Raw genomic sequence first — 43,002 nt, forward strand, 5'->3', positions numbered from 1 at the left:
AATTGGGTCGGCTATCACATACTGGCGCATTTGGCCCTACATCGCTGGTTCCGTCAGAAAAATCGCCCGGTCCCCGGTTTCCTGATCCTCGACCAACCTTCGCAGGCTCACTATCCGCCCGAAAAAGATAATGAAGGTTCCATTGACGCGCTGAAAAATGAAGATCAGAACGCGGTTAACCGGCTGTTCAGCCTGATAAGCCACGCGGCTCAAACTCTCACGCCTGATCTACAGATAATTGTGATGGACCATGCCGACCTTAAGGATGACTGGTTCCAGGCTGCGGTGTCAGACCGCTGGCGTAATGGCGTGAAGCTCATTCCACCGGGCTGGATAGCACCGCGGAAACAGTAATATCAAACATTAAATATCGTTTTCTCAGTGCTCAGTGACCTGACTGAAGATGGGGAATATGACTTCTTTTAAGGCTTTATAGCGTCGGACAGGCCTCAGTCATGCAGTCTAACGTCGGTAAAATTTGTGTGAGCAGCAGCTTTACCTTACTTACTCAAAAGAAGGATAATTATGTATCTGTCAAATTTAAGGATAAGGAACTTCCGGAACCTTGAGACGATTGATATTCCGCTGCGCGGAAACATTGTATTGCTGGGAGAAAATCGCGTTGGCAAAAGCAACCTGCTGTTCGCTATTCGCCTGGTGATTGACCCCACGCTACCTGATTCTGCCAGACAGCTCAAACTGTCCGATTTCTGGGATGGCTGCGATGTATCCACTTCCCCACAAATTGAGGTGCATATTGATTTCGCTGATTTCGACAGTGACGCTTCCCTCTCTGCGTTGCTGACCGATTTTCGTACCGCAGAAAATCCCACCGTGGCACGCCTCAGCTACGTTTTTCGCAAGAAGGATGATATTGCCGGAACGCTCAGGTCCAGTGAGGATTGTGAGTTTCTCGTGTATGGCGGAGGTCAGGAATCGCGCTCCATCCCAAGTCGCGTCCGTAGGCGAATAGCCATGGATATGCTTGATGCCTTGCGAGATGCAGAGGCCCAACTGGCTTCATGGCGTAACTCTCCTCTTCGGCCTTTACTTGAAGATGCCTTTTCTTCCCTGAGCCGCGAAGATCTCGGTAGGGTTGCCAGTGCGCTTGAATCAACAACGGACACAATGGCAACCTTCCCTACCATTAAGAGCCTTGAGGAATCAATTCGTGTTGGCATTCTTGACATGGCAGGCCCTGCTCACGATTTAGATGCTCGCCTCCGTTTTGCACCCACGGACCCGCTCAGATTGATGCGCTCTATATCAATATTCATTGATAACGGAAAGAGAGGCATAACGGAAGCGAGCCTTGGTTCTGCAAACGTGGCCCTGATATCACTTAAGCTTGCTGAGTTTGCGTGGCGTCGTGAAAAAAATGAAAGAAATTTCTCGCTACTGTGTATTGAAGAACCTGAAGCTCACCTGCATCCCCAGCTTCAGCGCGCTGTGTTTGATAAACTCTTCAATAATGCCGATGAAGCACAGTCACTGATTGTGACAAGCCATTCACCCGCCCTGGCGAGCATTGTCCCACTTCGAACAGTTGTAAGTCTTCGCAGGGATCAGGAGGGACGCACTCAGGCTTTTTCCCTGGCTGAGCTCCCTGTAACCAGTGATGAACTTGATGACATTGAACGGTACCTCACAGCAACCAGAGCAGAACTACTTTTTGCAAAGGGAGTTATATTTGTGGAAGGCGATGCTGAGGAGGTTTTAATACCGGGCTTCGCAGAAGCCATGGGGATCAATCTTGATGAGCTTGGTATCACGGTATGTAGCGTTGCAGGAGTTAATTTTGAACCTTACGTTAAGCTTGCAGGTAGTTTAGGGATACGCATGGCTGTTATCACTGACTGGGACCCACTTGACGGAAGCAAGCCACCTTTGGGTAAGGCTCGAGCAATTAGTATCTGGGATGCTTTCTGCGAAGTTCGTTCAGATAAATACAAGCTGAGTGCAACTGATAGAGCATGGTTTGTGGACAAAGGTTTTGAAGAGTGTAGAGACGTATGGAAACGAGTAGGCATATTTCTCAGTTCACAAACCTTTGAGGTTTCTGTAGCAAATACCCCAGGTCTGAAAGACGTATTGCTTAATATTCTCGATGAACAGGGTTATGGATCACTACGCTCCTCAAGAATTGCTTCATGGCGTGCCGGTCAAATTCCTGACCCTCAGCAACTCCTTGCGATGATATCTGACATCGGTAAGGGGCGGCTGGCAGGAAAGTTGAAGAAGAAAGCCCCCGGGCTTGCACCACCTGACTACATTGCTGCAGCGATTCAGTATGTGGTGTCCAATGTCTGACCGCCACGCGCTTTCAACGGCGCTCAGAGAGCTTCTGCCCAACAAAGAGCAATATAACGCTGCCACCGCGCAAGGACATTGTGTTGTTATTGCCGGACCGGGTAGTGGAAAAACTAAAACGCTGACAACCGCCATGGCGCGTGCCCTCATGGATGACGTTTCTGACCCTCGCGGTGTGGCCTGTATTACCTACAATAATGAGTGTGCATCTGAACTTGAAGAACGTCTGGCCTGCTTTGGCATTGACGGCAGAGATCGAAACTTTATTGGTACCGTGCACAGCTTTGCTTTGACTCAGGTTTTAATTCCTTACTCACGTTGTATTCCAGACTTACTACCCATTGATTTTCGGGTCGCGACCCGAAATGAGTGCCGTATTGCAGTTGAGGAAGCTCATCAGGCAAGGTTCGGCGCAAACGGGGATCCTCATGCTAGATGGAAATTTGCAGAAGAGAAGCGGCGCCGTGACGTGAACAGGCAGTTGCCCTCCTGGCGGAATACCAATCCAGAGTTGGCAGACTTCATCGAAGCGTATGAAGCCCAGCTTCGGGCTTCTGGCCTCATTGATTTTGATGATATGCCACTCATCGCCTTCCGTATGATCAGGGAGCATGCCTGGATCCGTAATGCAATCCGGGCACGCTATCCCGTCTTATTCGTGGACGAATATCAGGATCTGGGTCATGCCCTTCATGAGCTTGTGCTGCTGTTGTGCTTTGACGGTGGAATACGGCTGTTTGCGGTCGGTGATGCCGATCAGTCTATTTATGGATTCAATGGTGCAAACCCGCATCTGCTGGACAGTCTCGTTGCCCGGGAAGAGGTGGAAACCTTTCGCCTTCGTTTCAACTACCGTTCCGGCGCCAAAATCATCAGGGCATCAATGGGGGCGCTGGGAGAAGAGCGAGATTACCGTGGTCCAGACGGAAGTGTTGAAGGGGAAATTGGTTTTCACGGAGTCAGAGGTGAATATGAGGCCCAGGCAAGTTATATCGCTCAGGTTTTAATTCCTTCCCTCACTGCCCGGAGATTTCAGCCAGAGCGCATCGGAGTGCTTTACCGGGCAGCATGGCTCGGCGATAAAGTTGCGGATGCGCTTAAGGCCGAAAATATCCCCCTGATCCGCACTGACGGGAATGCGTTAATAAAACGCACTTCCCGACTTGCCTGCTTAATTGAAGCCTGCAGCCAGTGGGTAACAGGAGGATGGAAAGAGGCGTCCCCTGCATTCTATCAACTGATGTGCCAAGCACTTTCTGTGGTTTATGCTCGTCGCGCAAGCCGCCATGAAGAGCAAATTATGACCCTACAGCTCATCACGTTTTTGCGAAGTGGCATTGACGAAGCTGAAACTGCCCATGAGTGGCTTATGAGATTAGACAAAGAACTTATTTCCAGCTGGCGGGGCATCTCGCATAACCCGCAGCCGGAATGGCACGTAGTGACTGAGTTACTGAAACGAACCGATCCTGCTTCAGGGCTGGATATGGCTCTTACCGCATTTGCCGGTAAAGTGGAAGGCACCGGACGTGTCACCCTGAGCACCCTTCACAGTGCAAAAGGCCGAGAGTTTGATGTGGCCATTATATTTGGGGTCAATGACTATGATTTTCCCGGTAAACGCGATTTCGCCTCAGATAACGCCCTGCGTGAGGCGCGACGGCTATTTTATGTAGGCGTTACACGTCCCCGCACTGAGTTACACATGATTTATAAAGAGGGGAGACATTCTCCTTGGGTGACTGAGCTCTATCATCGCAGCCAGCAGGAATAGCGTCAGCTATGCTATCCCGTTCAGATGACAGAAGACGAAGTTTTGATCCACAGGGAGAATGTAGAGGATCGATCAGCACTAGAGATCCCATTGAGGTTCTGAAGGCACTGTTGAATAATGCGCTGCAACAGTGTCAGCTGGGTGTTATGCAATATTGCCACATCGCGACTGCGGGAGTCATCTGAGGCATGTATCAGGAGTTCAAATTGCCTATATCAGGCACCATTGTTGATACAGATATATTATTAAATAATCAAAAGTTCTTAAAATAAGGAATATTTTGTGCAAAAACATGTAGTAAACACACTTCCTGAATATATTTCATTGACAATTGTTGAAAGAAATCATGTCGCGAAAATGGAATGAGCTACCAGTGTCACCACTCGGAGAACCGAATTCAGAACTTTTATGAGATTTATTAACACCAAAATTTCGATGCTACATAAAATATGTTAGAATTTGAATGTTGATTTTATGGGAATTTCAACGGATTTCAGAGTTGTACTTAGTGGATTTATTTACAGGGTATTTATAATGAGTGATTTAATTAATACTACGAGAAACCATCATTTCATATCACAAGTTGAACAAAGATGGAACGCATCCTCAAATCATGATAATCCTTCTTTAGCGAGAATTTGCAAGTATGAAATCGTTGATAAATCTTCTTTTGAGTTGCAAGCTACTAATCGGCCTCTCATTAAAAACACCTCAGCTAAAGATGATCTCTATACTTTAGAATTATTCGAATCGGGGGAAAGATTAAATCTAGAAAAATTCTTTGGTGTTTGGGAGGATAAGTATAACAAAATAATTTCTTCTTTTCATAGTTCGATTATGTACAAAATTGAATCAAATAACATAACATCTAAAAGTATAGATGGCTCGGATCTAATTGAAGATATCAAATATTTACAAAAACTGAAATTTCTTAATTTCATACGTAACCCTCATAACATCAAAAAATCCTTGGAATCATTTTCTTTTTGTAAGGATTTTATCATACAGGGTGACGGTAAGGAATTTGAATCTATTTTTAATTCTCTAGTCAATAATGATAAACGCCAAAGGGATCACATCTGTTCTAAATATGGCGTCAGTCCAGCCGAATATGATAGCTGGCTTAAACTTATCATTTTGTTTGTTTACTACGACGATGGTATATCTCATTCATCCATTGATGGGATGATTGAAGAATATTTCAAAGCGAAAGAGCTATATACTACAATAATAATTTCTTATTATACTGATTCTGCTCTCACACCGTTAGTTCCTGACATTGGTTCAATTGTGTATCCGGATTTAACTTATCAGTTCAATGTATCAAAAAATTGTTTTGTTTTATTAAAGCACACCCCAATTGATAGTGAAGACACTGTAATGTCGGTCATGAGAATCTGTGAAGAAATGAATAAACCTTACACAGAGGAAGCACTTAACTTTTTCAAAAAAGAAATGTCTGGTAAAATTAATACATTTATTCGCGTTAATGACAAAGAACTTTTAGAGGCTTACAATAAGCATTGTATAAAAGAGTCAGTTGAATTTGTTTATTCTGCGTCACCAAATGTAGTCGGTGCCAAGGTCATAAAAAAAGCCCAGTAGGGCTTTTTTGTTAACCGTTCCATCGCCCTGGGCTTTTTAGTCTAATCTCGCTAAGTAAACGTATACGTTCGTTCGCTTCTAACATCTCTAGTGCCTTTAAATATGCTCTAACAACGTTTACTTTTGTTGCTCCGGTGCTTTTGTTGTTTTCATTAATGTAGTTAATTTCATTTTCTCTTAGCGTAAAAAGGGTTGCCTTAACTTTCGTCCTGTAGGACGCTTATCACCAATACCGATAAATGTATTGATGCCTTAGTTTTTTTTCTTGTGACTGCTCGTCTTATTTTTTTTAGCAGTTTCATCACTCAATCATTTCTTAAGCTGACCAGCTTAAGTCTATTTAATTAGGTCAGTGAAGAAGTTCTGCAAGCAGAATTTTTTAGGGCATTAATGGAAGAACCGGATTCAGCAAAGCTGTTCTTAAAAGGAATAGCTCACAAAGGCTCCATCTTATTTTAATGGTTTTTAATCAATTTTAATTTTATATAACTAGTTATAAATAAAATGCAAGATTGCAGGACTCAGATCAACCATCAACAACAGATGAGTTGTTAGAAGTTGTAATATTTCTATTTACTGGTTCTACCGTATCACTGTACGGTACGAAAAATGTAATTAGCATACGTTTTCGTACGGTTGGGCTTCAGAGCCATGTGAGAACCAGCGCAACCTGCTCGATAAATTGTTTCAGGCTTAAACACCCCATTCCACCTTAACTCTTTCCGCCCTACATACTATAAAAGAGTGTAGAAATTGTTTACTTATTAAAATGTACGTTTGAAAAAGTAGACTCTCTGCGGTACGCTCTGACGGTATCATTTCCCCAGATTTTTCACTCAGCGCGCCGGTCCCTTTCCGGCCCGGACGGAGCCCGACATGATCCTGATGCCCGACGACGAACCGGAGCTTAGTCTGCCCGCAGCCGTCATGCCACCCGGTGAGGAATTCCTGCCGGCGCTGTCCGGTGAGAACGCTCCGGTCAGTCCCGCCCGGGCCTACCTGCTGTCCCTCAACTCCCCCCGCAGCCGGCAGACCATGGCCTCGTTCCTCAGTATTGTAGCCGGCATGCTCGGCGCCACGTCCCTCGATGCCTGCAGCTGGGGCGGCCTGCGGCGCCATCACGTGATGGCCGTGACCGAGCTGCTGCGCGACACCGGCCGGGCCACGGCCACCGTCAACACCTACCTTTCTGCACTGAAGGGCGTGGCGAAGGAAGCCTGGATGCTCAGGCTGATGGACGTAGAAAGTTTTCAGCACATCCGGGCGGTGCGCAACCTGCGCGGTAGCCGTCTTCCCCGCGGGCGGGCCCTGCCGCCGGAGGAGATCCGCGTGCTGTTTGCTGTCTGTGAGGCCGATGATTCCAGTATCGGCATCCGCGATGCGGCGATGCTGGCCGTCATTCTCGGCTGCGGCCTGCGACGATCAGAGGCCGTGGGGCTGGATTTGGGTGACGTTGTCACAAATGAGCGGGCACTCCGGGTGCTGGGCAAGGGAAACAAGGAGCGGCTGGCCTATATGCCGGCCGGCACCTGGCAGCGGCTGCAGAAGTGGGTTGATGAAGTTAGGGGAGAAAAAGACGGGCCGCTGTTCACCCGTATCCGCCGCTTTGACACCCTGACGAACGACCGTCTCACCGATCAGGCGGTTTACCATGTTCTGCAGGTACGCCAGCGCCAGGCCGGCATTGCGAAATGCGCGCCGCACGATTTAAGGCGAACCTTTGCGACTGTCATGCTGGATAACGGCGAGGATTTAATCACGGTAAAGGATGCGATGGGCCACGCCAGCGTCACTACCACCCAGCAGTACGATCGCCGTGGCGAGGCACGCCTGCGCACAGCACGTGACCGTCTGGATCTGATATGAACTTAACAAGATGTTAAGAGATTAAGTTTACAGGACATAATATGAGGGTGCCCGCAGACTGCGCAATTTTCTGAAATGATGTAACAGCGGAAATTTCGTTAACGTAGGTCTGCCGGTTGTCCTGTTTCCCCTTCTGAGCCGGGGGGGGGGGACCTGCAGGGTGACCGGCGAATCCTGATTTGCTTAACCTGAACAAGTATTCGGCTTTCTCTCGTGTGTTGCTGACGACGTAGTATTGTGTTCCTGACACGAATTACTTACCCTGCTGCTTTATGCTTAGAGTTATAGTCATCGTCTAAGCACGCCGATGAGTTCCCCGATTAAGACCAACAGTTTACCCCCCATTAGTTGCTCCTGATGAAATCCCGCTATATAACGTTAAAATAATATCAAATTGATAAGGTAATGAATTGCTTTGTTAATTTAGTTTTAAAAGTTTATAAAGCTTCAGGATGGTGCTATTTAATAGGCATTTGAACTGTAAAAACTAGTAATGACAATTAATTACACTACTCAACTAAACGAAATCTGTTTATTTTGTATTTTGACTATTTTCAGATTTGGATGATACTATTTTTATATTGTTTCAGGTCATCAATTTTTCCGAACCATGGCGTTTCTGCCAATGCTGCTAATCGAGGTTTATATAAAAACATTATCAAGGTTCTATAATTTACTGATAATTATAACAATCCTGCCTATTCCTTTGGCTGCATACGCAGGGAAACCCTCACGAGTCGAGTTTGAAGGCAACATAGTGACAGATACGTGTCAGAGTGTAGTTATTAATGAAAAGCTTAATGTTAACTGTTCTATTAAAAATATAGAAATGTCTTCATCAATAGATTACTCCCCCTCAGATGAACGTATCAATTCATTTAGGCTTAAAGAAAAAAGTGGTCTAATTCAGTCGGTTACATTTAAATTCCTGAATAAAGAAAAAAACATCAGGCTTGCCGAGATCAATTACCTCTAAGCTTTCCTTAATTTAGAGAAGTTGTTAAGTACATACTTTCTCACTGGGTTCATCTTTTTTTCTATTAATATACGCTTTAAATCCGCTGAGCTAAAAAGATAGTACTCTATATATGAAAAATATATAGACATATAGTCTTCGACTAACTCTATTAAGTTCTGGTTTACTATGATGTTATTTTTACTTATACTGCAAATGTAGCCATCTTTTTCTAGGCTATTAACTAATCTCATAACTTGCGTTCTTGAAACGCTAATCTCGAACGCAAGTTGGTTAATTGTGCTGTTAATCTGCATGTTATTAATGGATGATTTCATATACAAATACAGCAACAGAGATCGGCCGCCATCTTTATCAATGTAATAATTGATTTTAGTGTTTATCTGTTTATATGTAACTCCTTTCAATAAAGGAACAGATACACCATGAAAAAAATCCTGCAGGAAAGATTTTGACGCAATAGCCTCCATGTTGAAATTATATTCAGGATGTAAGGTTTTTAATGGTGCAATAACCGTATATATATAATTCTTAAGGTCTTTCAATCCCTTTTTCGTGATGACCAGCTTTACGTTTCTCCTGTCATCAGAATCTCTTTCTGTATCTATACGTCCTGATGCCTTAAGTAGTGAAATGACAGCTATAATACTGTTCTGACTGGATATGGAATTAATCTCACAGTAATTTTTTATATCTTTTATAGATTTAATGCTGTTGCTAAAAATAAAGCAGCAAGTCATCAGTATGATATTGAATCTACTTTCATTGAGTATGTGCTTAAAGAACGCAGGCTGTAACTTCAATAGTGCTTTATCATTTTCATAAAATTCCTCTATAGCGTTGAAGAAAGTTTTACGATTTCTTATCGTGAGCGCATTTGATATAATGACTTGTTTTATCAATTCAGCTGACATAATTAACCTGCCAAAGATATAGCTAATTTCAAAATTTCATTACTCTCCCGGATAAACTGGTCCATAGCCTGCTCGTTGAGTGGTTTGCTGATTAATACTCCCTGAAAGTCCATTTTAGTCAGATGACGTAAAAATTTTATTTTTTCAATGCTATCAATGCCTTCTGCAATGCATTTTCTGTTAGTCAGAGAACAGTAATGCTGAAGAGACTGTATTAATGCCAGACAATCGAAGTCGCAAAGAGAATCACTTACTGCTGACATATCTATTTTATAGCCATCAAACTTTATTTTCCGAACAGGAAAATAAGCACTTTTAGATGAAAAACAGTCATCAAGAAAAACACGATAACCCATGCCCTGTATGGCATTGACGTTATCAATTACTTCAGGGTGATGCTCGAAAGAAGTCTTTTCATTAAGTTCTAGAACCAGACTTTTACAGGTATGATCAGTCAACGACGAGCGAGCTGCAGCGAGCATTTTCATAATCCCCTGATCATAAATCAACTGGTTTGGGAGGTTCACTGAGAAATAATACCGCCCCTGATACCTGTTTATCATTTTTATAGCATGGCGGAGCGCAAATGCAGTAAGTACCATCCAGGGGTACTTACTGCGCAATCCTGGAAGAAAATCACCAGGATATCTTATGGCAGCATCTTCGACCCATCTGACCAGCAGCTCAAAACCCTGCAGTCTGAGATTGTGGTCAACTATTGGCTGAAAAACCATAAAAATATCATCTGCTGCAACAGCATTTACAAAACGCCTTTCATTTTCTGATAAGCAATTAAAATGCCTGTCACAAATGATCCCGGATGTTTGATCTGTGGCCAGTGTTTCCAATCCCAAGCGTTTAAATTTTTTCATGCCTGTCAACCTGTAGTTGTATAGTGATTTAACACTTAGCCCTGTTTCAGATGCCTGTGATCTGAGATCTTTACCACGATATACATTAATCAGTACCTGCAATTCGCGACTGTTCATGCCTTTGGACGTCATTTTTCCCATTACATTTTCAAGGAATGCATTACACATTAAACAGGTATGTATTGTGCTTCCCCTTTTCAGGAGTTTTTCCAAGTTCTGCACGGTGCAACTGACAGGCGCAATGATAAGATCGATACGTCTGAGTCTTTTCTTTTTTATGTTAACAATTAATGTTTTAGCGATGAGCAGTGCAGACGCATCTGTCACAAATATTACGGTAATTCTATTGCTGCTTTTATTTAAGATTTCAATTATATCATTAAGCGTCGACAGGAAGCTATGTTCATGCGTGGGCAAATGAACGATCGCCGCTTCAGGTAACCATGCATCTTCTGGCTCAACTTCAGTCGAGGCTTCACTTCTAACTTTGAAGTGTTCGCTGATGCCATTTTTGAAAAAAGCACATTTTGAAATAACAGTGCTGACATCCATTTTAGTTTCTCCGCCATTTTAAGATTCAACAATGACGTTATATATAAATATAAGTCAATGAAGCTTTCGGGCACAATTAAATTTGTGGCACTAATTGGTTTTTTTTGTGTCCATTTCATATGGAACTTTATGTCAGCATCGTCTGTTTTTTATCAGGATCACATATTAACCGATATGTCCGTTAGTTCCCCTCCGTCCCCAATAAGTGTAAATATAAGTCTGACTGGTGAATCTGCCATGGAGTTCTCATGTATGCTGACGTCTGCATATGGCGGGAATGTTAACATTCCTTTTTTTACAGAGTGTACTCTGTTTTCCTTATCCAAATAGCTGATGCTTGAAATAGAAAGATAGTTAGCTGAATGATTACTGCATTTCAGTAATCCTTTTGTCTGCAGTGTACATCGTAACTTTGTCATACTTTCAGCCGGGGTAGTGGTGACTGGCGCAGGTCTGTAAATAATTTTAATTTGCGTGTTCATGGTAACAAGAACACTGTTTTCTTTATCCATTCTTGTATCGGGCGGCATTTCATAAATATTCAGCCAGAAAAGTGACTCCCGGTCCTGAGCCAGTGATGTCTCATTTTTTACTATACGAATGCCTCTGACATCACCCGATTCAAGTCTGAATACCGGAGGAAGGATGATAAAGGGAATATTCTTCACATCCGGATCACCTTCTCCATTATCGGCCCAGGTCTGCACAACTACCGGGTAAGAATTGGTATTTACCAGCATCAGGCTCTGCATCCTGTCAGAGGCATTGAAAATGACTCTTGACTGAGATGGCATTACGCCAGAGTAAACGGGAAATACTAGCATCCAAAGCATCAGACTGATTATGATTTTATTCATTGTACCTGCACCATTATCGTCGCAGTGGATTTAACTTTGCCGGCTACAACTGTCTGGCCATCTATTTTTTTGAGCGTGGCGGTGAAGTTATAGCTGTAATTGGTATATCCGCTACTGGAACTGCCAACCGGTGTCGCATTATTCAGTACAGGATACCAACCCGCTGCATTGCCCGAATGGTTAAGAATATCCATGCCCTGCTCGCCGATGAGAGTTAGTGCTGTACCCGGCGCACTGCTGTATGAGATTGCGATCCCCACGCCTTTTGCCATTCCCGTCGCCTGATAGTTATCAGACAGCAGTAAGCTGACGCCATTGCTGCTGTTTACCAGTCCAAGACCCTTGGCTGCTGTGAATGCCCCGCTTGATACCTGGAATCCTATTGCGGTCTGGCCGGAATTCGCGGTTGTACCTGAGGTAACTGAATTACTGCATTCAACCGTTACATTAAAACCCGCAGTGCTGGTCAGCCCCTTATTTAAATCACTTACTGAAATCGTTGGCAGAAGCACCACTGGTGTCGCACTTCTGGCGACACAGCTTGGTGAGTTGTAAAGCGTGTTGACAGACCTCATGCCATAACCAAATCCGTTATCAACTCCCCAGAAACGGTAGTTAGTGTTACTGTCTTCGCCTACATTGTCATGGGTCAGGCCCGGGCCGACCAACTGAATATAGGAGTTCGGCTGTATGCATGAATAATTGACGCCGGTCGGTGTTCCTGTGACAACGCCGGATGTACCCCTTCCACAATAGGCTGAACCAGAACCACTCCCGGGAGGAATAGTACTGATGCGATATAATTCTGCCTGAAGAGCAGGTACGTCCTGCAGACGAATATCTATCTTGGCTGAGTTAGATGAGTTAGTGGCATAGGTCGTAATCGGAACTTTGGCCCAGAAACGGGTCAGCGTTACGCCACTCATTGTCTGTTTTATACCGACATAAGCGAAGTACGTTGCATACACATCCGGTATGCCGTCCTGTGCTCCGAGATCCCAGTATCCACCGACCCTGTCATCACCATTCGTTGCCGCAAGAAAATAAATATTCGGCAAATCTGTCAAATCACATGTCCAGAGAATGGTCGACGCCGTTGCACCACCATAGGTGTAGTTTGTCGGTGGCACGGTAATTGACCCCAGCAGGGTACGAACCGGCTGAAAGTAGGTATCCGTTAAATTGATGCGACCAAAAGGTATCAGTGCCGTCCTGTTATCTTCCGTCTGTGAAGCACCTGTGCTCTTACAGGTTGCCCAGCTCCCGAAGGCGCTCAGAGAAAGAAGCAAAACTAAAAGTGTACGTATCATCCTGTCAATTCTCTTCATGAAACACCTCCCTGCCGGTTGCTGCATGTTGCGCTGAGGTTCACTATCTCTGCGTTTATCTCATCTTCGCTGAGAGTGTACGGTATGTAACATTTTTTACCGTTACCCCATTCAGCCAGAAGCTCACCGCTGGTATCTGGCACCCTGACATAGACCTGGCCTCCCTGTCCCGTAATTCCGATCGCCTCGCCTTGTTGATCGTAGACTTGCGTCCCCATCGGTAGGGTATTCCCGTCCCGGGAAGTCACCGTAATCAGCAGGGCTGTCCCTGTCCGCGTTTTAAAACTGACGTTAACAGCAGCACCGGCGACAGGAACCACTCTTTTCTGGCTGTCTATGATTTCTGCACGTCCCTGCATGCCTTTGGGATCAAGAGAAATATTGTTATAACGGTACGGCGTCAGTGCCGGAATTAATGCATAACCATTATTGTCGATAACCGTCTGGTCAGAGCTGAATATACGGGCCCCCTCGGCGCCTTTTGCCTCGACAATTGCAAAGGTATCACCCAGATAAGGGCCAAAAGTCACACCACCCGCATGTACGGCTAACGCCCCCTGAGCGTTGGCCGAAGTTTGCCAGTATCCCTGTCCTTTCGAAGCGCTTGCAGCCAGCGACGCCTTTGGCAATCTCCGCTGTAAACTGCCGCTGAATACGTTCTGCTGGTACTTTTGATCCCGAATGGCGGTAATGCTGTAGCTGGTTGTCTGATTGTCATCTGCCATACCTGAAGCACTTGCCTGATATTGATCCCCCCCACTGTTGCTGTGGTTATAGGATGTACTGAAACTCACGGGACGCGGGCTGTCTGAGAATAGCGGTATAGAGAATGAAACAGCTGCAGCATTTTCAACATGGCCACGATCGTTATAGGTTCCGACGCGTTGTCTTGTTAAAGCCACGTTCATACTGATGTTCTGACCAAGAATTTTGCTGAAACCCAGCTGGTATTGCGTGTCCCGCGACCGGCCGTCACGATAGGACTGAGTGGCGGCATTAATATATGATGTACCAAAATCACCGAGCGTCTGGCTCAGCGTCAGGTCCCATCTTTCGCGTTGACCGCTGGTATAATTTAACCATTCATTGCCTGTATATATTCTGTTCCTGTCACCTAGTACTGAAAGCAGATCGCGATAGCCGGCAGTAGAGTATCTGTAGCTGGCAAGTGACAGGTTTGTACCGGTAGCACTGAAGGTTTTGCTCCATGACAAATGACTCATCCATCCCTGACTGGTCCTGTCGTCACTCAGTTTCGCCGTGGAGTAAGTTGCATCTGCACCAATTGCCCCGATTCTGCTGGCATGGACACCGCCAAAAACATAAGCCGTGTAATTTTTTGCCATGCGTAACCCACCGTTTGCAGTCAGCGCATTAGTTATCCCTCTCTGGTAGATAAAATCACCAAATTCGGTAGTCACATCCGTATCGCGTACTCTTCCGAGCGCTAAGTTATATTTCGACATGCCGGGACGTATTGACTCAGGTAAAGCTGAGAAGGGGACGGAAAAGGTTTTTATCGTGCCATCAGCTTCGGTAATAACAACAGTCAAGTCACCATTACCACCAGTAGGATAAAGGTCATTGATTTCAAATGCGCCTGGTGGGACGGTTGTCTGATAGATATCCTGGCCATTCTGACGTATGGTCACTTTCGCATTACTTGACGCGATACCTTTAATCAGCGGGGCGTAACCTCTTTGCGACTGAGGAAGCATCTCTTCAGCGGATGAGAGGTTTAATCCGTTATAGCTCATGCCAGAAAAGAACTTACCGTTGGTAATCAGCTGGCCAGCCATCAGTTGAGTGTTGAAGGCTGGCAGCGGACGCTGTACGTACTGGCGTACGTTATTCCACTGATATCCCGTCTCTTTATTCCAGTTAAGGTTGCTAATCTGCCGGTATTGCCATGAGGCAATATTGATGCCTCCGTTTAAGGAAAGCCACAAAGAATCCAGGTTGCTGCCACGAGAATCTGAGTAGGACACGTGATAATAGTTAGATACATAGTTCAGGAAACCCACGTTGTTCCCTGTCTGGAATTTATCGGGATTGACGTAATCCTTTGGTCTGCTGAGCAACATTGCCTGAGGTACTGAGACGTTTAGTTTTAGTTCAGAAAGGTTTGTCCGGGCAACAATTGCTGTTGAAATGTCGGAGGTAATGAGACAACTTTTTGTATTTTTTGAGACCGTCAAATTCTCTTTGAGTCCGATATCAGATATCAGATTCTCTGGCAGGCACGGCAACACACTATTGTCATGCGTAATATAAGGGACTGTGTAATTTCCTAACAATTCATTGTTGATATAAACATCAAGTTTATATTCACCCGCAGCTATCGCGTTAGGGTTCTTAAGAGACTCAAGAACAGATTGATCGAAGTTAGTACCTTTAAATAGCTCAGCATCAAAAATATATTCTTCTGAGCTTACCTCATCAGATGCTGTGGCAGAGAAAGATATCACTGAAAGATTTACGATTAAGAGCGTTATGCTTAGTAAAGATAACTTAGTAACCTCTTGAGGCACTTTACAAGTGTCTTTCCTTAATGACATCCGCTCCATAGTCATTCACCATTATCAGTTTGATTGTCGTCCCTCTCAGTGAATGAATTCCATCCGGAAGAGACCATTTAACCTGTGAATCAGGATCTAACATTACGCTCTTGGCCAGTGATATATAACGGCTGCCTGACTTCAGTTCAGCACTTCTGACATTAATAAAGTAACCCGTTGGGTTTTTAACCCGTAATTCGCTTCCAGATGCTGAGAATTCCATTTTGTCATACGCATCTTCCGCTTCTCCGCCCAGACCTGCTGGCCTGTAGAAAATTTTCACCCTGTTAGTGATGGCAAGAACTAACTGGTTCTGGCTTTTCTGCTCAGGTGTGACCATAGGCAATTGTGTGAAACTAAGATAAAAAATCGATTCTCTGTTCTGAGGTAAGCGACTCGTATCTTTCGTAATTAACCTCACAGATTGTCCTGTTTCTCTCTCCATTCGAAATACAGGTGGTACAATAATAAAAGGTGAATGAGAATCAGGTTTACCTTTATCATCCGTAATCTGCATCTGAACAACATAAGGCTGACTATCAGGGTTTTTCAACTGAACAGTTTTCTCTTTATTGTTGAATGGCACGATCACACGAGTACCGGTCATTACAACGTTTGCATTTGCGCCCGCCATCATGCCAAACGCTGCAAAAAAAAGAATTATTGGCCTGATTTTCATATACCACCTGCTTAAGCTGGCTGCACCGAAATGCAGCCAGTGATGTCATCAAAGGTAACTGATGCTGTATTCTGCAACAGAGGTAATTTTACCGGGAGTGCCCGCGCTGCCCAGTGAAAAATATTGCGCGCCGAACTCGTAGCTCGCAGTATTTTCTCCAGCCGGTAGTACCAGTCCTGTAACGCCGGTTACACCATTAAGCGCAATCGCAGTACTTCCACTGGTCCCCCCGTTGAGCAACTGAATACCAAACCCTGTCGCGGCATTTGCACCTGTGAGAGTGTTCCCCAGCACGCCATAGGTTGTGTCAACGTTATATCCGAGGAAGTTAGTTGTAAGCGCAGTATCAGATGATCCAGCAGTGCAACCACTCACGGTAACTTTGAAGGGGGTTAATCCTGCAGTTTGACTTGCAGCAAGCGTCGCGCCGAAGTCCTTGACTGATACGGTTGGTAAAAGAACGACAGCATTTGTGGTCCCGTTAATATCCACTGTACAGGTTTGCTCAGTAACTTCCCCCTGGAAAGTGACTGTAGGTGCCGCTTCTGAAGCAAACGGAATGAGTGAAATAACGGCTAATGGTAAATATTTATTCAGTGTAATTTTCATGGCAATGTCCTATTGATGAATTTCACGGGTTCCTGAATAGACGACTAATTTACTAGGATTTAAGACTCGAAAGAAAATATCTACTTAAGAGTTTTGTGTGAAGCAAATCATTCTGCTTTGAATAGAGTATGCGCACGAGTTTAATTTATGTCAATTATACGCACAAAATTGTTCATTTTTTTGTATCACCTTAACCGCTTGATAACTAAGGGTTATATTATATATACTTACACAAGAAAAAATATTTGTGTAGGTTTTTTGTTTTTTCATTAAATAATTGTTAAAAAGGTTGGTGGAATTAAATAGCAACCCCCCATAATTAGGGGGGGGGTGATAAGAAATTATTAAAAGATAATGACTATCATTTGTATTGAGCCTGTGCTTTAGGATTCATGAGCTGATTGCTGCCGCATTCGCTTATACTCCAAACTGACACGAAGGAATAAAAATTCTGGTTAATGAAATCAAAACCAGCATTCACTTGCTAAACGTTTAGCCCAGTCTCTGAGTAGATAAAGTCTTCGGGATGTGGCCAGATAATCAGTGAAACCTGATGATTATCCGTATAGCGACCTGAAGAGTCATCGGTAGTTGCTTCTGGGAAGATCATGATAGTCTCAGGTATGACTCCGATGACTAGTATCATAACCACCTTTCATGTTCCGGAGAGTTTCCCCTGCCCCATATTATTATCTTTATAAAGTGCTCGATGTTATTGTCCTGCGATGAAGTTTCCAGTTCTGACTATCGCTGACATCACAGATGTCCTCAAGCATGTTGCCAATTGCATAAACGGTATTGTATGAAACTGCATACTCAGGTCAGCTACTTTTCATTTACCAGGCCGTGGGCTCCTGCAGATATGTCTTAAGGCCAAACGGTCCTGGACAACACCTTTAAGACCTATATGACGTCCAGTTACACCTTAAAATTCATAGTCCTCCCCAACTACGACGCGAAGTGGCCTTAGAATTCACTTTCAAACCAAAGATACCAAACATCGCGACCTTCTCGATGTATCCCTAAAGCATATATGCCTCGAATCATGGATGAGGCGGCATCATTCTCCATCAAGCTTAGACAGGAATGTCTCTTCCAATTTTTTATTTCTGATTTATAATTTGGCTAAGGTGATGGCGTTCCACCTTTCCCAACCGCCCCTTTAAGGGCTGATGACGCCTGATATGACTCTTGATTTTCAGGAGGTATATCAGGCCGTCAAAAATTCCATTCGGCCTGTGTACTTCCCTCTAATGGGGATACACCATTGATTCATGTTATTGGCCATTCAAACCCTGACAGCGATGCTATCTGTACAGCAACCGTAACTGCATGCTGGCTCAACCATTGCGGACGCCCTGCACGGGCATGGCGTGCAGGAGAAGCGAGCACAGAAACCAGATTTATTTTTCGAGAAGCTGGACTTACGCTACCTCCTTTTCTCGACATTCCTCTTCTAAAAGAAGATGTATGGTTGGTAGATTTCACCGATCCGCTTCAGGGACCTGCTGGTCTTATCCAAAGCAATATTATTGGGATCATTGATCATCACCGATTGGGTGGCCTTACAACCTTACTTCCCCCTGAGGTCTCAATCAAACCCGTAGGCAGCAGCGCAACTGTTGTCTGGCTGATGATGAACACAGAGATGCGCAATGCAATGCCTCCCGCCTACGGTATTTTACTTCTCGGTGCACTGCTTAGCGACACAATTGATCTCCTTTCGCCTACAACCACCGAAGACGATCTTCGTGCCGCCACAGAACTTTGCGTCTGGTCAGGGATAAAACGGAGAACTTTTGCACAAGCTCTAATTGCGGCCAAAACCGATATTTCCGGACTCTCCGCAGAGCAGCTTCTTAATAAAGATCTTAAAGTCTTTTCTCTTGTTGGAATCGATGCCCGCATAGCTCAAATCGAAATAAGCACATCGGGTCAGATAGCACCTCTGCTCGATGAATTGCAGGAAACTATGGCGCAAATGGCCATGTCAACGGGAGCTGGTCTTGTCGTACTGATGGTAACCAACATCACAGAATGCTGTTCTTCACTATATTTCGCCGGGCCGGAAGGGGACAGTACACCTTCATTTTCAGTAGAGGGCATGGTCAGCCGGAAGAAGCAGCTTCTTCCCTGGCTGGAACGTTTTCTGCTTCAGAGTCGGAGTCAGCCATGAAAATCTACACGCACGCACTGGTTCTTGTTCAGTCTAAGAAAGACGGAGCTCAACTTCTGGAGCATGCGGCTGAACTATCGCGTCTCCTCCAGATGAAAATCACTCTCGCACATATCTGCACTGATTACCGTGAGATGAACTATGTATCAGACGGATTGATGGATGATGCTGTATCAACAGAAATACTTAAGGCCAAAGCACTCCTCAGTGAGCTGACTTCATCTGTGCCTGAAAGGGTGGATGCGCGCGAGGTGGTAACTCTGCGTCGATTCGAGGACTTACAGAAATGCATAAACGACATCGGGGTGGACATGGTGATTGCAGGTCATCGCAACCGTTTTATGGGGGCGCTCACGTCCCGCTCCGCTGAGTACGTTAATCATCTGAACGTAGATGTTCTTATTAAACACATTCATGATTGAGTTTGAGGAGAAGTATATGAATTTTAAACTTGAAAAAGTTGCTGCACGCGAAATTCTTGACTCCCGTGGTAACCCTACAGTTGAAGTTGAGGCACTTACTTCTGACGGGCAAATGGCGCGTGCTTCAGTACCGTCTGGTGCCAGTACAGGCACCAGAGAGGCAACTGAACTACGCGATGGTGATATAGGGAGGTTCGGCGGAAAGGGAGTACGTGATGCGGTCAAAGCAGTTAATACAGAAATCTGTAGCGCTGTCAGAGGAACTGATGTAAGAGAGCAGCGTCAACTGGATAACCTGATGAGGGAACTTGACGGCACGGAGAACAAAAGCCGACTCGGAGCAAATGCGATTCTTGGTGTTTCACTTGCGGTGTCAAGGCTAGCTTCTCAGGTTACGCGTCAGCCGCTTTATCGCTATCTGGGGGGACTTAACGCCAGTCTGATGCCTGTTCCTTGCATGAACATCATCAACGGTGGGGTTCATGCTCGTGGTCAGGGAGCCGACTTCCAGGAATTTATGATAGCCCCGCACGGTGCTTCGACGCTTACTGAGGCTGTTCGTCAGGGGAGTGAAGTTTATCAGGCGCTTCGCCAGATCCTTCTGACCAGGAACCTCTCCGCAGCAGTTGGCGATGAAGGTGGATTTGCCCCTGCGGTCTCCTCAAACCGGGAGCCACTCGAATTAATTGTTCAGGCCATTGAACACGCCGGTTATCGCCCGGGCGAAGACATCAGTATCTGTATGGATCCGGCATCAAGCGAATTTTACAGCGAAGGTAAATATCACCTGCGGACCGAAAAAAACTCACTGAGCGCTGAACAAATGACGGAATACTACGGTGAGCTTATAGATGATTTTCCTATCATTCTGCTTGAAGACGGGCTTGCTGAAGATGACTGGGCGGGCTGGAAATATCTGCACACGAAACTTGGCGGACGTGTTGAACTGGTAGGTGATGATATTTTTGTAACCAATGTGAAGTACATTCGCCGGGGTATTGAAGAAAATCTGGCCAGTGCAGCGCTCATTAAGCTCAATCAGATTGGTACATTAAGCGAGACATTTGATGCAGTCTCTCTTTGCCATGAAAACGGTTGGGGGGCTTTCATTTCGCACCGTAGTGGAGAAACCATGGACACTTTCATAGCCGATATGACGGTAGCGCTCCGTGCCGGACATCTGAAAACTGGTGCTCCCTGCCGTGGTGAACGAATTGAAAAATACAACCAGCTAATGCGTATTGAGCAGGAACTTGGCGCTGAGGCCCGTTATGCCGGTCTTAAAGCATTCATTCGCCATGGTTAATAATAACCATAACAGCATATGAGAAAAGGGGGCTGGGTAAATTCAGTCCCCTGTGATTCAGTATTTATATTTTATTCAGGTAGGGAGTGTGGCATTGAGTCAGTTGTTAGCAATTATGTGTGGTGGTGCTGTAGGTTGCGTTATACGCTGGTTTTTTGGGGTTAAACTCAATAGTCTCTTTCCTTCATTACCTCCGGGAACACTCCTCGTTAACTTGTTGGGGGCCTTCATCATCGGCGCAGCAATGGCATTTTTTATGCGCCATCCCCAGTTAGATCCAGCTCTGAAGCTTCTTATCGTCACCGGTTTATGTGGTGGTCTGACAACTTTTTCTACGTTTTCAGTTGAAGTGTTTACGCTATTGCAGGCGGGCAATTACTTATGGTCTTTCATTTCTGTAATGGTTCATGTGTCAGGTTCCCTGCTCATGACTGCAGCAGGATTTTATCTTATGGTAATAGTCATATCATAATTAGAGTAAAACCTTTCAACCCAATTGTATTAATCATTGATTGGGAAATTAAAACGCCGTCATAATACTGACGGCGTAGTGGTGTTAACGAACCAGATGCAGGAAGTGCAGGTGTTTTTCGTACTGATCCAGTATGTCATTAATCAGCTGTTCCTGGTTCCAGCCCATCACATCATAATTTTGACCGCCTTCTTTGAGATAAACCTCTGCGCGATAATATCGATGTTGCTCAGCCTGCTGCTCATCATTATCCATCGCAGCCAGGGCGAAGGTCGGCGAGTTATACCCGCGAAGCCTCACTTCATATATATAATTCAGCTCATTGCCCAGATCGACTTCCAGTCGAATACGATCGTCGGCAGCGTCATCGATGTGGCTAATCGTTCCCTGCTTATTCAGTTCTTCCTGAACCAGCGTCATGGCAGGCTGGATAACGTCGTCCATAAAGCGTTTAACGAGAGAACGCTTAGGAAGATAAGCGATATTACGCAACCTTCTCTGCCATGGAATTGGGTTACGTGCAGCCGTCGGCGCAATAGTAGCCATGCTCAGACTTTCACGCTTGGTCAGGTCACGACGCAGCGCTTTTAACAGACCGTATATTGATATCAGTAAGATCACTGAGAAGGGTAATGCGCTTGCTATCGTTACGGTCTGCAACGCACTCAGCCCCCCTGCGATTAGCAGGGCAATAGCAACAACGCCCATGAGTGATGCCCAGAAGATTCGCTGCCAGACAGGCGTGTTAGCGACGCCGCCTGACGCCAGAGTATCAACAACCATTGCTCCCGAGTCAGCAGACGTTACAAAGAAAACAATAACCATCGCCATTGCAATAAATGACAATACAGACGAGAACGGGAAATGCTCCAGGAAATTAAACAGCGCCAGAGCAACATCCTGTTGGACTGTATTTGCCAGGTCAGTGGCGCCCTGGTTCATGATGAGATAAATGGCGCTGTTTCCAAACACCGTCATCCACATGAGTGTAAAGCCGGCGGGAACAAACAACACGCCAGTCACGAACTCACGAATTGTCCTGCCGCGGGAAACGCGTGCAATGAACATCCCTACAAACGGCGACCATGAAAGCCACCATCCCCAGTATAATAATGTCCAGCCCCCCAGCCAGTTACTTGACTTCGGTTCATACGCGTAAAGGTTGAACGTTTTACTCACCAGTTCCGACAGATAGCCCCCCGTATTTTCCACAAATGACTTCAGCAGAAGCACAGTGGGACCCAGGCACAGGACCAGCGCCAGGAGCAACACCGCCAGGCCCAGATTAAGCTCAGACAGGATGCGTATTCCCTTGTCCAGGCCGGACACCACCGAAATCGTCGCTAACCCCGTGATGACCACGATCAGAATGACCTGTACCGTTTCATTGATGGGCACGCCGAAAAGATGATTCAAACCAGCATTAACCTGTAAAACACCGTACCCCAGCGATGTCGCAACGCCAAAGACCGTGCCGATAACGGCGAAAATATCTACCGCATGGCCTATAGGCCCGTATATGCGATCGCCAATAATGGGATAGAGTGCGGAACGCAGCGTTAAAGGCAGACCGTGACGGTAACTGAAAAAGGCCAGGATCAACGCCACGATGGCATAGATTGCCCATGCATGAAGGCCCCAGTGGAAGAACGTCAGGCGCATGGCTTCCTTCGCTGCCGCAACGGTCTCCGGGGTGCCAACGGGAGGTGAAAGATAATGCATCACAGGTTCAGCAACGCCAAAGAACATCAGGCCGATCCCCATCCCTGCCGAGAAAAGCATCGCAAACCAGGAGTGATAGCTGAAATCTGGCTGCGCATGGTCCGGACCCAGCTTGATATCTCCGTATCGTGAGAGTCCCAGGAACGTGACGCTCAGCAAAATCAGGGCCACAGCAAGGATGTAGAACCAGCTGGCATTCGTGAAGATTTGTTGCTGCAGTAATTTAAAATTTTTGTCGGCGACATCCGGGAATACGGCGGCAAAGGCGACAAGAAGGAAAATTAACAAAGCAGAGGTAAAGAAAACCGCTTTGTTAATCTGGCTTTTGGACTGCTTTGGGACAGTATCATTTTCACTCATACTTAAACTCATTGCATTATCAAGTGGAAATATAAAAATACAATGGTAACAAAATGTACGCAAGGTTTCTGACCAAAGTTGGGTTTATTTACCCTTTTCATGCGGATGGTATTTTATACCCGATATAAGTGGTTTTTATTCTTGAGGCACAACATTGGAATAGTATTGTAAAAATAAAAAAAGATGCGTGATACGAAGAGCAATTCTACGCGATTCAGGCTTAAATATAGTGTATTTTTTAACTGTTAAAGGAGACGTGAATGACAGTGAAAAAGCAGGAACTTATCGCGGCAGGATTTACCAGTAAGGATGTCGAGCGAATCAAACGTTACCAGGCGACGGGGGAATCGCAGGAGAGGGTTTTGAAAAATCTGGCCGGTTATTTCCTGTCAGTAGCCTGGCTTACCGGCGGGATGACAATGATCACCCTGCTCACCGCGATCTTTGGCAGCGCCAGCCATGTTATCTCCTGTGTGGTTGCCGTCGTCTTTCTGCTGATTGTGCTGCTCTTAGTGATGCCTGTCATACTTGGCTATAAATCATGGAAGCTGATGAGATCACAGATCAGCGACTCCGGTCATCACGGGTAAGGAGTCCCAGTACCACCTTAGCGCTGCCCCCCCATACCATAACCATCATCGTCAATTTACCCAGAGACATGGTTTCCACCTTGCGGTAATACTCTCCGGGAAGATAACGGAAAAGACGCCAGGCCTCAGCTTTACCGGTCAGCCCAAACATCCCATAAACGCCGGCTGCAAGCATGGTTGCATTAAAGACCCCAAGCCAATATCGCGACTGTCCCCCATAAATTCCGCAATGGACATCGCGACGTCCGTCAGGATCCCTTCTGAATCCGACTCATTCAGGAGCTGACGTGCAGCTTCCAGTAAGGGAATCCTCAACCAGAACGGTACCGGCAAGCATGCCAACAGGCGTCATGATGGTGATCATGACACCTCCTGAACGCCGGCAAGTACAATCTTAATTCCGGATATCAAATACCCGGCTATTTTATTCTGCACTGCTACATATTGAATTTCGGAGTAGAGCCGGGCATAGCCAGTTTTCAGTATGCGCGACTGTTCAAGGAGGTACCTCGTAGGTTTTTCAGGCAGCCAATGCATTCTTCATCGTATTTAGCTCGCCTCGCCGCCTCAAACTGTTGCATGACAACCAGTCTTACTTCATCCACGAATTTCAGCCGGGTCAGTGAATCACTGAGATGCATGGCCGCGACCACATTTGCGGTATTAACAAGCTTCCGGGCTTTCAGATTTATCATCATATCAGCCCACTGATGTCGACTTTATCTTGGAAAAAGCGCGATATCCATTAAATATTCCTTATCTTTCTTCAGGGCTGGGGTCCATTAACCTGCCTTTCTCAAACATTGCAGTTTTTCAACCTTTTCTACCTGTTCTGGTAGCTGATGGTCCTATAAGACTATGAAAAAATCAAAATGATTTCGCATCTGCAAAGCAGTGTGTGTATCAAAAGCCTGGTATGCTTTGGACGCCTCCTGCCGAAGACCTCCTTTTTTTTGGAGCGTGAATATGGCGGATGAAAAATCCCGGATATTATGTAATCATGAATATGAAAACATCTGAACAGTTTTCACTTAAAACGAATTTGACACATTTGAGGACACTCCTTCCCCTGGGCGGTGTCCTTTTTTTTACTCTTTCAAAGCAAACAGCTGCATGTCCGGGTTAAATTCGATTCCGGTATCATCGTCGTGGTCGAAGATACGCATTGCCTGTGACACTATTTCTGATACGCGGTCATTAAGGGTCAAAAAATAGTCTGCCAGCCAGAACATCAAATACACGACGCATCATATAGCTGGTTTGTATCCTGAATGAGAAATGAAATAAGGTTCATAAATCAGTATGATATATTTTGACTTAACACAAACTGCCTCTAAACTTCCTGTATAATAACAGCAAGCATGCTTACGGCAGGGAGTGATGTCACCCTGCCGTTTTTTTTAAAAGTGTCCGTGGCCGATTGAACGCGCAGGAGCTGCTTATACTCGCCGGCAGACACATCAGCTCCGCAGGAGTCCTGTGATAATTAGATTTCTCAAAAGTTCTTCACGCAGGCGGGATGACATAGCCATGCTTAAGCGTCAGGGTCTAATATCGGGGCAGGTATTTATCTCGGTTAACATGATCAGAGCTGCCACGCTACCACAAGGATGTCCTTATAGTGAAGATCGCTTACCTTAGAGCTATCAAGGCTATGGCGGGGGAAAGTTTAGGCACATCAATTCCGACACGATAACTGCTAAGCTTGTTTTTCCAGTACAGCATTGTTGCATAATAGTTACAACATACGACAGCTTACAAAAAGGTCTTCCCGGCCCTTCGGGCCGGGCGGCGGCGCTTTTCAGGGGAGAGGTGTGCAGTGTTGTTACCGCTGTGCACGGGGGCCGTTAAATGGTGAAGAGGGGCTGTTTGCTTCAGAATGGCGCAGGGGTATCAGGTGTTGATATATTAACTCTTAACGTATGTTGTAACTAATAATTGCCTTTTTATCATGGTGTCCGGTCCTCTCTTTCTAGTGCTGGAGCCGAACTAAGGATCAGGAGAGAGTCGAAAAACCGGGGCAGCCGACTTGCGTCCTGCCCCTTCTGAACCATTACTCGCCAAATCGGGCCAGCAACTCGTTTGCGGCCAGCTGGCCAAGTGCATTCGACGCGAAGGGGCTGTCACCCGTCAGTACGTTACGATCTTTATGTACAGTTCCCTTGATGTCGCTATTGACAATGTTCATCCCCATTTTCTGCAGGGCCTCACCGAAGTACCAGGTCAGATGCCCCGGCATATATCCCATCGCAGGGGTTTCTTTGTCGGCACTGTCAGGGAAGGCGCACACCGAATAACCACTCAGCGGATTGTCTCCCTGGCGCAAGGACAGAAACGCGGCAGGGCCATGACACAGTGAGATGAGGACACGATCTGCCTGCATGGCCCAGCGTAGGGTGTTCGCCACGTCCTCGCTCCCGGGCAACCCTATCAAGGCGCCATGCCCGCCCGGAATGAAGACCGCGGCATACTCATTGTCTTTCATCAGCCTGCTGACGACATCAGATAGTTTTTGAGGGCTCCTGAATTTCGACAGCGTCTCCCGAAAGAAAGGCATAATACGTTCATCTTCACGGGGCATCGCCCAGTACTCGAATTTTGCCATCTGCCCCGATAGGGTGGTCACGTCAAAATCGAACCCAGCTGCCCGCAAATGATATAAGGGCAAAAGGGTCTCTACGGGATGGTTTCCCGTAGAAAATAGTGCCCCGGTATCGGTTGGCAGATAGCGTTCATCCGCTGCAATCACGAGTATCTTTTGGCTGCCAGTGTACCGCTTCAGATAATCTGCCCCGCTGAGGTCGGAGACAGGGCTGGTAAACTGACTGAGCGAATACGAGGAGGGAAAAAAGGCATTCTCTTCAGCAGGATCAATTTGTGGCTGTTTACGGGCATCGTCAGTCATGGTTCATCCTCATTCGGAAAAATGAAAGCAACCTGCCGTAACCATAAGGACATCCTTGATGTCCGCAGGTGCCTGAGACTGCTAAGCGTAGCAGTCCTGCACGACGGATAAGGGTAAATAATCCGTATTCTGCAACCAGTCTCCCTGCTCCGCCGGATCTGACATCCGGCGACAGCAACGTTCAGGAAAAGACTACCTTTCCATTTGACGACATTAAAAGGCACCATAAATTATGGTGCCACTGGATTTTTAAATAACAAAGTTATCAGTCATCTGCTTCAGAGACCTGGATTGTTCACTGAGCGACTGAGATGCGGCAGCAGACTGCTCAACGAGGGCAGCATTTCCCTGCGTCACACCATCCATTTGTGTCACAGCGGTACTGATTTGCATAATCCCCTGCATTTGCTCTACTGAGGCCATAGAAAGACTATCCATTGACTGTGCCAGTGAAGCAACATTGGTTGCAGCACGTAAAATTGTCTCTGCTGTCTTAGAGGCTACAGAAACGCCATTATCGACATTATCGACTGCGTTCTCAATTAAGGAGCCGATTTCTTTTGATGCACTAGCGCTTCTCTGCGCAAGATTTCTCACTTCTGTGGCGACAACAGCGAAACCTCTCCCATGCTCACCAGCGCGTGCAGCTTCTACCGCAGCGTTCAATGCAAGTATATTTGTCTGGAAAGCAATCCCTTCAATGACACTCGTAATTTCCTTAATTTTAAGTGCATTTGCCGATATTTTTTGCATCGTTTCGCTCATTTCACCAACAGCAGACTCCCCTTCCCGGGCCAGCTCTTCTGTCTTTCTGGCGGACATAGCCGTATGTTCAGCAATTTCTGTATTGTTGCGAACGGTCATTGTTAACTGCTCCATACTGGCAGCTGTCTGTTGCAAAGCAGCGGCCTGTTCCTCAGTACGGGAAGATAACTCCATATTGCCCTGCTCGATTTCCCCGGCCGCAAGATCGACTGAAGAAGCAGTGATTTTGATTTCAGTGACGAGAGATTTTAATCTCTGTTGCATGTTATCAAGAGCCACAAGCAGCTTGCCTGTTTCGTCCATTCGGTCGATTGTAATGACCGATGTAAGATCACCCGACGCGATGGTATCAGCCGTATTCACTGCATGCTTTAACGGATTAAGAATACTGCGTGATAACAAGGTACCCGCAAGAAGCGCGGTGACAGCGGCTGCGAGCAAGCCAATAACAATCATCATTCGCGTTTTAAAACGCTCATCAGCAAGGCGTGCCTGCCGCTCTGACATGATTCTATATTCATCACGCAGCGCTTCATTAATAACGTCACGGATACGATCCATTTGAGCTTTTCCGGAGTTGTGTTCAAGTCCAGAGATGAATGAATCCATATTGAGCGACCCTTTTGTAACTTCGTTCCTGTTCTGGATTAACGGAAGGGCAAATGAATTTTTCCATTCATCTTCAAGCTGAGAAATTTTTAAAAATTTATTTTGTTGTGATTGATTATCACTTGTGAGTGTTAAGAGCTCACTTACTCCGCGTCTAAACGCCTCATCCCCCTCAGAAAATGGCTGAAGAATATCCTGTTTACCCGTGAGTGCGAATCCACGGATGCCGGTTTCCATATTAATGAGGTTCTCTGTAACTGTGCGCAGATTATCAACAACTTTATAGCTGTGGACATTAAGTTTGCTAACAGCCGTTACCCTGTCGAAGCTCATGTAGAGCAATCCGCAGACAACTGTCATCAATATAACTATCACGCCAAATGCCATGGTAAGCCGGGTGCTGATATTGAGATTTTTGAACATTATTCTTCCTTAATGATTAGCATATGTTCATCTTCAAGAGATGAATGTAATAACGGCTTAATTTTTGAGGTTAATAAGAAAATGCAAATATTTTCCCACAGCAATGCTAATCGGCAGGTGAACCAATTTCTTTAGTGTTTAAATAAATTAAAAAAAACATCAATTATAGTGTGGCTTTAGATATTTAGCCCAACCCACAAGAATCAGATACAAACACTAAATGCAATTAGATTGTAACATTTTTGAACGCCATTATCTTTTTGGGATTATTCTAATATCATTATCTCATTAATTACAGAGCTTATCAGACCCTTTCAGGCTTAAATAACGACCACTTACCCTTTTTAAAGATGCAGCTCAATGAAAATCAGATTTATATTTGAAATATGTTTTTTATAACTTTTTAACTTGCAATTATTTTAAAATCGCCAGACGAAAAAAAGCCATTATTCATTTCAAAATATGTCAATCTGCATCAAAACGCAACAACCCTTCAGCCTTGCATGAGTAAGTACACATTGCAGACCCTTTAATTGTCTGTAAGAAATCTCCATCTACAATCAGCCTCCATTCCATTAAACTTAGCTTCAAGGTTTACATGCCGCAGCCTTACGGCAGATACACTCCCAGATCACTTATGGAAAGGCCTTGTTTGTTAGGTAAATAAGTATCACTCAAATAATGTAACAGCGATTAATGTACTCCATTTCCGCGCCAGACATCACTGATGGTTTCCACAGCCTCTTACCTGTACAGCCTGTTAGTATTTTTTCACAAGCATCCGAAAGTGATGCTCTCGTTCGATGTTCTCGTGCAGGTTTGCTTCACCACAATGGTACTGGCTTTTTATGCCTCAATACCCTGTGTTGCAGGGAAGCATGGCCCGTCTTCCAGCAGCAGAGCGCCCCGTAATCCTGAGGTCTTCTCCACAGCTAATAAGGTTTTAACTGGATTTTAGCACCCAACAAATTATGAGCCGTCTTAGTATCCAGTTCTGACGTTCTCCGGATTAATTTTAATACAACAGCTATCACCTTCAGACGGTTATTGCACCTCTACATTAATCATTAAAAAATTAAGTTCTCCGTTATAAAATAAATTATTTAACAAGGAAACCTAATAAAACCGCCATCCTTGAAAATATCTTGGCTGAAACAATTTTTATATTTCAACCCCACCCCAACAAAACACACAATTAGATCAATCAGTTAACTTGTGATTTAAGATTATTCTTGCGATAAGGGTAATTTTTCTCAAGTGTAATAGAATTTTTTATTTCAGAATAATAAAAAACCATAACCAATTGACTTTAAAGATAAAGATTTATAGAAGCGGTGTATGTAATCCTACAGACAAATGATCTATTTACTCTGACTTACACGATCTTTCACACTAAAAGCATGATCTTAGACAAAACAATTGACTGAAAGCATTACTTTATAAGAGAATTTTCAACCATGTAAAATGGAATCCACAACAGTATACTGGCAATATTTTGTCTATTTACAGACAGTATGACACCGTACTAGCATATCCCTGGCAACCTCATGCTCTTTTAAAAGTTAATAGCAGCAATTAGCCGTAACCCAGGGCTTGAGGAGACGATATTTTCAGGGGCGAGTGAGATCGCGCTGCGCCAGTTGACGGTAAGAAACTCTATTTTGTACCTGTAGCTTTATCTAACATCTTTTTTAAAGCATTAACAGCATCAAGCGCTTCTTTTAAAGGTTTAAAATATGGATTGAAATCAGGATTGTTTTTGTTCCTGTGTATCAACAGGATTTGCTCTGCAAAATCATCATCCACCGTATAAAAATAGGCTTCTGGATAGTTCAGCGCTTTAGCAATCTGCACCACAAATTCAAAAGGCGGTGAGTGTCGACCTGATTCGTAATTTGAAATCTGCGATTTATCACTGACAGCTTCCACGTTAGTTAACTGCAGGAATTTCTCCTGAGACAAACCAGCTCTATGTCGTGCTGCTCTTAAACGTTTGGGAACCATCATCTTAACCTGTGATTTGCTTCCGGCAATCATATGGATATCGCGCGCCCGTGTCGGTAAAATAATATTAACTAAATGTAATTTGTTTAGATTATTTTAACAACGGATGTATGATACACGCACGCAACACACGCGTTAGTTCTCTAGAACCTGACAGCAGATCAGCCGTGCCCCGCGTCTAGAGGAGATTAATGGTGTGCTCGCATCTTCTGAGCCTTCCTCTGCATCGTTAAGCCGTCTGATCCAAGCCTTCCTTGTGCTCCCGAATTCCGACGGATTACTTATGCAATGGAGAAGTAGATATGACTATGCAAAAGGTTCGAATAAAAGCCCTGAAAAACAATAAATTTGCGATAATGGCCGGTGACAAGCGCCTAAGTTGTCGCAGAGATCGCATTTCATCAGCCATCAACTCGAGCTGGACCACAAAAGAGCTACCAGAGCACACGAGAGAATTGCTGATTGAGCGCGCGTGTCTGAGAATGGATATTGCTATTATTATTCAAAAAGAACAGGGGAAGAAAAACTCTAAATCCTCGGTTCTGATTGCGAAAAAGCTAAAACGAATTGATTTAATCACTCAACAACTTAATGAACGGGAAAAACATGTTGAATGAAGACGAAAATATAGAACATACACATATTGTATATTCAGTTAAAAACATAGACAAACCAACCTTAACTAAAATTGGAGTGGCTCTTATTGACACTCAAGGAAAGTATATTCTTGATATCAATAAATACTATGCAAATGGTGATATTTTACTTTACAGAAAGAACAATACATCTACGACTTAGAAACTAAACACAAGGTTAATTCTTTCTTAGCTCGAAGGTAACGAAGTTATCTATAACATCGAAACTAAAAAGTTCTATGGTGAAATGAAAATTCGCTGAAGGATTACTATGTTAACCACTGCCGCGCTGTTCCAGCTCGCCATGCAGTGTGCCCCCGCCGTTCACCCCGATACCATTCACGACATTACCCGTACCGAATCTGGCTTAAATCCGTATGCCATTGCTGAAATTGTTCCGGTAAAGGGCGGCAGGAGCCGCGTTATTTCCCATCTGCCAACGTCGAAAGACGAGGCGTTAAAAATTGTGGAGGACATTAAGCAGAAGAAACACCGTTATTCGGTGGGACTGATGCAGATAACCAGCACTAATTTCCCGCAGTTCGGCGTCAGCGCCGAATCCATGTTAAATCCGTGCGACAACATGAATGTTGCCGCGAAAATCATCACCGACTGCTATCAACGAGGAGGCACCTTACAGCGCGCCCTGAGCTGCTATTACTCCGGCAACTTTGAAACCGGTCAGCGCCCGGAAAGCGCGTTCGGCAACACAAGCTACGTACAGCGTATTGGCTACGTTGTGCCCTCAACGCGGGCAGAACGGCAGGCAATCTTTCCCGCATTCGGGGAAGCGCCCGCCGTCCCGTCCGACAACACCGTTTACCCGGACAGCGTCATACGTGGCGTTATCCCGGCACCCGACACCACACTGACCAGCGACCCCGCTTATCCGCCACACGTCGTGCGCGGCGGCCTCGCTGTATCTTCTGATTAAGGAAAAATCATGACTTTTCGCACCATTAAAAACGCCGCTACCCGCCTGATGGCCTCTCTCCTCGCCCTGCCTGCCGTCCCGGCACTGGCGGCCAGCGCCGATCAGGCATTTCAGAAGGGCAGCGACGCCATTAACTGGGTTTTCCTCGGCCTCACCAGTATGTCGGTTGTCACCATCAGCTGTGCGGTGGCCTTTATCGCCTACAAGATGCTGGTTGACGGCAAGGCCTGGCACGATCTCCAGCGCGTCTTCTGGTCGGGCGTCCTGCTCGCCGGGGCGTCCGGGTTCGGTGCCTACTTCGCGGCCTAAGGAGGCAGCATGACCATCCTCAACAAGGCGCTGACCCGACCGGCGGCGCTGTGGGGGGTCCCGCTTGTCCCCCTGCTGTTCACCCTGTGCATCCTTATCCTGGCGGCCGTCTGGTCACGCTTTTACTGGCTTCTCCTGCTGCTCATCCCTGCCTTTATCGAGCTGAGACGCCTGGCAAAAGAGGACATTCATTTCTTTGACCTGAAGTTGCTGGCGTTTAAAACACGCGGCAACCGCGCGGCTACCCGGCATTTCGGGACAAAGGCGCTTGTCGCAAACCAGTACGACGCCATTGACGTTACGGAGTTTATAAAACATATGCGGCTCAACGAGAGTATCCCGCTGTCCCGCTATCTCCCCTGGTCTTCCCACCTGCACGAGCAGGTGGTGAAGAACAAAAAAGGTGACTTTGTCAGCACCTGGGAGATCGGCGGCACCATTTTTGAATGCGAGGATGAGCATTACCTCGCCACCCTGGACATGCAGCTCAACAACGTTATCCGCTCATTTGAGGGGCTGCCCTTTACCTTTTATACCCACCTGGTGAGCGACGAATTTACCGACTCGCTTGAGTGTCAGTCCGGGATTGCGTTTTCAGACGAGATAGCGCGCCTGTTCTACGCCTCGCGGAAGGACAAACCGTTCTACCGCCGCCGCCTCTTCTTCACCGCCTGCTTCAATCCGCACACGGGCATCGAGCGGGCGGCCATGAAGCAGAAGTCTCTGGGCGAACGCAAAACCCTCCTCGACAACGCCCTGCAGGTGATGCTGGAGTACCGGGAATCGATCGGCACGGCGCTGTCGCGCTACTCGGCGAGGCCGCTCGGCACGTATGAGGAGAACGGCAGGGTGTTCTCCTCTCAGCTCGCCTTTTACAACTACCTTATCACCGGCAGGTGGCAGAAAGTCCGGGTCACGCGCACGCCATTCTATGACGTGCTCGGCGGCACCGACATCTTCCCTTCCACCGACATTGGCCAGGTCAGCCACATCGACGGCCAGAGCTACTTTCGCGGGCTGGAAATTAAGGATTACGGCACTGAAACCGTCACCGGGCTGTATGACTCGCTCCTGTATGCCCGCTGCCGGTACGTGCTGACGCAGTCCTATACCTGCATGGGCAAAGATGAAGCGCGCGGCTGCATCCGCACGATCGAGAAGCGTCTGAAGTCAGCCGAGGACGATGCGGTGTCCCAGCAGGAAGATCTGAAGGTTGCCCGCGACATGCTTCAGTCCGGCATTATCTCGTTCGGCAGGTATCACCAGACGCTGATTATCCGTGCCCCGACCAGCGAGCAGGTTATCCAGGACACCAACACCCTGGCTGATACGCTGAAGGATTTGGGGTTCATCATGACCCTGTCCCGCGAGTCGCTGACGGCGGCCTACCTCGCGCAGCTGCCGGGCGTGTATGACATGCGCCCGCGCCTGGTGCCGGTGAGCAGCCTCAACTACGCCGAAATGGTGTCGTTTCACAACTTCCACCCGCACAAGCGGGACGGGAATGCCTGGGGAGAGGCGATTGCCGTGGTGCCGACCCCGTCGGGGGGCTGTCAGTACGTCAGTCTTCACAACAGCCAGGCAGACGTGGACGAGTTCGGCGAGAAGCCGCCGGGCAACTGTATGCTGCTCGGCAGCACCGGGACGGGTAAATCGACCCTGCTGATGATGTTTCAGCACCTGATGCAGAAATACCGACGTCCTGAGTCATTTGCGCAGGGGGCGACGAAAAAGCGCTTCACCTCAGTGGTCTTTGATAAAGATCGTTCGGCGGAAATGTCGATACGCCTCCAGGGCGGCTCGTACTTCCGTTTCCGTTCAGGCGAGAAAACCGGCCTTAACCCCTTTGCGCTCGCCCCGACGAAGCGTAACCGCAACTTCCTCAAGAAGCTGATGCGTATGATTTGCACGCGCGACGGCAAACCGCTCGACCCGCGTGACGAGGAGCGTCTCAGCGAGGCGGTAGATACCATCATGCTGGACTACCCGCCGGAGCTGCGCCGCAACGGTATCACCCGCATTCTGGAAGTGCTGCACGAAGCCCCGACGAAGGACGCGCGGATAAACGGGCTGCGCATCCGTCTCCAGCAGTGGGCGCAGGGCGGAGAGTTTGGCTGGGTCTTTGATAACGACGTGGACACCTTTGATATCGACAATATTGATAATTTCGGCATCGACGGCACGGAGTTCCTGGACGACAAGGACGTGCGCAGTCCGCTCACCTTCTACCTGCTTTTCCGCGTGACCAGCCTGCTCGACGGTCGGCGTCTGGTCATTTTCATGGATGAGTTCTGGAAATGGCTTCAGGACCCGGAGTTCTCAAAATTCGCCCTCGACATGCTGAAGGTTATCCGAAAGCTCAACGGCATTTTTTTCCCGGCCACGCAGTCGCCGGAGGAGATGTGCAAGCACGAGATCTCGGCGGCCATTATCGAGCAGTGTAGTACCCGCATCTTCATGGCGAACCAGCAGGCGAAGGAGTACGACTACGTGGACATGCTGCGGGTGCCGAAACCGGTCTTCGATATTGTCACCACGCTCGACCCCTACGCCCGCCAGATGGTGATCATGAAATCCCCGCTGCGGCGTGGTGACGTGCGCCCGTATATCGCACAAATCACCCTCGACCTGTCCGGGCTGGGGCGCTACACGAAGCTGCTCAGTGCCAGTGCGGATAACCTGAAAATTTTCGACGAAATCTGGCAGGAGGGAATGCAGCCGGAAGACTGGAAAGACGAAATGCTGAGGCGTGCCGTTTAATCACAAGAGGATAACACCATGAAGCTGAAAACCACCCTGGCGGCGCTGAGCGTCGCCTTATGTCTCTTTCACACCCCGGCTCAGGCCGGTATTCCCGTGTTCGATGAAATCGCCAACGCTAACGATATGAAGCAGTGGGCTGAGAAGCTCCAGCAGTGGCAGCAGACCGTCGAACATTACCAGGCGCAGATGAACGCTTATAAGGAACAGCTGGCGGCGGCCACCGGTATTCGGGACGTACAGGCATTCCTGAACCAGGCGAAAAATCTGACAACTGACATTAAAAATCTGAAAAACAGGGGGATTTCGTTAAACGACCTGTTGACCAGCTCCGGCGGGTCGTATGCTGGAGAACTGAACATGTTGTATGACAAATACAAGCTGTTCGACAGCTGCCCTGAGAACGCCAGCGAGGCGTACCGGGACAGCTGCAAGCAGATGCTCCTGAATCAGGCGGTGTCCGTCGAGGACACCTCGGATATTCAGGAAAAAATTGACGACACGCTGCGCGATATTACCGATCTCGCCGGTCGCATTGAGAATGCGAAGGACAGCAAGGAATCGCAGGATCTGGCGAACGTGGTGGCCGCGCGAAGCATCCAGCTTAACGCGCTGACCTCACAGTGGGAAATGTCCGTCAAACAAAGCGAAATGCGCAACCAGCTGCTTGCCGAACAGCGCCGCAAGGCGCAGGCCAAGCAGATGCGCACCGCTCCTATCGCAGACCTTAACTGACAGGTGACCTCATGAAACTGAAGACATTGACATTTATCGTACTGGCCTCCGTGGCCGCGCTGACCGGCTGCGAGGATAAAACCTCCGTGGAGTGGTATATAGCGCACCATGACGACATGCTGGCGAAATACAGGGAGTGCATTTTCAACCAAAATTTTGTTCCTGTTGATTGTCAACATGCCCGTGATGCACTTCATCGTGAAAAACATAAATCCGATGTTGCTGAAGGTTATAGAAAAATCCGGCAAGACTTAATGCAATCCCGCTCTAAGGAACCAATCGCGGATCTGAACTAATAACCGGAGAACACTCCATGAGTGGAATATTTGTCGGGTTAAACAGCCATATTATGGAGGGGTTTGACAGCGTACTGAACGGCGTGGCCGCCACGACGGGGGGATGGATGGCGCATCTGTTCTCCGTCGCGGTGCTCTCGTTGTACATCACGTGGCGTGCCTACCAGACGATGGCAGGCAAGCTTGTCCGCCCCTTCGAGGAGATCGTCTGGGACGTGAGCCGGATGCTCATCATCATGATTTTCGTCACCAACGCCGGAGGCTATCTCGATCTCGTTTCGGATGCCATCACCGGCCTGCGGGACGGCTTCAGCGGCGATGCATCCATATGGACACGGCTGGATACGGTCTGGGAAAAGGCTCAGGTTTTGGGTGAAAATTTATACATACTTGACGACTCATCCTATGTAAAAGCCAAAGGCCTATTAGCGCAGTTTCTGATCTGGGCTGGCGTGATATTACTGGTTGGCATCACGGCCATCATCAACCTGATTGCCGAACTGGTGATGCTGCTGATGCTGGCAACCGCTCCGATCTTTATCTACTGCCTGATGTGGTCATGGTTCCGGGATATGTTCAGCAACTGGCTCCGAATTATTCTGGGCTGCATCCTTACCTCCCTGTTCAGCGGCATCGCCCTGACGGTGGTCATGGATTATCTGGACTACATTCTGGCGGGTGCCACAAACGCATCGGAGGCCAACTACCTGACCCTGGCCGTTCAGGTCTTCCTCGGCACGGCGGGTGCCGCTGCCGTGATGGTGCTGACCTGGAAACTCGCCGAGGCGCTTGCAGGGGCATCCGCGCAAGGTGCCGCGCAGGCACTCGCCGCATCGGGAATAGGATCAGGTCAGAAAATCGTCTCCAACACAGCGGGTAGCGTGGGAGATAAAGCCTCACAGAACCTGAACAGCACCGGCAGCGCAACGGCCTCCACCGCCTCCCGCACCACCGGCGATGCGCGCAGCCGCAGCCGCGCCGCCGTTCAGAGGATGCAGGAACGCTATCAACGATAACCCCGCATGACTGAATCCGGCGGGACGCCGCAACGGCGTCCTGCGGCTTTGTCACGTCTTTCATAACAGGAAATCACCATGAAATACGGCATCACGCTGCTGATGCTGTGCCTGCTTGCAGGCTGCGCACAGCGAAATACCTCACTTCCGCCCGTGTCGGGCAACCCGGAGCCAGTCAATTCCCCGGCCATTATTCAGGAGTTAACCCCTCATGTCTGAACTTACCGCCAAAGCCCTGAGCGACTCCCGCTCGTTTGAGAACGCCATTCTTGAGCGGGATATACGCATGAAAAAGGCGGGCTGGATCGTGGCCGCGCTCGCCGGGCTGCTGCTCGTCTGCGCCCTTGCCGCCCTTATCCTGCTTCTGCCGCTCAAAACCACCACCGTGGAGCTGTACACGCTCGACCGTCAGACCGGGCGCATCGAGCGCGTCACCACCGTCGGCGAGGACAAGCTGGACACCTCCGAGGTGCTCAATCTGTCGCAGTCCGCAAGCTATGTGAAGCGCCGCGAGGGGTATAACTATTTCGCCCTTCAGCAGGACTACAGGGAAACGCAGATGTTCAACAGCGACGCGGTCAACAAGGAATACCTCGACTGGTTTGACAGCCCCGACGCCCCAGACGCCGTTTTCCAGAAGGCAGCCTATGTTGTCACGGTGGAAATCCTCTCCAACGTGCCCTCAGCGGGCACCGGCTCCAGCATGGTGGAGCTGATGCGCATCAAGCGCACCATTCGAAAGGTCAAGGACAACACCGAGACGCACGATTACTGGACGATTCGCATGACCTACCGCTATTTCCCGCAGAAGAAAATGACGGCCTCCGAGCGCGAGGTGAACCCGTTCGGCTTCACGGTCACCAGTTATCAGCGGTTTAAGGAGAAAAGCGATGAATAAAGTGCTGATGTGTGCCCTCCTGCTGACTGCCGCGTCAGCATGGGGTGCGGCGACACCGCGCGGCAGCGCCTATGACAGCCGCATGCAGAACATCCCCTACAACAGCCAGAACACGACGGTTATCAACACGCGGGCGGGCTACATCACGACGCTGGTTTTTGACGCCGACGAGGAGGTGATCACCGCCACGGCCGGTTTTCCGCAGGGCTGGACGATCACGCCCGACCGTAACCGCGTGGGGATTAGCCCCGCGCCGGTGAAGCAGCCGGTCACGGATGCGGACGGCAAAACCGTCCAGAAGATTTTCACCCCCACACAGCAGGACTGGCAGACCAACCTGTTTGTGACCACCACGAAGCGCGACTACAGCCTGATGCTGAACGTGATCGACAGCGACCGCGAGGCGGGAAACCTCGCCTTTGTGGTGCGCTTCAGCTACCCCGACGACACCCGCAGGCAGAACGACGCCGCCCGCCTCGCACGTCAGCAGGAGCTTCAGGCCGCGCAGGAAAAAGAGCGCATTCAGCTTGCCCTGAAGAAATCCACCGCGCCGCGTAACTGGAACTATACCCGCCGCGTGGCGGCAGGCTCGACGTCCATCACCCCGGATTTTGCGTATGACGACGGGCGGTTTACCTATCTCGGCTTTTCCCCGCAGAAGCTGATCCCGTCGCCGACGGTTATCGTCGGCGGCAGCGAACAGGTGCTCACCCCGACCTTCAGCACCGAGGGCAACTACCGGGTGATGGTACTGCGCTCGCTTTCCCCGCGCTTTGTGCTGCGCTACGGCAGCCAGGTCGTGGGGATTGAAAACGGCAGTTACGGGAGAGTCACAGTGGCGAACGGCAGCACAGTCTCACCGGACGTGAAACTGGAGAGCAAATAATGAACGAACAGGAAGACATTAAAACCGCCGCCGAACTGGAGGCGGAAGCACGCGAGCGGGCGCGGGCAGAGATTGACGGCGACAAATCCGCCGCAGGCGGGGTGCAGCCCGGACAGCCGCAGGTGGTGCAGCACGCGAAGCGACGCAGCCGCCGCACGCTCGTGCTGGCCGTTATCAGCCTGGTGTTGCTGGTCATTATCGCCACCGGCGGGGATTATCTGATGGGGAAACTGAAGGGAGACGGCAGCGCGTCGCGCGCCAGCCGTGAACCGGAAGCGCAAACCACCTCCCCTGCCCGCGAACGCCAGAACATCGGACGGGATCTGAACCCGCTGGGGCAGCTGACAGACAGCGCCGGGCAGGAGAAGACAGAACCGGACGATACCGCCGCGTCGCCGCCCGAATCGCCGGCCCCCGTAACGTTTGACAAGGTCAGCGCCCTGGCAGAAAGCGGCACGGTGAGTACAACCAGCGCCCCTAAACGCACGACAGGCAGTAACGCACCGTCAGCGGGCAGCGCGTCCGCGCCGGGCTCTGCGACGCCAGCAGGACAGGCGCAGGATAACGGGCTGGCGCGCATCACCGGCGTGAAGCGGCTCGGTCTCGATCCGGATTTGTATATTCCGTCCGACAGACATATCCCCTGCGCGATGATGCAGCGCTTCGTTTCGGACGTGGGCGGGCGTTTCAAGTGTCTTATCAGCGAGGACGTTTACAGCGCCAGCAATGCCGTGACCCTTATCCCGGCGGGGACTGAAGCGCGCGGCCTGTACCGCACCGGCACGCTGAAAAACGGGCAGGGGCGGCTTTTTCTCGCCATCACCGAGCTGCGCACGCCAGAACCCGGACGCCTGGTGATTCCGATGGCTGACAGCCAAGCCGTGGGTGCGATGGGCGAGAACGGCGTCGCGGGCTGGATAGACAATCACTGGCTGGAGCGGATAGGTAATACCCTCCTGCTCGGTTCGGTACAGGATATTGCCGCAGCGGCCTCCGGCTCGTCACCGGGCAGGGATCGCAACACCGACTATACGGAGAATACCCGCGCGGCCACGGCGGAAATGGCAAAAACGCTGCTGGAAAACAGCATCAACATTCCGCCAACGATGTACCTCAACCAAGGGGATGTGATTGGCCTTGTCACAGGGGCGGATATTGATTTTTCAGACGTCTACAGACTGCGCATGAGGTAAACGATGGACGATAACCTGACTGATACCCCGTCAGAGGGCAACGTCGCGCTGTCACACCTGCGCGTTCTGCTGTTCGGGGACTACCTGAGCCGGGAGGGGCTGACGGAGATCGCCATCAACCGCCCCGGCGAGATCCACACAAAAATTAACGGGCGCTGGGAAATGCACGCCTCGCCGGTCACGCTACGCCAGTGCTCGTCCTTTGCCAGGGCGCTGGCCGTGTGGAATAACGACACCATTGATGATACCTCGCCCATCCTCTCGGCCACGCTGCCGACCGGGGAACGCTGCCAGATCGTGGTGCCCCCGGCCTGTGAGCGCAACACAATCTCGATCACTCTGCGTAAGCCGGATTATTTCCAGCGCACGCATCAGTCGTACATCGATGACGGTTTTTATGATCGTGTAAAGGGTATTGAGAAAGTGGTATCCAGAGACGACGAGCTTAGCGCGCTCTATCAGAGCGGGAATATCCCGCTATTTATGGAAAAGTGCGTCGAGTACGGCAAAACGCTCTTTGTGGTGGGGGAAACCGGTTCGGGAAAAACCACTTACATGAAGATGCTGCTGCGCTACATCCCGGACTGGCTGCGCCTTATCACTATCGAGGACAACCCGGAGCTGAAGTTTTACAGCCAGAAAAACTACGTTCACCTGTTCTATCCGGCAGACGCCGGGGAGGGTGCGATCGTCACCTCCGATCGCCTGGTTCGCGCCATCTACCGTATGAACCCCGACCGCCCGCTGCTTGCCGAAGTCCGCGGGCGCGAGGCGTGGGATGCCCTCAAGCTGATTGAGTCCGGGCACGAGGGGTTTATGTCCTCCCTTCACGCGGGTAGCCCCCGCGAGTGTATCTCCGGGCTGATTGACCGCTGCTATGAGCACCCGGCGTGCCGGGGGATGCCGGTTGACGTTCTGCTGCGCAAGGTTCTGCACTGCGTTGACGTCATCGCAAGCGTGGACGTTCACGGCAACGTGCGCCGCATGAACGACGTCTATTTTAAACCCCTGCACATGCAGACCATGAAGGAGAGTTTCAATGATGCTGCCTAAACTAACCGGCCTGACGGCGCTGGCCGTCCTACTGGCGGGCTGCTCCTCGCCGCCGGATCCTGCGGCCGTTGACTGGTCGCAACCGGCGCAGCCGGTAACGGCCACCCTGCCGGTATGGGAACCCAACCGCCTGATCGTGGCCTCGCGGATAACGGAGGGACACTGGTCGCAGGTACTTGCCCGATTCGAACCCAGCGAGGTTTACCCGGCCACACAGTGGTACGCGGTGGCGCACGCCTCGCGGGCTGTGGTGATCGCCCCCGACGGCCAGCGCTACTTTGCGGCCAAAACCTGGCTACGTGACGGCGGCTATCACGGGGTCGTTGAGTATCGTCCCCGCACCGGCTGCCTGACCTGCAACACGTCAGAAATTGTCTTCTACCGATAACGGCGGCAGTGGTCTAAGTCCTTAAGACCGTCACCGGCGTTGAACAACCACCGGGCGTTAGTGCCCTTCTCCCCTCAGAGGAATGAATCATGAAGCATACCGTAATCACGGCGGCGCTGCTGTGCGCCCTCGCCTGCCCGGCGTTCGCTGCCGACGGCCAGAAAGCCGACCCGAACGATCCGTGCGCGATCGTGCTGTGCCTGGCCGGAAAGCTCGACGGCAGTAGTCCCGCCGAATGTGACCCGATGTATAAAACGTTCATGTCAGTTAAGAAGAAAAACAAGCACGGCTTTCTTCCCGGCCACACGTCGGACGTAAGAAAGAAAATGCTCAATCAGTGTCCCTCAGCTGACAGCGGCACAATCAATAAGATCATCTCTAAATTCGGCCGCCTGAGCGGCTGGTAATGATTAACGGCAGATAAAAGGCGCATATCAGCGCCTTTTTTTATGCCCTCTATTTAATTCCTTTGGACAGTAATATGAAAACCTCACTCAAAGTATTAACAGCATTAATCATGCTGTCGATTTATCCGGCAACGTCACAGGCGGCCACTGAGAGCGCCGCAACAACTATCTTAGGTAATGGTGCATCCACATCAGGAGGAGGAGCCAGCACGGCAATCGGTGGCAGTGCATCAGCCGTAACAAACGGGACGGCACTTGGTTTTCAGGCAAAATCGTCTAACACAGGCGCGGTGGCAGTAGGTACGCAGTCATCGGCATCGGGTGTGGGTTCTGTCGCCACCGGCGGTAACAGCTTATCCAGCGGTGACTATTCGGTTGCCGTCGGTTTTCAGGCCGGAGCTACGGGTACGGGCAGCCTTGCTTTAGGTACTCAAAGCAAGGCTCTTGCCGATTCCGCCACATCTGTGGGCGAGGGGGCAATAGCGAACAAAGATAACTCCGTAGCACTCGGTGCGGGTTCTGTAACGGATCGGGATAACTCGGTTTCCGTGGGCAGCGCTGGCAATGAGCGCCAGATCACGAGTGTTGCAGCAGGTACAGCAGACACCGATGCCGCCAACGTCGGCCAGCTCAATTCTGCAATAGCCGCAGAACAGGTCGCCCGTGAGGCAGGTGATGCCGCAACGCTGGCCGCAGCCAGCACCTACACCGACGCATCCAGTGCCAGCACGCTGAAACAGGCTAACAGCTACACCGATGCATCCAGTGCCAGCACGCTGAAACAGGCCAACAGCTACACTGATGCATCCAGTGCCAGCACGCTGAATCAGGCCAACAG

At 48.6% G+C, this 43,002-nt stretch carries 37 protein-coding genes, 1 pseudogene and 1 riboswitch (1 of these 39 only partly in view); of the genes and pseudogenes, 26 read left to right on the forward strand and 12 right to left on the reverse strand.

All coding sequences use genetic code 11. The features are described from left to right. From SPG90_RS20990 to SPG90_RS21010, 5 genes are all read left to right on the forward strand, one after another. A protein-coding gene (locus SPG90_RS20990; RefSeq protein ID WP_322408322.1) for a DUF3732 domain-containing protein crosses the window boundary here: on the forward strand, positions 1 to 354 show its 3' portion. The gene continues 1,593 nt to the left of window position 1, outside the view; the window shows 354 of its 1,947 coding nt (coding positions 1,594-1,947); its start codon lies beyond the left edge, outside the window; its stop codon occupies positions 352 to 354. A 171-nt stretch (positions 355 to 525) separates the two neighbouring features. Beyond that, on the forward strand, positions 526 to 2,310 hold the full coding sequence (locus SPG90_RS20995; protein WP_322408323.1) for an AAA family ATPase: 1,785 nt from the start codon (positions 526 to 528) through the stop codon (positions 2,308 to 2,310). Then, positions 2,303 to 4,084 (forward strand): ATP-dependent helicase, encoded by a 1,782-nt coding sequence (locus tag SPG90_RS21000; protein ID WP_322408324.1) that lies wholly within the window; start codon positions 2,303 to 2,305, stop codon positions 4,082 to 4,084. The genes SPG90_RS20995 and SPG90_RS21000 overlap by 8 nt, the downstream gene beginning before the upstream one ends. 534 nt (positions 4,085 to 4,618) lie before the next feature. Next, complete coding sequence (locus SPG90_RS21005) at positions 4,619 to 5,689, forward strand: hypothetical protein (RefSeq protein ID WP_322408325.1); 1,071 nt, start codon at positions 4,619 to 4,621, stop codon at positions 5,687 to 5,689. 876 nt (positions 5,690 to 6,565) lie between these two features. Continuing rightward, positions 6,566 to 7,555, forward strand: coding sequence for a tyrosine-type recombinase/integrase (locus SPG90_RS21010; RefSeq protein WP_322408326.1), 990 nt, complete (start codon positions 6,566 to 6,568; stop codon positions 7,553 to 7,555). Between the two features lie 972 nt (positions 7,556 to 8,527). On the opposite strand, the gene SPG90_RS21015 is transcribed toward SPG90_RS21010, so the two are convergent. The 7 genes from SPG90_RS21015 to SPG90_RS21045 form a co-directional block, all read right to left on the reverse strand. Further along, complete coding sequence (locus tag SPG90_RS21015; protein WP_322408327.1) at positions 8,528 to 9,445, reverse strand: helix-turn-helix domain-containing protein; 918 nt, start codon at positions 9,443 to 9,445, stop codon at positions 8,528 to 8,530. Positions 9,446 to 9,447: 2 nt separating this feature from the next. Then, the gene (locus SPG90_RS21020; protein ID WP_322408328.1) at positions 9,448 to 10,869 is read right to left on the reverse strand and encodes an EAL domain-containing protein; all 1,422 of its coding nucleotides are present in this window, start codon (positions 10,867 to 10,869) and stop codon (positions 9,448 to 9,450) included. 158 nt (positions 10,870 to 11,027) lie between these two features. Beyond that, positions 11,028 to 11,726 carry a molecular chaperone gene (locus tag SPG90_RS21025; RefSeq protein ID WP_322408329.1) on the reverse strand — a complete coding sequence of 233 codons (699 nt, stop codon included), beginning with the start codon at positions 11,724 to 11,726 and terminating at the stop codon, positions 11,028 to 11,030. After that, positions 11,723 to 13,054: a fimbrial protein gene (locus SPG90_RS21030; RefSeq protein ID WP_322408330.1), complete on the reverse strand. Its 1,332-nt coding sequence runs from the start codon at positions 13,052 to 13,054 to the stop codon at positions 11,723 to 11,725. Before SPG90_RS21030 ends, SPG90_RS21025 begins: the two co-directional genes overlap by 4 nt. Beyond that, the gene (locus tag SPG90_RS21035; protein ID WP_322408331.1) at positions 13,051 to 15,621 is read right to left on the reverse strand and encodes a fimbria/pilus outer membrane usher protein; all 2,571 of its coding nucleotides are present in this window, start codon (positions 15,619 to 15,621) and stop codon (positions 13,051 to 13,053) included. The genes SPG90_RS21030 and SPG90_RS21035 overlap by 4 nt, the downstream gene beginning before the upstream one ends. Continuing rightward, a complete protein-coding gene (locus SPG90_RS21040; RefSeq protein ID WP_032640041.1) occupies positions 15,587 to 16,291 on the reverse strand; it encodes a molecular chaperone in 705 nt (234 codons plus the stop codon). Before SPG90_RS21040 ends, SPG90_RS21035 begins: the two co-directional genes overlap by 35 nt. A 48-nt stretch (positions 16,292 to 16,339) precedes the next feature. After that, complete coding sequence (locus tag SPG90_RS21045) at positions 16,340 to 16,900, reverse strand: fimbrial protein (protein WP_047626701.1); 561 nt, start codon at positions 16,898 to 16,900, stop codon at positions 16,340 to 16,342. Between the two features lie 1,120 nt (positions 16,901 to 18,020). After that, positions 18,021 to 18,089, forward strand: a riboswitch (Fluoride riboswitch). A gap of 78 nt (positions 18,090 to 18,167) precedes the next feature. Between SPG90_RS21045 and SPG90_RS21050 the strand changes: the two genes are divergently transcribed. The 4 genes from SPG90_RS21050 (at position 18,168) to crcB (ending at position 21,276) form a co-directional block, all read left to right on the forward strand. After that, a complete protein-coding gene (locus SPG90_RS21050) occupies positions 18,168 to 19,076 on the forward strand; it encodes a DHHA2 domain-containing protein (protein ID WP_322408332.1) in 909 nt (302 codons plus the stop codon). Continuing rightward, a complete protein-coding gene (locus tag SPG90_RS21055; RefSeq protein ID WP_248169851.1) occupies positions 19,073 to 19,498 on the forward strand; it encodes a universal stress protein in 426 nt (141 codons plus the stop codon). The genes SPG90_RS21050 and SPG90_RS21055 overlap by 4 nt, the downstream gene beginning before the upstream one ends. Positions 19,499 to 19,514: 16 nt before the next feature. Next, positions 19,515 to 20,804, forward strand: a complete 1,290-nt coding sequence (gene eno / locus SPG90_RS21060) for a phosphopyruvate hydratase (RefSeq protein WP_248163018.1) — start codon at positions 19,515 to 19,517, stop codon at positions 20,802 to 20,804. A 94-nt stretch (positions 20,805 to 20,898) separates the two neighbouring features. Continuing rightward, positions 20,899 to 21,276: a fluoride efflux transporter CrcB gene (gene crcB, locus SPG90_RS21065; protein WP_268206375.1), complete on the forward strand. Its 378-nt coding sequence runs from the start codon at positions 20,899 to 20,901 to the stop codon at positions 21,274 to 21,276. 84 nt (positions 21,277 to 21,360) lie between these two features. Here the strand turns inward: crcB and SPG90_RS21070 are convergent, their stop codons facing one another. Next, entirely contained in the window at positions 21,361 to 23,358 is a 1,998-nt protein-coding gene (locus SPG90_RS21070; RefSeq protein WP_322408333.1) for a choline BCCT transporter BetT, read from the reverse strand. A gap of 260 nt (positions 23,359 to 23,618) precedes the next feature. Between SPG90_RS21070 and SPG90_RS21075 the strand changes: the two genes are divergently transcribed. Then, entirely contained in the window at positions 23,619 to 23,948 is a 330-nt protein-coding gene (locus SPG90_RS21075) for a hypothetical protein (protein WP_268206377.1), read from the forward strand. On the opposite strand, the gene SPG90_RS21080 is transcribed toward SPG90_RS21075, so the two are convergent. From SPG90_RS21080 to SPG90_RS21095, 4 genes are all read right to left on the reverse strand, one after another. Beyond that, positions 23,923 to 24,123 carry a DUF4225 domain-containing protein gene (locus SPG90_RS21080; protein WP_322408334.1) on the reverse strand — a complete coding sequence of 67 codons (201 nt, stop codon included), beginning with the start codon at positions 24,121 to 24,123 and terminating at the stop codon, positions 23,923 to 23,925. The two genes, SPG90_RS21075 and SPG90_RS21080, sit on opposite strands and share 26 nt — an antisense overlap. Positions 24,124 to 26,001: 1,878 nt before the next feature. Further along, complete coding sequence (gene hchA / locus SPG90_RS21085) at positions 26,002 to 26,853, reverse strand: glyoxalase III HchA (protein ID WP_322408335.1); 852 nt, start codon at positions 26,851 to 26,853, stop codon at positions 26,002 to 26,004. A gap of 249 nt (positions 26,854 to 27,102) precedes the next feature. Continuing rightward, positions 27,103 to 28,650, reverse strand: coding sequence for a methyl-accepting chemotaxis protein (locus SPG90_RS21090; RefSeq protein ID WP_182947049.1), 1,548 nt, complete (start codon positions 28,648 to 28,650; stop codon positions 27,103 to 27,105). Positions 28,651 to 30,306: 1,656 nt separating this feature from the next. Next, on the reverse strand, positions 30,307 to 30,687 hold the full coding sequence (locus SPG90_RS21095; protein ID WP_197672344.1) for a helix-turn-helix domain-containing protein: 381 nt from the start codon (positions 30,685 to 30,687) through the stop codon (positions 30,307 to 30,309). Between the two features lie 269 nt (positions 30,688 to 30,956). Between SPG90_RS21095 and SPG90_RS21100 the strand changes: the two genes are divergently transcribed. The 16 genes and pseudogenes from SPG90_RS21100 to SPG90_RS21175 all read left to right on the forward strand — a co-directional run. Then, a complete protein-coding gene (locus SPG90_RS21100) occupies positions 30,957 to 31,271 on the forward strand; it encodes a hypothetical protein (RefSeq protein WP_182947048.1) in 315 nt (104 codons plus the stop codon). Beyond that, positions 31,261 to 31,452 (forward strand): hypothetical protein, encoded by a 192-nt coding sequence (locus SPG90_RS21105; protein ID WP_322408336.1) that lies wholly within the window; start codon positions 31,261 to 31,263, stop codon positions 31,450 to 31,452. The genes SPG90_RS21100 and SPG90_RS21105 overlap by 11 nt, the downstream gene beginning before the upstream one ends. A gap of 108 nt (positions 31,453 to 31,560) precedes the next feature. Beyond that, a complete protein-coding gene (locus tag SPG90_RS21110) occupies positions 31,561 to 32,223 on the forward strand; it encodes a lytic transglycosylase domain-containing protein (protein ID WP_182947046.1) in 663 nt (220 codons plus the stop codon). A gap of 9 nt (positions 32,224 to 32,232) precedes the next feature. Further along, the gene (locus tag SPG90_RS21115) at positions 32,233 to 32,532 is read left to right on the forward strand and encodes a TrbC/VirB2 family protein (protein ID WP_111965996.1); all 300 of its coding nucleotides are present in this window, start codon (positions 32,233 to 32,235) and stop codon (positions 32,530 to 32,532) included. A gap of 9 nt (positions 32,533 to 32,541) precedes the next feature. Then, complete coding sequence (locus tag SPG90_RS21120; protein ID WP_322408337.1) at positions 32,542 to 35,292, forward strand: VirB3 family type IV secretion system protein; 2,751 nt, start codon at positions 32,542 to 32,544, stop codon at positions 35,290 to 35,292. Between the two features lie 18 nt (positions 35,293 to 35,310). Further along, complete coding sequence (locus SPG90_RS21125) at positions 35,311 to 36,027, forward strand: type IV secretion system protein (RefSeq protein ID WP_322408338.1); 717 nt, start codon at positions 35,311 to 35,313, stop codon at positions 36,025 to 36,027. An 11-nt stretch (positions 36,028 to 36,038) separates the two neighbouring features. Beyond that, positions 36,039 to 36,323, forward strand: coding sequence for an EexN family lipoprotein (locus tag SPG90_RS21130; RefSeq protein WP_248169860.1), 285 nt, complete (start codon positions 36,039 to 36,041; stop codon positions 36,321 to 36,323). Between the two features lie 17 nt (positions 36,324 to 36,340). After that, on the forward strand, positions 36,341 to 37,339 hold the full coding sequence (locus SPG90_RS21135) for a type IV secretion system protein (protein WP_322408339.1): 999 nt from the start codon (positions 36,341 to 36,343) through the stop codon (positions 37,337 to 37,339). A gap of 78 nt (positions 37,340 to 37,417) precedes the next feature. After that, positions 37,418 to 37,558: a hypothetical protein gene (locus tag SPG90_RS21140; RefSeq protein ID WP_032640091.1), complete on the forward strand. Its 141-nt coding sequence runs from the start codon at positions 37,418 to 37,420 to the stop codon at positions 37,556 to 37,558. Next, complete coding sequence (locus SPG90_RS21145) at positions 37,551 to 38,237, forward strand: type IV secretion system protein (RefSeq protein ID WP_322408340.1); 687 nt, start codon at positions 37,551 to 37,553, stop codon at positions 38,235 to 38,237. The genes SPG90_RS21140 and SPG90_RS21145 overlap by 8 nt, the downstream gene beginning before the upstream one ends. After that, on the forward strand, positions 38,230 to 39,123 hold the full coding sequence (virB9, locus tag SPG90_RS21150) for a P-type conjugative transfer protein VirB9 (RefSeq protein WP_322408341.1): 894 nt from the start codon (positions 38,230 to 38,232) through the stop codon (positions 39,121 to 39,123). Before SPG90_RS21145 ends, virB9 begins: the two co-directional genes overlap by 8 nt. After that, complete coding sequence (gene virB10, locus SPG90_RS21155) at positions 39,120 to 40,316, forward strand: VirB10/TraB/TrbI family type IV secretion system protein (protein WP_322408347.1); 1,197 nt, start codon at positions 39,120 to 39,122, stop codon at positions 40,314 to 40,316. Before virB9 ends, virB10 begins: the two co-directional genes overlap by 4 nt. Before the next feature lie 3 nt (positions 40,317 to 40,319). After that, entirely contained in the window at positions 40,320 to 41,369 is a 1,050-nt protein-coding gene (virB11, locus tag SPG90_RS21160) for a P-type DNA transfer ATPase VirB11 (protein ID WP_322408342.1), read from the forward strand. Further along, positions 41,356 to 41,757 (forward strand): cag pathogenicity island Cag12 family protein, encoded by a 402-nt coding sequence (locus SPG90_RS21165; protein WP_248163034.1) that lies wholly within the window; start codon positions 41,356 to 41,358, stop codon positions 41,755 to 41,757. The genes virB11 and SPG90_RS21165 overlap by 14 nt, the downstream gene beginning before the upstream one ends. A gap of 89 nt (positions 41,758 to 41,846) precedes the next feature. Then, entirely contained in the window at positions 41,847 to 42,164 is a 318-nt protein-coding gene (locus tag SPG90_RS21170; protein ID WP_182947036.1) for a TrbM/KikA/MpfK family conjugal transfer protein, read from the forward strand. A 74-nt stretch (positions 42,165 to 42,238) separates the two neighbouring features. Further along, positions 42,239 to 43,002, forward strand: a pseudogene (locus SPG90_RS21175) (hypothetical protein); the annotation flags it as partial.

Origin of the sequence: Enterobacter sp. D2, assembly GCF_034427575.1 — a bacterium.
In the GTDB taxonomy this organism is placed as follows: domain Bacteria; phylum Pseudomonadota; class Gammaproteobacteria; order Enterobacterales; family Enterobacteriaceae; genus Enterobacter; species Enterobacter cloacae_M.

What these genes read in the sequence shown, in the direction of transcription:
- SPG90_RS21070 (WP_322408333.1), bottom strand. Translation starts at nt 23,358, where the DNA reads ATGAGTGAAAATGATACTGTCCCAAAGCAGTCCAAAAGCCAGATTAAC.
- SPG90_RS21075 (WP_268206377.1), top strand. Translation starts at nt 23,619, where the DNA reads ATGACAGTGAAAAAGCAGGAACTTATCGCGGCAGGATTTACCAGTAAG.
- SPG90_RS21045 (WP_047626701.1), bottom strand. Translation starts at nt 16,900, where the DNA reads ATGAAAATTACACTGAATAAATATTTACCATTAGCCGTTATTTCACTC.
- SPG90_RS21000 (WP_322408324.1), top strand. Translation starts at nt 2,303, where the DNA reads ATGTCTGACCGCCACGCGCTTTCAACGGCGCTCAGAGAGCTTCTGCCC.
- SPG90_RS21165 (WP_248163034.1), top strand. Translation starts at nt 41,356, where the DNA reads ATGATGCTGCCTAAACTAACCGGCCTGACGGCGCTGGCCGTCCTACTG.
- SPG90_RS21080 (WP_322408334.1), bottom strand. Translation starts at nt 24,123, where the DNA reads ATGCTTGCAGCCGGCGTTTATGGGATGTTTGGGCTGACCGGTAAAGCT.
- SPG90_RS20995 (WP_322408323.1), top strand. Translation starts at nt 526, where the DNA reads ATGTATCTGTCAAATTTAAGGATAAGGAACTTCCGGAACCTTGAGACG.
- SPG90_RS21170 (WP_182947036.1), top strand. Translation starts at nt 41,847, where the DNA reads ATGAAGCATACCGTAATCACGGCGGCGCTGCTGTGCGCCCTCGCCTGC.
- virB11 (WP_322408342.1), top strand. Translation starts at nt 40,320, where the DNA reads ATGGACGATAACCTGACTGATACCCCGTCAGAGGGCAACGTCGCGCTG.
- SPG90_RS21115 (WP_111965996.1), top strand. Translation starts at nt 32,233, where the DNA reads ATGACTTTTCGCACCATTAAAAACGCCGCTACCCGCCTGATGGCCTCT.
- SPG90_RS21140 (WP_032640091.1), top strand. Translation starts at nt 37,418, where the DNA reads ATGAAATACGGCATCACGCTGCTGATGCTGTGCCTGCTTGCAGGCTGC.
- SPG90_RS21110 (WP_182947046.1), top strand. Translation starts at nt 31,561, where the DNA reads ATGTTAACCACTGCCGCGCTGTTCCAGCTCGCCATGCAGTGTGCCCCC.
- SPG90_RS21130 (WP_248169860.1), top strand. Translation starts at nt 36,039, where the DNA reads ATGAAACTGAAGACATTGACATTTATCGTACTGGCCTCCGTGGCCGCG.
- SPG90_RS21095 (WP_197672344.1), bottom strand. Translation starts at nt 30,687, where the DNA reads ATGATTGCCGGAAGCAAATCACAGGTTAAGATGATGGTTCCCAAACGT.
- SPG90_RS21025 (WP_322408329.1), bottom strand. Translation starts at nt 11,726, where the DNA reads ATGAATAAAATCATAATCAGTCTGATGCTTTGGATGCTAGTATTTCCC.
- SPG90_RS21125 (WP_322408338.1), top strand. Translation starts at nt 35,311, where the DNA reads ATGAAGCTGAAAACCACCCTGGCGGCGCTGAGCGTCGCCTTATGTCTC.
- SPG90_RS21035 (WP_322408331.1), bottom strand. Translation starts at nt 15,621, where the DNA reads ATGGAGCGGATGTCATTAAGGAAAGACACTTGTAAAGTGCCTCAAGAG.
- eno (WP_248163018.1), top strand. Translation starts at nt 19,515, where the DNA reads ATGAATTTTAAACTTGAAAAAGTTGCTGCACGCGAAATTCTTGACTCC.
- SPG90_RS21105 (WP_322408336.1), top strand. Translation starts at nt 31,261, where the DNA reads ATGTTGAATGAAGACGAAAATATAGAACATACACATATTGTATATTCA.
- SPG90_RS21010 (WP_322408326.1), top strand. Translation starts at nt 6,566, where the DNA reads ATGATCCTGATGCCCGACGACGAACCGGAGCTTAGTCTGCCCGCAGCC.
- SPG90_RS21135 (WP_322408339.1), top strand. Translation starts at nt 36,341, where the DNA reads ATGAGTGGAATATTTGTCGGGTTAAACAGCCATATTATGGAGGGGTTT.
- SPG90_RS21040 (WP_032640041.1), bottom strand. Translation starts at nt 16,291, where the DNA reads ATGAAAATCAGGCCAATAATTCTTTTTTTTGCAGCGTTTGGCATGATG.
- SPG90_RS21020 (WP_322408328.1), bottom strand. Translation starts at nt 10,869, where the DNA reads ATGGATGTCAGCACTGTTATTTCAAAATGTGCTTTTTTCAAAAATGGC.
- SPG90_RS21005 (WP_322408325.1), top strand. Translation starts at nt 4,619, where the DNA reads ATGAGTGATTTAATTAATACTACGAGAAACCATCATTTCATATCACAA.
- SPG90_RS21055 (WP_248169851.1), top strand. Translation starts at nt 19,073, where the DNA reads ATGAAAATCTACACGCACGCACTGGTTCTTGTTCAGTCTAAGAAAGAC.
- SPG90_RS21120 (WP_322408337.1), top strand. Translation starts at nt 32,542, where the DNA reads ATGACCATCCTCAACAAGGCGCTGACCCGACCGGCGGCGCTGTGGGGG.
- SPG90_RS21015 (WP_322408327.1), bottom strand. Translation starts at nt 9,445, where the DNA reads ATGTCAGCTGAATTGATAAAACAAGTCATTATATCAAATGCGCTCACG.
- SPG90_RS21090 (WP_182947049.1), bottom strand. Translation starts at nt 28,650, where the DNA reads ATGTTCAAAAATCTCAATATCAGCACCCGGCTTACCATGGCATTTGGC.
- SPG90_RS21030 (WP_322408330.1), bottom strand. Translation starts at nt 13,054, where the DNA reads ATGAAGAGAATTGACAGGATGATACGTACACTTTTAGTTTTGCTTCTT.
- SPG90_RS21145 (WP_322408340.1), top strand. Translation starts at nt 37,551, where the DNA reads ATGTCTGAACTTACCGCCAAAGCCCTGAGCGACTCCCGCTCGTTTGAG.
- virB9 (WP_322408341.1), top strand. Translation starts at nt 38,230, where the DNA reads ATGAATAAAGTGCTGATGTGTGCCCTCCTGCTGACTGCCGCGTCAGCA.
- SPG90_RS21100 (WP_182947048.1), top strand. Translation starts at nt 30,957, where the DNA reads ATGACTATGCAAAAGGTTCGAATAAAAGCCCTGAAAAACAATAAATTT.
- hchA (WP_322408335.1), bottom strand. Translation starts at nt 26,853, where the DNA reads ATGACTGACGATGCCCGTAAACAGCCACAAATTGATCCTGCTGAAGAG.